Annotated in this window: 46 protein-coding genes and 1 pseudogene (2 of these 47 only partly in view); 34 read left to right on the forward strand and 13 right to left on the reverse strand. The window is 56.4% G+C overall.

Annotated features, from left to right (window positions below; all coding sequences use genetic code 11):
- Together V8J88_RS01785 and V8J88_RS01790 are read left to right on the forward strand one after the other, a co-directional pair.
- Positions 1-672: the 3' end of an ATP-binding protein gene (locus V8J88_RS01785; protein ID WP_338847431.1), read on the forward strand. 2,169 nt of this gene lie to the left of the window's left edge; only the last 672 of its 2,841 coding nucleotides appear in the window; its start codon lies off the left edge, out of view; its stop codon occupies positions 670-672.
- The gene (locus tag V8J88_RS01790; RefSeq protein ID WP_338847432.1) at positions 669-3,563 is read left to right on the forward strand and encodes an ATP-binding protein; all 2,895 of its coding nucleotides are present in this window, start codon (positions 669-671) and stop codon (positions 3,561-3,563) included. Before V8J88_RS01785 ends, V8J88_RS01790 begins: the two co-directional genes overlap by 4 nt.
- Before the next feature lie 253 nt (positions 3,564-3,816).
- On the opposite strand, the gene V8J88_RS01795 is transcribed toward V8J88_RS01790, so the two are convergent.
- From V8J88_RS01795 to V8J88_RS01805, 3 genes are all read right to left on the reverse strand, one after another.
- Entirely contained in the window at positions 3,817-4,632 is an 816-nt protein-coding gene (locus V8J88_RS01795; RefSeq protein WP_338847433.1) for an NYN domain-containing protein, read from the reverse strand.
- A 51-nt stretch (positions 4,633-4,683) separates the two neighbouring features.
- Entirely contained in the window at positions 4,684-7,161 is a 2,478-nt protein-coding gene (locus V8J88_RS01800; RefSeq protein ID WP_338847434.1) for an FtsX-like permease family protein, read from the reverse strand.
- Between the two features lie 66 nt (positions 7,162-7,227).
- Positions 7,228-7,926: an LUD domain-containing protein gene (locus tag V8J88_RS01805; RefSeq protein ID WP_338847435.1), complete on the reverse strand. Its 699-nt coding sequence runs from the start codon at positions 7,924-7,926 to the stop codon at positions 7,228-7,230.
- A 279-nt stretch (positions 7,927-8,205) separates the two neighbouring features.
- On the opposite strand from V8J88_RS01805, the gene fdxA reads away from it, so the two are divergent.
- The 6 genes from fdxA to V8J88_RS01835 all read left to right on the forward strand — a co-directional run bounded on the left by fdxA (position 8,206) and on the right by V8J88_RS01835 (position 14,139).
- Positions 8,206-8,529, forward strand: a complete 324-nt coding sequence (gene fdxA, locus V8J88_RS01810; protein ID WP_338847436.1) for a ferredoxin FdxA — start codon at positions 8,206-8,208, stop codon at positions 8,527-8,529.
- 69 nt (positions 8,530-8,598) lie between these two features.
- Positions 8,599-9,669 (forward strand): NAD(P)/FAD-dependent oxidoreductase, encoded by a 1,071-nt coding sequence (locus V8J88_RS01815; RefSeq protein WP_338847437.1) that lies wholly within the window; start codon positions 8,599-8,601, stop codon positions 9,667-9,669.
- A 75-nt stretch (positions 9,670-9,744) separates the two neighbouring features.
- A complete protein-coding gene (locus V8J88_RS01820; protein ID WP_338847438.1) occupies positions 9,745-10,635 on the forward strand; it encodes an SMP-30/gluconolactonase/LRE family protein in 891 nt (296 codons plus the stop codon).
- Between the two features lie 66 nt (positions 10,636-10,701).
- Positions 10,702-11,484, forward strand: a complete 783-nt coding sequence (locus V8J88_RS01825; RefSeq protein WP_338847439.1) for an alpha/beta fold hydrolase — start codon at positions 10,702-10,704, stop codon at positions 11,482-11,484.
- Positions 11,485-11,584: 100 nt separating this feature from the next.
- On the forward strand, positions 11,585-13,453 hold the full coding sequence (locus V8J88_RS01830; protein ID WP_338847440.1) for a glucokinase: 1,869 nt from the start codon (positions 11,585-11,587) through the stop codon (positions 13,451-13,453).
- A 77-nt stretch (positions 13,454-13,530) separates the two neighbouring features.
- Entirely contained in the window at positions 13,531-14,139 is a 609-nt protein-coding gene (locus V8J88_RS01835) for a hypothetical protein (RefSeq protein WP_338847441.1), read from the forward strand.
- A gap of 63 nt (positions 14,140-14,202) precedes the next feature.
- Here V8J88_RS01835 and ahpC read toward each other — a convergent pair whose 3' ends face one another.
- The 4 genes from ahpC to rpiA form a co-directional block, all read right to left on the reverse strand.
- Entirely contained in the window at positions 14,203-14,766 is a 564-nt protein-coding gene (gene ahpC, locus V8J88_RS01840; protein WP_338847442.1) for an alkyl hydroperoxide reductase subunit C, read from the reverse strand.
- Between the two features lie 261 nt (positions 14,767-15,027).
- A complete protein-coding gene (locus V8J88_RS01845; protein WP_338847443.1) occupies positions 15,028-18,852 on the reverse strand; it encodes a DUF4214 domain-containing protein in 3,825 nt (1,274 codons plus the stop codon).
- Between the two features lie 100 nt (positions 18,853-18,952).
- A complete protein-coding gene (locus tag V8J88_RS01850; protein ID WP_338847444.1) occupies positions 18,953-19,264 on the reverse strand; it encodes a hypothetical protein in 312 nt (103 codons plus the stop codon).
- Between the two features lie 14 nt (positions 19,265-19,278).
- Positions 19,279-19,953 carry a ribose-5-phosphate isomerase RpiA gene (rpiA, locus tag V8J88_RS01855; protein WP_338847445.1) on the reverse strand — a complete coding sequence of 225 codons (675 nt, stop codon included), beginning with the start codon at positions 19,951-19,953 and terminating at the stop codon, positions 19,279-19,281.
- Between the two features lie 262 nt (positions 19,954-20,215).
- On the opposite strand from rpiA, the gene V8J88_RS01860 reads away from it, so the two are divergent.
- The 9 genes from V8J88_RS01860 to V8J88_RS01900 all read left to right on the forward strand — a co-directional run bounded on the left by V8J88_RS01860 (position 20,216) and on the right by V8J88_RS01900 (position 39,362).
- Positions 20,216-20,599 carry a response regulator gene (locus V8J88_RS01860; RefSeq protein ID WP_338847446.1) on the forward strand — a complete coding sequence of 128 codons (384 nt, stop codon included), beginning with the start codon at positions 20,216-20,218 and terminating at the stop codon, positions 20,597-20,599.
- Positions 20,587-21,207 carry a chemotaxis protein CheC gene (locus tag V8J88_RS01865; RefSeq protein ID WP_338847447.1) on the forward strand — a complete coding sequence of 207 codons (621 nt, stop codon included), beginning with the start codon at positions 20,587-20,589 and terminating at the stop codon, positions 21,205-21,207. Before V8J88_RS01860 ends, V8J88_RS01865 begins: the two co-directional genes overlap by 13 nt.
- A complete protein-coding gene (locus V8J88_RS01870) occupies positions 21,204-22,199 on the forward strand; it encodes a diguanylate cyclase (protein WP_338847448.1) in 996 nt (331 codons plus the stop codon). The genes V8J88_RS01865 and V8J88_RS01870 overlap by 4 nt, the downstream gene beginning before the upstream one ends.
- 161 nt (positions 22,200-22,360) lie before the next feature.
- The gene (locus V8J88_RS01875) at positions 22,361-23,377 is read left to right on the forward strand and encodes a Ca2+-dependent phosphoinositide-specific phospholipase C (protein ID WP_338847449.1); all 1,017 of its coding nucleotides are present in this window, start codon (positions 22,361-22,363) and stop codon (positions 23,375-23,377) included.
- 362 nt (positions 23,378-23,739) lie between these two features.
- A complete protein-coding gene (locus V8J88_RS01880; RefSeq protein ID WP_338847450.1) occupies positions 23,740-26,562 on the forward strand; it encodes a hypothetical protein in 2,823 nt (940 codons plus the stop codon).
- Positions 26,563-26,643: 81 nt separating this feature from the next.
- Positions 26,644-28,182, forward strand: coding sequence for a hypothetical protein (locus tag V8J88_RS01885; protein WP_338847451.1), 1,539 nt, complete (start codon positions 26,644-26,646; stop codon positions 28,180-28,182).
- Between the two features lie 44 nt (positions 28,183-28,226).
- The gene (locus V8J88_RS01890; protein WP_338847452.1) at positions 28,227-34,487 is read left to right on the forward strand and encodes an Ig-like domain-containing protein; all 6,261 of its coding nucleotides are present in this window, start codon (positions 28,227-28,229) and stop codon (positions 34,485-34,487) included.
- 4 nt (positions 34,488-34,491) lie between these two features.
- On the forward strand, positions 34,492-38,994 hold the full coding sequence (locus V8J88_RS01895) for an RHS repeat-associated core domain-containing protein (protein WP_338847453.1): 4,503 nt from the start codon (positions 34,492-34,494) through the stop codon (positions 38,992-38,994).
- 155 nt (positions 38,995-39,149) lie between these two features.
- The gene (locus tag V8J88_RS01900; RefSeq protein WP_338847454.1) at positions 39,150-39,362 is read left to right on the forward strand and encodes a hypothetical protein; all 213 of its coding nucleotides are present in this window, start codon (positions 39,150-39,152) and stop codon (positions 39,360-39,362) included.
- 56 nt (positions 39,363-39,418) lie between these two features.
- Here the strand turns inward: V8J88_RS01900 and V8J88_RS01905 are convergent, their stop codons facing one another.
- A complete protein-coding gene (locus V8J88_RS01905) occupies positions 39,419-39,634 on the reverse strand; it encodes a hypothetical protein (RefSeq protein WP_338847455.1) in 216 nt (71 codons plus the stop codon).
- A 274-nt stretch (positions 39,635-39,908) separates the two neighbouring features.
- Here V8J88_RS01905 and V8J88_RS01910 point away from each other — a divergent pair, with 274 nt between their 5' ends.
- Complete coding sequence (locus V8J88_RS01910) at positions 39,909-42,176, forward strand: hypothetical protein (protein WP_338847456.1); 2,268 nt, start codon at positions 39,909-39,911, stop codon at positions 42,174-42,176.
- The gene (locus tag V8J88_RS01915; RefSeq protein WP_338847457.1) at positions 42,173-42,685 is read left to right on the forward strand and encodes a hypothetical protein; all 513 of its coding nucleotides are present in this window, start codon (positions 42,173-42,175) and stop codon (positions 42,683-42,685) included. Before V8J88_RS01910 ends, V8J88_RS01915 begins: the two co-directional genes overlap by 4 nt.
- A gap of 341 nt (positions 42,686-43,026) precedes the next feature.
- On the opposite strand, the gene V8J88_RS01920 is transcribed toward V8J88_RS01915, so the two are convergent.
- A complete protein-coding gene (locus tag V8J88_RS01920) occupies positions 43,027-43,254 on the reverse strand; it encodes a hypothetical protein (RefSeq protein ID WP_338847458.1) in 228 nt (75 codons plus the stop codon).
- Positions 43,255-43,519: 265 nt separating this feature from the next.
- On the opposite strand from V8J88_RS01920, the gene V8J88_RS01925 reads away from it, so the two are divergent.
- Together V8J88_RS01925 and V8J88_RS01930 are read left to right on the forward strand one after the other, a co-directional pair.
- The gene (locus V8J88_RS01925; RefSeq protein ID WP_338847459.1) at positions 43,520-46,198 is read left to right on the forward strand and encodes an RHS repeat-associated core domain-containing protein; all 2,679 of its coding nucleotides are present in this window, start codon (positions 43,520-43,522) and stop codon (positions 46,196-46,198) included.
- Positions 46,199-46,242: 44 nt separating this feature from the next.
- On the forward strand, positions 46,243-46,719 hold the full coding sequence (locus V8J88_RS01930; protein ID WP_338847460.1) for a tetratricopeptide repeat protein: 477 nt from the start codon (positions 46,243-46,245) through the stop codon (positions 46,717-46,719).
- 302 nt (positions 46,720-47,021) lie between these two features.
- Here the strand turns inward: V8J88_RS01930 and V8J88_RS01935 are convergent, their stop codons facing one another.
- Together V8J88_RS01935 and V8J88_RS01940 are read right to left on the reverse strand one after the other, a co-directional pair.
- The gene (locus tag V8J88_RS01935) at positions 47,022-47,375 is read right to left on the reverse strand and encodes a transposase (RefSeq protein ID WP_338847461.1); all 354 of its coding nucleotides are present in this window, start codon (positions 47,373-47,375) and stop codon (positions 47,022-47,024) included.
- Between the two features lie 390 nt (positions 47,376-47,765).
- Positions 47,766-48,131, reverse strand: a complete 366-nt coding sequence (locus tag V8J88_RS01940) for an integrase core domain-containing protein (RefSeq protein WP_338847462.1) — start codon at positions 48,129-48,131, stop codon at positions 47,766-47,768.
- A 119-nt stretch (positions 48,132-48,250) separates the two neighbouring features.
- Here V8J88_RS01940 and V8J88_RS01945 point away from each other — a divergent pair, with 119 nt between their 5' ends.
- The 5 genes and pseudogenes from V8J88_RS01945 (at position 48,251) to V8J88_RS01965 (ending at position 50,584) form a co-directional block, all read left to right on the forward strand.
- Positions 48,251-48,505 (forward strand): hypothetical protein, encoded by a 255-nt coding sequence (locus V8J88_RS01945; RefSeq protein WP_338844869.1) that lies wholly within the window; start codon positions 48,251-48,253, stop codon positions 48,503-48,505.
- Entirely contained in the window at positions 48,502-48,846 is a 345-nt protein-coding gene (tnpB, locus tag V8J88_RS01950) for an IS66 family insertion sequence element accessory protein TnpB (RefSeq protein WP_338844870.1), read from the forward strand. The genes V8J88_RS01945 and tnpB overlap by 4 nt, the downstream gene beginning before the upstream one ends.
- 378 nt (positions 48,847-49,224) lie before the next feature.
- A pseudogene (locus V8J88_RS01955) lies at positions 49,225-49,293 on the forward strand (hypothetical protein); the annotation flags it as partial.
- 83 nt (positions 49,294-49,376) lie between these two features.
- Entirely contained in the window at positions 49,377-50,210 is an 834-nt protein-coding gene (locus V8J88_RS01960) for an IS66 family transposase (protein ID WP_338847463.1), read from the forward strand.
- Positions 50,159-50,584, forward strand: coding sequence for a transposase (locus V8J88_RS01965; RefSeq protein WP_338847464.1), 426 nt, complete (start codon positions 50,159-50,161; stop codon positions 50,582-50,584). Before V8J88_RS01960 ends, V8J88_RS01965 begins: the two co-directional genes overlap by 52 nt.
- A gap of 22 nt (positions 50,585-50,606) precedes the next feature.
- Here the strand turns inward: V8J88_RS01965 and V8J88_RS01970 are convergent, their stop codons facing one another.
- Together V8J88_RS01970 and V8J88_RS01975 are read right to left on the reverse strand one after the other, a co-directional pair.
- Positions 50,607-51,323 carry a DDE-type integrase/transposase/recombinase gene (locus tag V8J88_RS01970; protein WP_338847465.1) on the reverse strand — a complete coding sequence of 239 codons (717 nt, stop codon included), beginning with the start codon at positions 51,321-51,323 and terminating at the stop codon, positions 50,607-50,609.
- Complete coding sequence (locus V8J88_RS01975) at positions 51,320-51,808, reverse strand: transposase (RefSeq protein ID WP_338847466.1); 489 nt, start codon at positions 51,806-51,808, stop codon at positions 51,320-51,322. The genes V8J88_RS01970 and V8J88_RS01975 overlap by 4 nt, the downstream gene beginning before the upstream one ends.
- Between V8J88_RS01975 and V8J88_RS01980 the strand changes: the two genes are divergently transcribed.
- From V8J88_RS01980 to V8J88_RS02015, 8 genes are all read left to right on the forward strand, one after another.
- On the forward strand, positions 51,779-52,372 hold the full coding sequence (locus V8J88_RS01980; RefSeq protein ID WP_338847467.1) for a hypothetical protein: 594 nt from the start codon (positions 51,779-51,781) through the stop codon (positions 52,370-52,372). The genes V8J88_RS01975 and V8J88_RS01980 overlap by 30 nt on opposite strands.
- Positions 52,373-52,521: 149 nt before the next feature.
- Complete coding sequence (locus V8J88_RS01985) at positions 52,522-53,193, forward strand: DUF6444 domain-containing protein (protein ID WP_338847468.1); 672 nt, start codon at positions 52,522-52,524, stop codon at positions 53,191-53,193.
- 10 nt (positions 53,194-53,203) lie between these two features.
- Positions 53,204-53,605: a hypothetical protein gene (locus V8J88_RS01990; protein ID WP_338847469.1), complete on the forward strand. Its 402-nt coding sequence runs from the start codon at positions 53,204-53,206 to the stop codon at positions 53,603-53,605.
- Between the two features lie 166 nt (positions 53,606-53,771).
- Complete coding sequence (locus V8J88_RS01995) at positions 53,772-54,209, forward strand: hypothetical protein (protein WP_338847470.1); 438 nt, start codon at positions 53,772-53,774, stop codon at positions 54,207-54,209.
- Entirely contained in the window at positions 54,206-54,667 is a 462-nt protein-coding gene (locus tag V8J88_RS02000) for a hypothetical protein (protein WP_338847471.1), read from the forward strand. Before V8J88_RS01995 ends, V8J88_RS02000 begins: the two co-directional genes overlap by 4 nt.
- Positions 54,668-55,090: 423 nt before the next feature.
- Positions 55,091-55,450, forward strand: coding sequence for a DUF1493 family protein (locus V8J88_RS02005; RefSeq protein ID WP_338847472.1), 360 nt, complete (start codon positions 55,091-55,093; stop codon positions 55,448-55,450).
- A gap of 88 nt (positions 55,451-55,538) precedes the next feature.
- Positions 55,539-56,513, forward strand: coding sequence for an RHS repeat domain-containing protein (locus V8J88_RS02010; RefSeq protein ID WP_338847473.1), 975 nt, complete (start codon positions 55,539-55,541; stop codon positions 56,511-56,513).
- Positions 56,477-57,671: the 5' portion of an RHS repeat-associated core domain-containing protein gene (locus V8J88_RS02015; RefSeq protein WP_338847474.1), read on the forward strand. 1,175 nt of this gene lie beyond the right edge of the window; 1,195 of the gene's 2,370 nt are visible here — the first part of the coding sequence; it begins with the start codon at positions 56,477-56,479; the stop codon falls past the right edge of the window. Before V8J88_RS02010 ends, V8J88_RS02015 begins: the two co-directional genes overlap by 37 nt.

Raw genomic sequence — 57,671 nt, forward strand, 5'->3', positions numbered from 1 at the left:
ATTGAAGAACGGATGCAGGGACAGGCTATGCGCGCTGCTGAATTGCAACATTACCTGTCAGAAGCGGAAGAAGCGGCCATGCTGATTGTGCGCGGCTTGCGCAATGCCGCCGACCTGGTCAACAGCTTCAAACAGGTGGCGGTGGATCGCACCGCAGCGCGGCGCCGGGTCTTCGATTTGCAGCAAACCTGTAATGAATTGCTGGCCACCCTGAATAATCAAATCCGCCCGAGCGGCCATGAATTGCTGCTGGATGCGCCGCCGTCCTTGAGCATGGACAGCTACCCCGGCCCGCTGGGACAGGTTTTATCCAATCTGATCGCCAACTCGCTGATGCACGCATTTGCTGATGGTGAACGCGGCGTGATGCGGCTCACCGCGCATCAGGAAATTCCGGGCGAAGTGGTGATTGAGTTTTCTGACAATGGTTGCGGCATCCCGGCGCAAAATCTGGGACGGATTTTTGACCCATTCTTCACCACCAGAATGGGGCAGGGCGGCAATGGCCTGGGTTTATTCATCTGCTACAACATCGTCACTTCTCTGTTGCAAGGCAGTATCAGCGTGCGCAGCGCACCGGGACAGGGCACCCGCTTTGTCCTGATTTTGCCGCAAATCGCCCAGGCCCTGACCGACAGCGATGTCGAAGCCCTGCCACCCGGGAGCGCATGATGCAGATCTTCATTCATAACGATGCCTTGCAAGCGTTGCTGGATGATTTGCAAGCGCGCGCGATTTTGCAACAACTGCAAGGCGCCCAAGGTTCGCTCGAATTAAATGAAGAGCAAATCGCCAACGCCTTGCCGGAATTGGTCGAATTGGCCTGGCATTTGCGGCAGCGCAACACCAGCAGCGCATGGGCCTTGGCGCAGCAAGTCAAAGACTGGCTGCCGGCCCTGCCGCATCCGCAGCAAGACAGCCTGCATGCGCGCCTGTTGCTGGTGCGCGGCGAGGCCAAATGGCTGCTGGCCGAATTGGAGCTGGCGCAGCAATTGGCGCAGCGCGCCTTGCTGGAATTCACCCGCTTGCAAGACCATGAAGGCTGCGCCGATGCGCATTGGCTGCTGGCCTGGATCGCCAATGACCGTGGCGATTATTTACAGCACGATGAGGAAATGGTCAAAGTGCAAGCCGCCGCGCAACTGGCGCAAGATCCCTTGCGCGCCAGCCTGGCGCAAGCGGGGCAGGCGATTTCCGAAGCTTTTCGCGATCCGCAGACCGCGATGCGGCGCTGGCAAGCCCATCTGCCGCCGGACGAAGCCAGCGTGGCCCCGGCCTTGATGGCCTGCTGGAATGATTTTCAGGGACGGGTGGCGAGCCAAACCAGTGATTTCGCGCAAGCCATCGCCTGCCGGCTGCGCACGCGCGAGGCGGCCTTGCAAACCGGCCAGATTGGCCGCGCCATCTATGCCATGGTGAATGTGGGCAGCGATTTTTCCTGTCTGAATGAACACACCACCGCGCTGGAGTGGGCGCAAAAAGGCTTGGATCTGGCGCGCGCCACCGGCTGGCCCAGCCGGATTGGCGGCTGCTTGATTCAAAGCGCGGAAACCTTGCGCCTGTTGGGCCGCTTGGATGCGGCGCAGGAATTATTGGATGAGGCGCTCACCACCATGGCCCCGCTGCGCGGCTCGCGCACCTGGGCGCAAGCCCTGCGCAGCCAGGGCGAGCTGGCGCTCGACAAGGGCGATTATGAAGCCGCGCTGGACTGGTTCGGCCAATTGCAGGAGCGCGCCCAGGCGCTGGCGCAAAACGAATTTGAAATCATCGCCTTGCGCGGCCAGGCCAATGCCTGGCTGCGCTTGAATAAAGCGCAACCGGCGATTTCCGCCGCCTTGCTCTCGCTGGCCCAGGCGCGCCAGCATGGCGACGCCTTAAAGCAAATCGAAGCCTTGCAAGTGCTGGCGGAAATTCATGCGCGCCAGCCCGGTTTGCCGAATGAGGCGATCAGCGCCGGCAGCGCCAGCCTGCATTATTTGCGTCAGGCCCTGGAGATCGCCGGCCAGATTGAAGGCTATACCGTGCCTGGCCCCTTGCTGGATGCGGTGGCGCAGGCGCACGCCGCCGCCGGCGATTTTGAAAGCGCCTTTGCAGTGGTGCGTCAAGCCAATGCCGCGCGCGAAAAAATCAACAGCCAGCAAGCCACCAACCGCGCGATTGCGATGCAGGTGCGGTATGAAACCGAACGCGCCCAGGCCGAAGGCGATTATCACCGCCAATTGGCGCAAAGCGAGGCGCGCCGGGCCCAGGTTTTGCAGCAAACCTCAACCACGCTGGCGCATTTATCGGCCATCGGTCAGGAAATCACCGCCCACCTCGACACCGATGCGGTGTACGGCGCCTTGAACCGGCATTTGCACGGTTTGCTGGATGTGAATTATTTCGCCGTGTATCTGGCTGACCCGGATGGACTGGGGCTGACTTCACACGTCAGAATTCAGGATGGACAGACCTTGGGTTCACACCATGTGCTGGCCTCGCATCCGCATTCTTACAGCTTGCGCGCCTTGCGTGAGCAATGTGAATTTGTGGTGAATGTCGCGCCGGAGGATGAGCAAAAGAGTTTGACGCCGGATGCGATTCCCACCCTGTCGATGCTGTTTGGCCCCTTGATCGTGGATGGCCGCGTGCTGGGTGCGATGACGGTGCAATCACGCGCGCGCCATGCGTATGGCGAGCGCGAACAATTGATTTTCCGCACCTTGTGCGCGTATGGCGCGATTGCGCTCGACAATGCGCGCACCTATCAGCAGCTGCAACAGGCGCAACAGCAATTGGTGGCGCAGGAAAAACTGGCTGAATTGGGCGCGCTGGTGGCGGGCGTGGCGCATGAACTCAACAGTCCGATTGGCAACAGTCTGATGATCGCCAGTTCTTTACAAGAACAGACCGGAGAAATGCGCCAGGCGATGCAAAATCAGGCGCTGCATTTCAATCATTTGCAGCAATTTTTACAAGATACGCGCGAAGCTTCACGCCTGATATTGCGCGGACTGGAAAACGCCGCCGATCTGGTCAACAGCTTTAAACAGGTCGCGGTGGACCGCACCAGCGCGCAGCGCCGGGTGTTTGATCTGCAGCAGACCTGTCACGAAATTGTGGCCACGATGATGAGCCAGATCCGTCCCAGCGGCCACAGCATCACGCTGGACATTCCGGAAAAAATCCGCATGCACAGCTACCCCGGCCCGCTCGGCCAGGTCTTGACCAATCTGATCAATAATGCGCTGACGCACGGCTTTGAAAACGGCATGCCGGGACAGATGCGCTTATGCGCCAGCCTGCCCGCCAGCGGACGCGTGCTGCTGCAATTTTCGGATAATGGCAAAGGCATCCCGCAGGAAAATCTGAACCGGATTTTTGATCCGTTTTTCACCACCCGGCTGGGCGCCGGCGGTTCCGGCCTGGGTTTGAATATTTGCGCGAATATCGTCACATCGCTGTTAAAAGGTTCGCTCAAAGTGCGCAGCACCCCCGGCGCCGGCGCCACCTTCACACTCGATTTGCCGCTGGTGGTGGAAGATGAGTTATTGCAAAGCCTGGCGCAAGAGCATGGCTTTTGAGGGCGGCGAAAATTTCGTGATTATTCAGCCGAATTCAGGCAAAAAAGTGCAGGCAGGGTTGCGCCCAGCGATAAGCCTGCGTCTGATAGCAGTGGATCAAAAAAGGTGCTGCAGCGAGTCTGCGCCATAGCGACGCCACTCACCTGATTGAAGCGGGTGTCAGCGTCCTTGACGTGCAAAAATCCCCGGACAGTTTTTTAGCTTGGACTTAAGACAGCAGCGCCCACACCCGAAGGCATGAGCGCGCTTTGTTTTAAAGCCGGTTGCTGCGGATCAGGCGGATATTGGTGGCGTGGTATTTGCCTTCGCCGCTGCTTTCCACCCGGAATTCAAAGATCGAGCCGCGATTGAAATGGGTTTGCGCATCGCAGTTCAGCGGCAAGTCCTTTTCATTGAAATACGCGGTCAGATAAGCCGAATCCGGATCGCGCGAATCGGTCAGCCACAGCTTGCCATTGATATTGTTGATGAAGCGGAAGAAGCCGTAATGCTTGTTCGGGTCGAAAGAAATCATCACCCCGCGCACCCAGCTGCCAACTTCCCAGCGCATTTTCTGCTCATCAATAATGATCGGCAGCAAGCCCGGAATCAGATAGCCGGGGGTGAATAAATCCACTTCTTTGCGCAAATCGTGGGATACGTTATCAAACGCAATGCACTCCACGCGGCAACCCTTGTTTTGCAGGGCGCGCACAACTTGCACAAAATCGCCGTCGCCGGTCACCAGCAAGACGCGGTCGAGGGCGCAGGATTGCAGCAGCACATCCACCGCCAGATCCAGATCCACATTCGATTTGCCGATGCGTGCGCCGGTGTCATCGGTATACCACTTGGTTTCTTTGATGATCACTTTATAGCCGAGGTCACGCAGCACAGCGTGAAAGCGCGCCTGTTTTTCACCATACAAGGGGTCGCTGTTGGCGCGTTCCTGATCAAAGCTGACATAGGTGTTCAGCCGCATCGCGTCTGAACCGTCACGACAGGCGAAAGCTTGCAGAATATCGTAACGCATGCCAAAGCCGCCATTCATCACAATATTTGAGACATCCACATAAATTCCGACTTTCATTGTTTAACTCCGGTGATTTTTCATCAATATAAAAAAGCTTTGCGGCGCTGATTAAATTTCCCGCAAAGTACTTAAAGGCGGACGCTGCAAAATGCCGCGCAAGCCCAAAACCCCGCCGGCAATCGCGCAGATGGCGCCAAGCAGGCTGCCCACCAGCAAAGATTGCGGCCCCCATTCCCAGGGGAATTCAAAAATCAGCAGCGCCAGCACGCCGGCCAGTACGCCAGCGGCGGCGGCCGCCAGCACGCCGGCCACGCTGCCGATCAATAAAAATTCGACTAATTGCGCGCGCCACAACTGACGCGCCGAGGCGCCCAGCGCGCGCAGCAAGGCCGCCTCGCGCATGCGCTCTTCTTGCGAGCCGAGCAGCGCGGCGTACAGCACCAGCACCCCGGCGGCCAGGGTGAACAGGAACAGGAATTCAACCGCGTTGGCGACTTGCTGCAAGATGTCGCGCGCCTGCTTTTGGATCAGGCTGACATCAATCAGGGTCAGATTCGGAAAATCGCGCGTGAGCGCATTTGCTTGCGTGCTCTGATTGGCGCGCAAATGAAAGGCAGTCGCGTAGCTGGGGGTGATCTGTCCCAACATATCGGGCGACATGATGACAAAGAAATTGATGCGCATCGCATTCCAGTCCAATTTGCGCAGGCTGGTGATTTTGACCGGCACGCGCAAGCCGCCGACATCAAATTCCATGGTGTCCCCCAATTTAAGGGTGAGGGTTTTCGCCAAGCCGCTTTCAACCGAGGCTTCGGCTTTCGCTTGCGGGCCAAACCAGGCGCCTGCGCTGATCTGATTGTCCGGCGGCAGCGCGGCAAAAGCGGACAGATTGAATTCGCGCTCCACCAGATTGCGCGCGCGCTCGTTTTCATAATCCTTGCCATTCACGGCTTTGCCATTGAGCGCGGTCAGGCGTCCACGATACATGGGATACAGGGCGGAGCGCTGCGGCGGGGCCAGGGCATCGATGCGGGCATCGACTTCTTTGACTTGATCCGGCTGCACATTAATCAGGAAGCGGTTGGGCGCATCCGCCGGCATGTTTTTGCTCCAGGCTTGCAGCAAATCATTCCGCTCTGTGGTCAAGAGCAAAATCGCAAACAAGCCGAGCGCCAGCGAGGTGACTTGCAAGACGGTGGCGCCGGGGCGGCGCTGCAGAGATGTCAGGGCATAGCGCCAGGATGGCCAGGGCAGGCGGTGACGCAGGCTGCGCAAAACGCGCAACATCAGCCAGGCCACGCCGGCGAAGATGGCGCAGGCGGCGGCGAAACCGCCGGACACCAGCAGCCCTAAGAGCAGATCGCCGGCTTGCCATAACATCAGGCCGAGGAAGGCGGCCACCCCCATGCCATATACCGCCAGCGCGCCGGCTTTGGGGGCGCCGGTATCGCGCCGCAGCACACGGTTATGCGGCACGTCGGCCAATTGCAGCAGCGGCGGCAAGGCAAAGCCGGCGACAAACACCAAGCCCAGCAATAAGGCTTGCGCTGCCGGCAGCAGCGAGAGCGGCGGCAATTCGCTGGTGATCAAACCGGCCAGCCAATGGGTGAGCGCGAAGTGGGCCAGAAAGCCGATCAGCGCGCCCAGCAGGCTGGCGGCCAAGCCCAGCAGCAAGAATTCAATCACATAGATTTGCAAAACCTGGCGCTGCGCCAGGCCGAAAAAGCGCAACATCGCCACGCTGTCGATCTGGCGCAGTGCGAAGCGGCGCGCCGCCAGCGCAATCGCCAGCGCCGCCAGCATTCCGGCCAGCATCCCGACCAGGGACAGGAAGGCGCGTGCGCGGTCGAGCGTGTTGCGGGTTTCGCGCTGGCCGCCGTTCAGGCTTTCAATCCGCACGCCCTTGATTTTTTGCTGCTCGATGCGGGTTTCGATTTGTTTGGCAAAGGCCAGGGCTTGACCTTCCGCGCCGGCTAACAGCATGCGGTAGCCGATGCGCGCGCCGGGTTGCTCCAGGCCGGTGGCGGCCAGGTCGGCCAGATTGATCATGACGCGCGGCGCGAAATTCATAAAGCTGGCGCCGCGATCCGGTTCGGCGCGGATGATGCGGCTGATGGTGAATTCGCTGTCGCCCAGGCGCAGGCGTGCGCCCACTTTGAGTTGCAAGCGCTCCAGCACATCCTGGTCCAGCCAGATTTCACCGCGCCCCGGAATCCCTTGCGCCGGCGCGCCTTCCATGTCTTGCGTTTTTTCAGTCAGCTTCAAGCGGCCCCGCAAGGGGTAACCCTGATCCACTGCTTTGACTGAGGCCAGAATGCTTTGCTCGCCATCCAGGCTTTGCGCCATGCTGGGAAAGATCACGGTGGCGCTGACTTGCAAGCCGGCCTCGCGCGCTTGATTGCGCCATTCCGGCGGCAGCGGGCGCGGCGCGCTGAGCAAGACATCCGCCGCCAGGGTTTGCGCGCCATCGCGCAGCAGGGCGCGTTCAATCCGGTTGGTGAAAAAGCCGACGGCGGACAAGGCCGCCACCGCCAGCGTCAGCGCCGCCAGTAAGAAGCGCAATTGTCCGGCGCGCCAATCGCGCATTGTCATTCGCCAAGCTTGTCGCCACATGCTGTACTCCCTGTCTTCATTGTCTCTTGGCGGGGGATTTTAGGGCAGTTCCGCATCCTCTGCCGGACTGCGTAACAACAGCACATGCACGCGCTGCGGCCCATGTGCGCCCAGCACGATGGTTTGTTCAATATCGCCAGTGCGCGAGGGGCCGGAAATAAACATCGCGCTGCGCGGCAGGCTGCGGCCTTCCGCGCGCAGCAGGGCAAATGCGGCTTCCATATCAGGCACGATGCGGCTTTGCTGCAGCACCGCGATATGGTTTGGCGGCAGAATCGCGTTTTTCAAGGCCTGCTCAGCGCTGCTTAATAAGAGCAGGCTGCCGCATTCAGCCACCGCGCAATAGCTGCCGGTCAAGGCGCAGGCGTCATCCGCCTGCGCGGCGCGCACTTGCGCCTGCACCCCGGCTGCGGCCCAGTCGAGCGCGGCGAATTGCGGCCAGAGCGGCAATGCAGGCGGCAAGCTGTGCCGGCGCAGAAAATCCGCCACGGCGGCAGGGATTTGCTCCGGCGCATCCAGTAAAACCAGGCTGTCTGACATTTTTTGCGCCTGCTGGCAAAAGCGCGGCAGTAAATCATGCGCGGCGATATGCGGCCTGGGGCCGGGCGCAGGCTGCCCGATCCAGGCCTGCGCCGCCGCCCGTTCTTGCGCATGCAGGCTATCGCGCGCCTGGCGCGCGGCGCGGATGCGGGCGAAGATGGCGGCGCGGCTGGCGTCGGAGGCGGGACTGCTGCTCATGGTCATCTGCAGAAATTGGAGGGAAAGCGTTACCTTAACCCAAAGCAGGAAGCACTAGCCAGCATTCTGTGTGCGTCACTGTCCGGCGGTATGTCGTCTTGGCGCATGCGGCGGCTGTATTTGCATATAGGGATTTGATCTAAGGGAAAATTGTGGGGAGCGCGGTTTTGCCTTAAAATGCAGCATTCACAGAGTAGTTGAGCATGCCGCTCAGGAATTTTCCGGCAGATTGCGCATCGCGCGCCTGCCCTGCTCGCCATTTTTTTCGATAGGAAAATCATGACTCATGTAGTGACCGAATCCTGCATCCGCTGCCGTTATACCGATTGCGTGGACGTCTGCCCGGTTGACTGCTTCCGTGTTGGCCCGAACTTTCTGGCAATTGACCCGGACGAATGCATTGACTGCGCAGTGTGCGTGGCGGAATGTCCGGTGGACGCAATTTATGCGGAAGAGGATGTGCCGGGCGCACAAGTCCAATTCATTAAACTCAATGCAGAACTGTCGCGCAAGTGGCCTTCCATTACCAAAACGCAAACTCCGCTGGCTGACGCTGAGGAATGGAAAGACGTGCAGGACAAGCTGCAATATCTCGAACGCTGATTCTCCTTATATAACCCGCATGATGCGGGTTTGTGCAGCATTTTTGTGAATTGATTATCAAGGAACGATATGAATACCAGGTCTGAAGGCACTCAAAACGGCGTGATCGACGCCGATGCCGTGATCGTCGGCGCCGGCCCGGTCGGTTTGTTTCAAGTGTTTGAACTTGGATTGCTGGAAATCAAAGCGCACGTCATCGACTCTTTGCAGCACGTTGGCGGCCAGTGTGTGGAACTGTATCCCGACAAACCGATTTACGATATCCCGGCAGTGCCGGTGTGCACCGGTCAGGAACTGACCGACAATCTGATGAAGCAGATCGAGCCGTTTGGCCCGACTTTCCATCTGGGGCAGGAAGTCACCCTGGTGGAAAAACGTGAAGATGGGCGTTTCAATCTGGAAACCTCGACCGGCACGAAATTCATCACCAAAACCATTTTCATCGCCGCCGGCGTCGGCTCCTTCCAGCCGCGCACCCTGAAAGTGGATGGCATCGAAGCGTTTGAAGAAAAACAGGTGTTTTACCGTGTGCGCAAACCGGAACTGTTCCATGGCAAGAATCTGGTGATTTGCGGCGGCGGCGATTCCGCGCTGGACTGGACGCTGGATCTGGTGGGCAAGGCGGAATCGGTGGTGCTGGTGCACCGGCGCGATGATTTCCGCGCCGCGCCGGCTTCCGTGGCCAAGATGAAAGAGTTGTGCGACAACTATGAAATGCAGCTGATCACCGGTCAAGTCACGGGGCTGGAAGAGCGCGATGGCGTCATGACGGAAGTCAAAGTCACCGGCGCCGATGGCGTGACGCGCCGCGTGCCGATGGATATGCTGCTGGTGTTTTTCGGTCTCTCGCCGAAACTCGGCCCGATCGCCGAATGGGGCCTGGACATTGAGCGCAAGCAGCTCAAAGTGATGAACACCGAAAAATTTGAAACCAATGTGCCGGGCATTTTCGCGGTGGGTGACATCAACACCTATCCGGGCAAGAAGAAATTGATTTTGTCCGGCTTCCACGAAGCGGCATTGGCGGCTTTCGGCGCCGCCCCGTACATCTTCCCGGAAAAGAAGATCCACATGCAGTACACCACCACCTCGCCCAAGTTGCACAAGATTCTGGGCGTCGAAACCCCGGTGTTCGATTGAGTCCCTGCCCCTTGCGGGCAGCTTTTAAAAACGCGGCAGACCCTGCCGCGTTTTTGTCGTTTCAAGGCTGAGAATATGAGCAAGCAAATTACATGTGAAATTGCATTTGATGAAGTCATGCAAGTCGGCGAATCGCCCTTATGGAGCGCGCGTGAACAATCTTTGTACTGGGTGGATATCCCCGCCGCCACGGTGCACCGTCTGCGCTGGCCTTCGCGCCGTCATAGCAGCTGGAAAATGCCGTCGGACGCCGCCAGCATCGCCCTGGCCGCACGCGGCGGTTTGATCGTCGCCACCCGCAACGCCTTCATTCATTTGAATACGGAAAACGGCGAGCAGACGGCAATCTGCGATACGCCATACGACACTGCCACCATGCGCGTGAATGACGGCAAAGTCGATGCGCGTGGCCGCTTCTGGGTCGGCACTATGTATGAGCCGCGCGATAAGCAGGACGCCATGATGCTGTGCCTGGAGCGCGGCCAGTTGCGCACGGTGTGGCAGGGCGGCGCCACGGTCAGCAATGGCTTAGCGTTTGGCCCGGTGGCGATGTATCAGGCCGACACCACCTCACATCAGATCCGCCGCTTTGGTTTTAATGTTGATGCCGGCCAGGTCGGCCCGGGCGAAGTCTGGTTGCAATTCCCACAGGACAAAACGCAAAACTACGGTGGCCGCCCGGATGGCGCGGCGATTGACGCGAACGGCAATTACTGGTGCGCCATGTTTGAAGGCGGGCGCTTGCTGTGCATCGGCGGGAATGCGCAAATTCTGCATGAAATCCAACTGCCAGTGCGCTGCCCGACCATGCTGGCGTTCGGCGGGCCGGATCTGCGCACCCTGTTTGTGACCAGCGCCAGCCGTGGCCGCAGCGCGCAGGAATTGGCCGATTACCCGGCCTCAGGCAAGCTCTTGGCCTTGAATCTGGATGTGGCCGGGATTCCTGAGCCTTTCTACCTTGACTGATTTCTGAAAATCCTTATAATCGCGCAGTTTGTCTTTTATTTCCCCTGCGCAATTATTTGGAACATCATGACCCAGCAACCCAATCCCTGGCTGCTGCGGCACGGTAACGCACCGCGTCGCTTTCGCCTGTTCTGCTTTCACCACGCCGGCGGCAATGCCGGCCATTACCGGGATTGGCAGGCCGGATTGGAGTTGCGTCTGGGCGGCGGCGTTGAAGTCTGCGCCGTGCAATTGCCCGGACGCGCCCAGCGCAGCGCGGAAACGCCTTACGCCTCGCTGCCGGCGCTGGTCAAAGCGCTGGCGCCAGTGATCACCCAGCATAGCCATTTACCTTTTGCCTTCTTCGGCCATGGCATGGGCGGTTTGCTGGCCTATGAACTCACCCGTTATTGCCAATTGCACGCCCTGCCGCTGCCGCAAATCTTGCTGGTTTCCGGTCTGGCCGCGCCGCAATACCGCAGCGCGCCGCGCGCCTGGCACAAACTGGACGACGAAACCCTGCGCCAAACCCTGTTGCAAGCCGACGCCATGCCGCCCGAAGCACTGGCCAGCGAAGCCGCCATGCAGGCGATTTTGCCGGTCTTGCGGGCAGACTTCGCGATGGTCGAAACCTGGCAATTTTTCCCCGCGCCCGCTTTGCACATCCCGGTCACGGTGCTGGCCGGACGGCGCGACCGCCGCACCACCCCCGAGCAAGTCGATGGCTGGTCGCGCGAAACCGCCACTTATTGCCGCATCGAATGGCTGGATGGCGAACATTTCTTCATTCATCAGCAAATTTCCGCCGTGCTGGATTGCATCGCCGCCAGCCTGCGGCACTGCCAGGGCATGCAATTGGCTGTGGCGTGAAGTAATCTCACTACACAAATTATGCAAAAATTTGCGTATTAAAAATACGTAACGCCGCAACTGCCCTACAATAGGCGGGTGATCAAAAGGATTCCCGCTTATGACTACCTCCCGCTTTGCTGTCGATCAACCTTATGCTGACGGGCCGCGCCTGCTGGCCGATATCGGCGGCACCAATGCCCGCTTTGTGCTGGAAACCGCGCCTGGCGTGCAAGCTGCGCTGGCGGTGATGCCCTGCCGCGACTGGCCCACGCTGGAAGCGGCGGTGCGCGCCTATCTTGACAGCGCTGAGGCGCAAGCAGCAGGCAGCGCGAATGTGCGCCATGCTGCGCTGGCCCTGGCCAATCCGGTCGATGGCGATCAGGTGCGCTTGACCAACCATGATTGGGCCTTCTCGATTGAAGCCATGCGTCATGCGCTGGGCTGGTTCACGCTTTTGGTAATCAATGACTTTACCGCGCTGGCGATGGCGCTGCCGCATTTGCCGGCAGGGCAAAAGCGCCAGATCGGCCCCGGTCAGGCGCGCAGCGACAGCGTGATCGGCTTACTCGGCGCCGGCACCGGTCTGGGCGTGTCGGGCATGATTCCGGCGGATGATCGCTGGATTGCGCTGGGCAGCGAAGGCGGCCACGCCAGTTTCGCGCCGCGCGATAAGCGTGAAATGGCGATTTTGGATTACGCCATGCAGCGCTACACCCATGTTTCGACCGAGCGCCTGTTATCCGGCCCCGGCCTGGAACTGATGTATCTGGCCTTGGCGCATATGCAGGGACGGCAGGAAGCGCCCTTGAGCGCAGAACAGGTCAGCGCGCGCGCCTTGCAGGGCGACAGTCTGTGCCAGGACGTGGTGCAAACTTTTTGCGCCATGCTGGGCACAGTGGCCGGCAATGTGGCGCTGACTCTGGGCGCTTTGGGCGGCATCTATATCGGCGGCGGCATTGTGCCGCATTTTGGCCGCCTGTTTGATGATTCGCTGTTCCGCCAGCGTTTTGAAGACAAGGGCCGGTTTACCGATTACATGCGGCAGATTCCCACATTTTTGATCACCGGCGACAATCCCGGCTTCATCGGCGTGTCGGCGGTGCTGGCGGAAAAGCTGGGGGCGAAAGCCGGCAGCACGCCGATTTTAGACGCCATCGCCCAGGCGCGTCAGCGTATGAGTCCGTCCGAATGCAAGGTGGCCGATTGGGTGCTGCAAGATCCGCGCGCGGTGCTGTCTTCACCCATCGGCGAAATTGCGCGCCAGGCCGGCGTCAGCCAGCCAACCGTGATGCGCTTTTGCCGCTCACTGAATTTGCAGGGCTTGGCGGAATTCAAACTCAAACTGGCCGCCGGTTTGACCGGCACGATTGCGATTGCCCATTCGCAGATCCGGTTTGGCGATTCGACTGCAGAAGTCAGCGATAAAGTGCTGGCCAACAGCGCGCACGCCGCCATGTCTTTGCGCGACACCATCAACCCGCGCCAACTCAATGCCGCGCTGGAATTGCTGCAGCACGCCCAGCATATTGAAATTTTATGCGTCGGCTCGGCGCGCCTGGTGGCGGAAGACGCCCTGCAAAAATTTCTGCACCTGGGCTTGCGCACCAGCTATTTCCCCGACTTGCAAAATCAGTTAATGAGCGCACGCCTGCTGCGCGCCGGCGACGTGGCGCTGGCGATTTCGCGCTCGGGTCAGTTGGAAGAATTGCTGCAAGCGGCGCGCGCCGCGCGCGCCCGGGGCGGCCAGTTGATTGCGATTTGCCCGCACGGCTCACCGCTGGCGCGTCTGGCCGATGTCTGCCTGCATCTGGATCATGCGGAAGGCGATTTGCACTATATCCCGATGGTGGTGCGGCTCTTGCAATTGATCATGGTGGATATTCTGGCGATTGGCCTGGCGCGCAATTTGCAGCAGGGCAATGGGGAAGAAGGGGCGGCGGCGAAGCAGGCGCGTCAGGAACGCAAGCTGGGGGCGCATTTGGAATAGGTCTTTGCACAAACATGTTTCGAGGCGGACTGATGTTAGCATCGAATACTTACTATTTTGATGCCCGGAGAGCGCGCATGAAAGCTGGAATATTCTCAATCCTGCTCACCTTTTTGCCTGTGGTCGCTTACAGCCAGACTGCGGCAGAGATGGAAAGCAAAATCCGCAACAAAGAATTATCCGGGCAGGAAATTTTGGCGTATATCAAGCGCTTCATGAATCACTGTCCGGCTTTGGTGATAAAAAGCGGGTTGCAATTGCAGCAGGAAACGGATGAGGCGCTGGCCGCAAAAGTCGGCCACCATAGCGACGTGCTCAAGGTCTTGCAGACCTATTTGCAAAAGAATGCGGATGGCGCATCAGACAGAGGGCAAGTTGATGTCGAATTGCAAGCAGGGCTAAGACATGCGCGCGTCAGTTATGAGGTAATACTGCATGGCGCAACGAGGAGCTTCAGCCAAGATGGCAAGATGCAAAGCGTGTTGCATATCTGGGAATTTGCGCCGCGTGAACAAACTCCACAGCAAGGCTATGTGCTGAATTTACATTTTCAAGAGCGTGGTGTGGATCGGTATGCGCTGGTGCAAGCCGGTTTGGAAGCACGTATGACGCCACCGGCGCGTGGCATTTTCCCGGTGCAGGACTATTTGAAAGAACTCGAAGCGCTCAAAGTGGAAGAGGATTGAGTGGGCAGAAATATAAAAAAACGGCAGGCTGCGCGCCTGCCGTTTTTTTGCCATCTGAAAAAATCAGATCTTGCCAACCAGAGCGGCGGACGGTTGCAGCGTGGCTGCGCCCGGAGTCCAGCGCGCCGGGCAGACGTGGCCAGGATTGGCGGCCACGAATTGTGCGGCTTGCACTTTGCGCAGCAATTCGCCGGCGTCGCGGCCAATGCTGTTGTCGTGCACTTCGGACAGAATGATTTTGCCTTCCGGGTTCACCAGGAAGGTGCCGCGCAGGGCCATGCCTTCGTCTTCGATCATCACGTCAAAATTGCGGCTCAGACGGCCATTGGCGTCGCCCAGCAGCGGGTATTTGACTTTGGCGATGGTCGGGGAAGAGTCCGCCCAGGCTTTGTGGGTGAAATGGTTGTCGGTGGACACGCCATAAATTTCCACGCCCAGTTCCTGGAACTTGGCGTAGCTGTCAGCCAGATCGCCCAATTCGGTCGGGCAGATGAAGGTGAAATCGGCCGGGTAGAAGAAGAACACCGACCATTTGCCTTTCAGATTGGCTTCGGTGATGGTGACAAATTCGCCATTCTGATAAGCAGTGGTGGAGAACGGCTTGACTTCGGTATTGATCAGAGACATTTTGTTTCCTCACGGTGACAGTAAAGCAACATTAGGGGTGCTGCGAGGCGAGCATCATAACACCTTTTCGGCACATGCATGGACTGGCGCCCGGCGCGTCAAAAAAACCTCCGGCAGGGGCGGAAAAACGCACATAGCAGCGCCACAGGCAGCGGCTGTTTGGGGCATTGGCAGGCGCCGATGATGTCTGCGCCGGGGCGTTGCGCAGGGGCGCTTCTCAGATTGAATTTCTGTTTGATAATTACTAATATATTCTGGCTGCTAACCTGTTACCTCCACCGTCAAGGCGGCCCCGACAATCACAATCGCCGCCCCCAGATTGTAGGTGTGGCCGGATTTGCCCACGCCATTATCGTTCCAGGCCCCGCTTAAAAACACGGTATCGCCGGCATTGCCCAGGATGGTCAGGGTATTCCCGAGTTCTGAGATATCCAGCACGGTGCGCGCGGACAGGGTGATGCTGTTATTGCCTGTCCCGGTCAGATCAATCGTTTCGATCGAGCGCAGGCGATGGCCGTTCGGCCCGCTGTCAAAACTCATGTCGGCGCCGTTGAATTTCAAGATATCCGTGCCGCCGCCACCGTTAATCAGGCGGAAATCGGCGCTGTCCACGCTGATCACATCATTCCCGGCCCCGCCGTGAATCACATCCGCGCCGCCGGCGCCGAGAATCGTATCGTTGCCCTGGTCGCCGCTGATCACATCCGCCGCATTCGTGCCGGTAATCGTTTCGGCCTTGGTGGTGCCGGAAAGCGTGACACGCTGATTGAAATTGCCGCCCAGCACGACATACGCCGAACCGATGCCGTTTTGCGCATTTTGCGCGCCAATCACCAGGTCGCCATAGCCGTCGCCATTGATGTCGCCGGCAGCGCTGACGGAGCCGCCCGACCAGTCCCCGGTGACGCCATCGAGGCGCATGCCGTTGACCCCGTTGATGCTGTTGAGATAGATGTCTTTGGCAAACGGATCGCGCGAGCCATACAGCAAATAGGTCGAACCGGCTTTGCTGCGCGCATCGCGTGCGCCGATCAACATATCGTCCAGGCCGTCGCCATTCACATCGCCGGCGCGCGCCACCGCGATTCCGCTCAAATCATTCGCCGCTTCGCCATGGATGATGAAGCCGGTAATGCCATCCAGCTGCGCCACCGAATAGGCCGGATCAAAACTGTTGCTTTTGCCAAACAGCACATACGTCAGGCCGGCGCTTTTATCGCCACGGAATGCGCCCAGCGCAATATCTTCCAAGCCATCGCCATTGATATCGCCGATGCGGCTGACTGAACGCCCCAGACTTTCCCCCTGCGCGCCATTCAGCCGCACGCCGTTGACCCCGTCGATGCTGGTCAGACTCATGCTGGCGGGGAAGGGATCGGACTTGCCGAACACCATCCAGACGCTGCCGTCATCGCCATTTGCGCCCTGGCCGCTCATCAACATATCGTCAAAACCATCGCCATTGAAATCGCCGGCCCCGCTCACCACGCTGCCCACCGCATCGCTGACCGCAACGCCATTGAATTTGGCGCCATTGCTGCCATTTAACTTGCTCAGATTCAGGGACAGCCCCGGCAGCGCGCTCTTGCCATACACCAGATAACTGGCTCCGGCGCGCTGATTGGCGCCGGGGGCGCCGATCAAGAGATCATCGAAACCATCGCCATTCACATCGCCCGCAGAGGCGACGCTGGCGCCCAGATATTCGCCCGCCGCCGCGCCATCGAAGCGCACGCCGGTTTTGCCATCCAAACCGCTCAAAGGCGTGCTGGCGGAAAAGGTTTTTTTCCCCAGCACCAGATACGCACTGCCGGCAAACAGGCTTTTGGCCGGATCCGCGCCGGGCGCGCCGACCAGCATATCGGTAATGCCATCGCCATTGAAATCGGCCGCCATCGCCACCGAGGAACCGGAAAAATCATCCGCCGCCGCGCCATCGAGTTTGAACACGCTGCGCCCATCCACTGTGCCAAAAGTATTGGTCGCCGCCAGCGTGTTGGCGCGTCCCAGAATCACATAACTGGAGCCGGTATTGGTGTCGGCGGAGGAGCCGACAATCACATCGGCAAATCCGTCCCCGTTGACATCGCCCATGCCGCTCACCGAAACAATCGCGGATGGCGCCTTGCCGTCAAAGCGGGCCCCGGTGGCGCCGTTCAAGCTGGCCAGTTTATTGACCGCAGTCGGCACCGTGAAGGTATAGCCGGCTTTATCTGTGATGCCTGCATACGGATTGCCGACCCGGTCGCGCAACACGCCGCCGGGCATAGTCACGGCATATGTGCTGCCGCCGCTGAAATCGAGACTGGGGTTGATGGTCACGGTGTCGCCGGCAATGCTCACCTGGCTGCTGTCAGTAATCGCGATGGTGCGCGTTTCCTTGCCGTTGCTCAGGGTGATATTGCCGCTGCCGGCATACATGGTTTCAGAAAATTTGAGCACGATATTGCTGTCCGGCAGCACCGGCGCGCCCTTGTGCGCCGGAGTGCTGGAGAGCAGGGTGGGGGGCGTGATGTCTTGCCACAACTGGCCCAGCTTGCTTTGCGCCAGCGCCAGCGCATTGCTGAGCGCCTCGCCTTCGCTGTTGGGGCGGGTCTGGTTGATTTCGCCATCCACCGCGTCTTGCAGCAGGCCGAGCGCCAATTCTTCCGCCACCCAGCTGACTTGCGCCTGACGCGCCAGACTGGCGGCGGCGTCCGCGTCATTCACGCCGGCGATGGCGGCATTCATATTGCCGATCACCACGGCCAGATCCGCGCCGAGGCGGTTGATTTTTTCCAGACTTACGCTGTCGGCGCTGGCCAGCAAGGCGGCGGTTTGGGCCGCGTCGGCAAAATGGGTGGCGTCATTGAAATCCAGCGGCCCGCTTTGTCCTTCGCGCAGCAAAATCCGCGTCATGGTGTCAAACGCGGCATCGGAGGCGCGCTGCACATCGCTCGTGACGCCGGTGGCCAGCAGCGTCGAGGCGAGTAAGCGCGCATCCATATTCACGGTTGCCGCAATGCGCTGCGCCTTGAGCGCCGCCGCCACCGCATCGGTGGTGGTGTCGGTGCGCACCGCCTGGGTGATCGGATCGAAGGCGGTGGCGTCAAACTCCGCCGCCAGATCCAGGCGCGAATTCAGCAGGTTTTGCGCCAGATCGATGCTGACTTTTTGCGCGCGCATGGTTTTTTCCAGCAGCGTGCTCAAAGGATTGAGCACGCGCGAGCCGGCCGGCGCGGTGTAAGACATGATGTTGTCGTGATTGGTGGCGATATCGCGCCCGCCTTGCGACACCAGCACGCCATGAAAACTCTCCACCCCTTTGAAGCTGAAATTGCCTTGCAGGTCCACCGTGGCCGCCACTTCCCCGCCGTCTTGCACATGGTTGCCGTTGCGATCCACAAACAGCTTGGCCCCTTGCATATAGCCATCCAGCACCACGCCTTTTTGATTGAACCAGGGCACGGCCACTCCGTTATAAGTGCTGCTGGCGTACAGCTTGGTGAGCAGGGCGAGCGGGTCGGCCTGCGCCAGCGCGCTGGCGACTTCGGTTTTATCCGGCGTTACTCCGGTCAGGGACTGGTATTCGACAATGATGCGGATTTCCGGGTTTTTGGTGCTCGACAGCTCAGCCGAATCGGAAAAAGCGTTCAAGACCTGGGCGCGCGTGATTTTATCCACGCTCAGCTTGCTGACCCAATACGCTTTGCCATCCGCATCGGCAGGCCGTCCCAGCACATTTTTATACAGTTGATCGACGTAGGCGTCGTCGGTCAGATTTTTGCCATACAGCGTCTGGAATTCCGGCGAGCGTAAAAAATCATTCGCGATTTGCAAAATGCTGGCGCCGCGCTTGACCTGGGCCAGCCAGAAATTCAAGCCATCGCCATCCGGCACCCGGCCAAATGCGGCGTAATACAGGCGCGCCACCGGCAACACGGTGTTGGCGAATTCACTGCTGTTGATCAGGGCCAGCGTGGCTTGCGCCGGTGTGACGCTGGCGTTGTCAATCGCTTGCGTCCAATAGCTGCGGCCGGCAGTGTCGGCGCTGCGGCCCAGGAAGCGGGAGTAGATTTGTTCGACAAAGGCGGCAGTATTTATCATGGCGCGGGCGGGAACGGAATGGACAATGCATTCTACTCCCGCCGCTAAGCGTCAATGCGGCGAGCAGGCGCCGCAATTTGCCCCAGTTTGTTTTTTTAACTCAGATTTGCTTGCACTGGCGCAATTCACAGCGCGCCTGGAATACCTGGCCGTTGCTGCATTGCATACGGTAGATTTCCACCGGGCCTTTGTCAGACACGCGCGCGGCGCCGGGGCCGCCGGTGCAACCGACTTTTTTCGCCATGTTTTCCACCGTCACCGACGACACGCCGGCGACAAAATTTTCATCCGGCGCATCGGCCCGTTTCACCGGCGGCTTGACCGGCTCATCCAGCGATACTTTTTTGCCCGGCCACATCGAGCAGGAAGCAAGGGTCAGCACTGCGGCACATAAGAGCAAAGTTTTTTTCATACAGCCTCCGTGATTCATGCGAAACGCAATTCCTGCACATGGTCAGCATGACCAAGCAGGCAGACCGATGCGCCCTGGCGCGCAAACAGACCGACCGTGACCACGCCGGGGATTTGATTGATGCGCGACTCCAGCGCCACCGGATCGGTGATGCTCAGGCCCGACACATCCAGAATATGGCAGCCATTGTCGGTCACCAGCGGGGCGCCGTCGCGCATGCGCAAAAGCGCATGGCCGCCTTCGGCCTGCAGGCTGCGCGCCACCGCTTGCGCCGCCATCGGAATCACTTCCACCGGCAAGGGGAATTTGCCCAGGGTCTGCACCAGTTTTGAGGCGTCGGCGATACAGATGAAACGCTGCGCCACGGACGCCACAATTTTTTCCCGCGTCAGCGCGGCCCCGCCGCCTTTGATCATGGCGCCGCTGGCGTCGATTTCATCGGCCCCGTCGATATACACCGGAATGCTGCTGACCTGATTTAAATCCAGCACCTCGATGCCATGCCCGCGCAGACGGCTGGCGGTGGCTTCAGAGGAAGCGACAGCGCCACGGATGCGGTCACGGATTTTGCCTAATTCGTCAATGAAAAAATTGGCGGTGGAGCCGGTGCCGACCCCGATGATTTCGCCTTCGACCACAAATTGGATGGCGGCGCGCGCCACTGCCTGTTTCATTTCATCTTGCGTCATGCTGGTTCCCGGTAAATATAGGCGCGCCGCGAATTTGCCGCCGGCGCCGCCGGCGTAACAAGCCCCATCAGGCGCATTGCCAAACTGGCGACATTGTACTAAATGCAGCAGCGGCGCCCAACAAAATCGCATCCGGCGCGCCAAACTGTGCTTTGCAAGCTTTGAGCCGGATAAAAATAAGTGTTAGACTGCATTGCAGCCGGCCGCCGGACTTAGCGCCTGCGCCTGATCAGCGTTTAACTTTTACGGGATTTGCTCACCAATGGACGATACCAGAAAAGTGCTTGTGGTCGATGACAGCCGGGTGTCCCGGCTGATGTCCCGCCAATTCATCCTCAGTTTGCGGCCAGGCTGGCAGGTGGAAGAAGCCGCCACCGGCGAAGACGCCTTGCAAAGAGTGAGTGAATATACCCCTGATCTTGTTTTGATGGATGTGAATATGCCAGGCATGGGCGGCCTGGCGGCGGCGGAAAAGCTGCGTCAATTGCATCCCGACTGTCGCATTACGCTATTGACCGCGAACGTGCAGGACGCCACCCGCAACAAAGCTATTGCGCTGGGCGTGGGCTTTGTCGAAAAACCGATCACGGAGGCGCGCATCCGTGAAGTGGTGGACAGTCTGGGAAGCCAGCCATGTTCAACTTAAGCGAAATCGAACACGATGCGCTGGTCGAAATCTTCAATATTGGAGTCGGCCACGCTGCGGCCTCGATGAGCAGCATCGTCAATGAAGAAGTGACGATGTCGGTGCCGTCGATCCGTTTCGTCAACCGGGCCGAAGCCGCGCTGATGCTGGTCAATAATGAACCGCGCAGAATTTGCGGCATCAGTCAGTTTTATTCCGGCGCCTTTTCCACCGAAGCGATTTTGATGTTTCCGGAAGATAAAAGCCTGGAAATCGTGCGTCTGATGGTGGGTGAGCTGGTGCCGCTCAAAGAGCTGACCGAGATGGAACAGGAGGCGATGAGCGAAATCGGCAACATCATCCTGAATTCCTGCGTCGGCACACTGGCCAATATTTTCGGACAAGAGCTGGAAGGCTCATTGCCGGCCTACCATGTCGGCACCAGCGAAGATATTCTCGGCGCCGCCGGTGAGCAGGCCGATGCCGTGGTGTTGATGCTGCACATTGATTTTGTGCTGGAAAAACATCAAATCCACGGCTATGTCGCCTTCATTCTTGATGTTTCGGCTTTGCATGACTTGCAATTCCAGGTGAACCGGTATTTGCAAGGGATCGTGGGAGCAACGTGAGAAAAAAGTATTACAGCCCCAGTACTGTCGCCGGGATGGCCGAATGCGTATTGCAGGCCATCAATATCGGCACGGTTGTGCTCGACCAGGAGCATCTGGTGGTATTGTGGAATCGCTGGATGGAAAAACATTCCGGCGTGCGCGCAGAAGAAATTCTGGGCTTGAATCTGTTTGACTTTTTTCCCGATCTGCGCAACTCACGCGTTGAAAGTGCGGTGGAGCAGGCGCTGCACAATAATTTTCCTTCCTTACTGTCGCAAACTTTGAACAAGGCGCCGTTCGCGCTGTACACCAACGCCAGCGACGCCGCCGCCAGCAATCGCATGCAGCAGGCAGTGGCGGTAATCCCGATTGAAGCGGAAGACCATAACCGGCGCTGTCTGATCCAGATTTCCGACGTCTCGGTGGCGGTGGCGCGCGAGCGCCAATTGCGCGAACAGGCGCTGGTCTTGCGTTCGCAGACTTTTTCAGATGGCCTGACCGGAATCGCCAACCGGCGCCATTTTGATGTCAGTATCGACAAAGAATTCCGCCGCGCCAAGCGCACCGGGATTCCGATTTCGCTGTTGATGATAGACATTGATTATTTCAAAGCCTTCAATGACCATTACGGCCACCAGCGCGGCGATGACTGCTTAATCCAGGTCGCCGGCGCGCTTGGCAGCGTATTGCACCGGCCTGCCGATCTGGTGGCGCGTTATGGCGGTGAAGAATTCGCCGTGATTTTGCCTGACAATCATGCCGAATCGGCCTGCATGATCGCCACTGCGATGCGGCAGAAAGTCGAAGCGCTCGGCCTGGAGCACGCACAAAGCCGCAATCCTTCCAAAGTGGTGACGATTTCCATCGGCGTCGCCGCCAGCGTGCCGCAACACCATCATGAAGCGGCAGGCTTGATTCAAGAAGCCGACCGCGCACTGTACGAAGCCAAACGCCTGGGCCGGAATCAGGTGGTGTTGGCCGGAAGCGATTGCGTCAGCCAATCGGCATAAGCGCGCCGCGCGCAAATTTGAAGCAGTCCTCAACACAGCAGTCACATTCAGCTGTTACACTGCGCCCTGTTTCTGTACGGCAATTCTGCCGGATTTCTCCCTAACCCTTGCCGCCGGTCGCGCCTGCATGCGCCGGCTTGCGTCTGAACGAAAGGTTTTCCATGCGTCAATTCCGTTTGCCTGCTGTCTCTTCCACCCGCCTCATGCAACTTGCCATGCTGGCCGCCATCAGCCTGCCGGCGCAGGCGCAGCAAGCATGCAGCATTGCCGTCGCCAGCGCGCAAGACCGTTACCACGAAATCATGCAGCCGACCTGCCACAACTGCTATGAAAACGCAGTTGCGCGCGCGATGGGCGCGAATACGCTGCTGCAAGTGCTGGATAAAGTCAAAAATATTGAAATCGATTTCTGGGATACGCGCGACGCCTTGTTTGGCGGCAGCGCCGGGCGCTGGTTTGTGCGACACAATCCGGGCACGCTGTTCCAATCCGGCAATGACAATGTGTGCAGCGGCAATGGCCAGGGCACAAATGATCTGGCGGCCTGCTTAACGGATGTCAAAAAATGGAGTGAGGCGCACCCTGCGCACGCGCCGATCACAATTTTCCTGGATAAAAAACAAGCCTGGTCGGGCAGCAATGAAGGCCGGCGCCCGGCTGATCTGGATCGCCTGCTGGCGAATATTTTCGGGGCCAAACTGTATACCCCGAAGCAGATGCAACAGAATTACGCCAGCCTGCGCCAGGCCGCTCAGGCCGGCGCCTGGCCTGCCATGTCCCAATTGCAGGGACGCATCATTGTCGTCCTGAATGGCGGTCAGCTGTTTAATCACAATGACACGCAAAACACCTATTTGAGCGAACGTGGTCAGGACGCGCTGGCCTTTGTCGGCCCGGACGCGGATGAACCGAATGACATCTTCGGCGCACCGAATCAGTTTTCTGACAAAAATGCGCAGCAGGTGGTGTTTTACAACCTGTCCGCCAAGACCAATGATGGCAAATCTTATGAATTGGCCAAACTCATGCGCGCGAACAACTACGTCTCCCGCTTATGGGGCGGCGAAGCGATAGACAAATGCACAATGCGCAGCAATTGCGTGAATGATATTGCGCTCTACAAGTGGAATGAGGGCGCTTGCAATGGGGTGCAGTATGGCAAGTTGAAGCAGCCTTGAGCTGACGTGAGCATGAAAGGAAACGGGCCGCAAGGCCCGTTTTGTTTTGCCGGATCGCCTTGCACGGTAAGGAAAGTTGCTGCATGCAGCGGCGCCTGGCATGCAAATTTTCATAAGCATGTTTTTTTCTGGTAATATTATGCGAGATTAATTACGTTGTGCATTGAAAATAAGTTCACAACACAATTGTTTTTATGCATCTCCAGTGGCTTCGCCATATCCAAGCGACCTCCTTTGAACGCAGTTTTGCCGCACCGATGTTGATATCTGCGGGCGGTATGAATTACCTGACCATACATTGAAATGCTATGTCGCATCGAAGCTTGATCATGATTTCTTGCATAAGGCGCAGTTTGTGCTGCTTGGGCCTGTGGTTGCTGTGTTTGCCGGCGTTTGCCGCCGTGATCAGCGGCACATTGGCGCAAGATACCCAATGGCGTGCTGCGGATGGCCCGTTTCAGTTGCGCGGAGAGGTGCGCATTCCGGCCGGCGTCAAGCTGGAAATTGAGGCCGGCAGCGTGATTTTGATGGAAGCAGGCGCCAGCTTGCTGGTGAATGGCGGCCAAGTCAAAGCATTGGGCAGCGCAGATGCCCTGATTCAGGTTAAGTCTGTGCGTGATGCGGAAGGGCAGGCAGGCGATTGGCGTCATTGGCTGTTCAGCAACGGCGCGCAAGCACAATTACAGCATGTGCAATTCAGACATGGCGAAGGATTGCAATTGCAAGCATCCAGCTTGCAAATCGATTTCATTGAAATTCTTGATATGGCGGGCGCTGCGCTGGAGCAGGATTTAGCCTCCAGTTCGTATGGCGCAGGCAATCGCGCCGAGCGCAATCGCAGTAACGCCATCCTTCTTCCTGCAGGTGAAATCCATACCCAGGCGCGCTGGGGTGTGCAGGGCATTCCTTATCTGCTTGCAAGCGGCGAGATTTCTGTTGGCGCTGCCCCGCTGGCGGGCAGCTTGCATCCCGCCAGCCTGGTGGCTGGTGAAACCATACAAAGCGTATTGCGCGGCAGCCGGCTGCAAGGGCTGGGCGCGCTGCAATTCGGCCCCGGCGTCAGTGCGCGGCTGTTGGAACAGCGCAGTGACACGGAAGCACTGCTGGAAATCACAGCCGACGCCGACAGCAGCGGCGTTTTCACATTGCAAGCGCAAACCGATGCCGGCGCCATCCGGCTGGCCGCAGCCTTGCATGTGGCGCGCATACAGCCATTGCTGACAGGCGTGCAACCGGGCGTGGCTTATCTGGAACAAGGGGTACAAAATCTGCAAATCGAGGGCCGCAATTTCCAGGCTGGCAGTGTGCTGATGTTAGATGGCCAAGCTTTGCTCACCAGCGTGGAATCAGGCGTCTTGGCGCGCGCTGAGTTGCCGACGCCAACCCAGGCCGGCAAGCGCAAATTGTCGCTGCGCACGCCAGACCTGCAAAATCCGGGGCAATTTCTGGATTCAAATCAGCTTGACTTTACGGTTCTGGTTCCACGTATCGCGCCGGAGCTTGAACAAGCCCGCATTCCGGCCGGCATGCCGCAAACATTATTGCTGCGCTTGCCATTTCGCGCGCCTGCGGATGGACTCAGATTTTCTGTGCAATCTTCGGCCCCGCAAGTCTTGCGTGTGGCGGAAAGCGTGACTTTCGCCGCAGGTGAGCAGGAAAAAAGCATCACGCTGGATGGCCTCACGCCAGGCGACGCCATCTTGCGCCTCAGCAGGAATGCCTGGACAGAACTGGCTGTGCCGGTGAAAGTGACATTGCCGCCATACCAGTTGGCCTATGGCCCGGCAATCTCGCCTGTGCTTGGCGTCAAAGTGGGGGATGATACTGCTGTGGTGAGGCAGATTGGGCCGGTGCGCAGCGCATCCGTCGGTGTTTTGATCGGCCCCGCGATTGAGCAGGTCAGCAAGCAGGCGCTCAGCGTTGGCGCTGAAGCTGAGCTGGTTTTGTCTGGCCAAGGTTTGCAGGCTATGCAAACGCTGCAGTTGCAGCCGGCTGAAGGGCTGACGCTGGGTGCGTTGCAAATAAGTCCGGATGGCAAACAAGCGCGACTGCGGGTGCAGGTGGCGGCATCAGCGCAACGTGGTCTGCGCCGTTGGCAAGCCTTGGATGCTGCCGGCCAGCCGGTTTTGTTTGTGCGCGCACAAGATGAAATGCTGTTGATTGCAGACGGTTCTCCCGTGCTTGAATCCGTTGCGCCGCAAGTGCTGGAGCGGGGCAAATCTGCACGTTTGATTTTACGTGGCCGCCATTTCAGCCCCAGTGCGCAAGTCAGCATTCTGCCGGCGCAAGGCGTGCATGTGGCAGGGGGACAAGTCAGTCCCGATGGGCAAGAGATCGTGCTGGATGTGCAAGTCGCACATGACGCAGCAGAAGGCGAGCGGGTTGCTGTGGTGACGTCGGCAGAAGGCGATAGCGGCGCCAGCCCGCAGCCTGGCAACCGCTTCCAAATCACAGCTGGCGCTGTGCGTATATATAGCGGGATCGGATCAAGCGTTCTCGGCGTGCAAGTCGGGGCAGACATCCCGGCGCCGAAAATGTACACCGCACACGCCAACTTAGGCGTGGTGGTGGGCAGTGCTGCGCTCAGCATGGCCCCAGCCGGTATGTTAAAGAGCAGTAGCGGCGAATTACTGCTGCAAGGTGTGGCATTGCAGGCATGGAATGGGCAGGCTGCAAGTTTGTTTCCAGCGGCAGACAGTGGCGTTACATTCGGCCCCGCACAGGTTGATAGCGCAGGCATGCAAGTACGCATTCCTTACCAGATCAGCAATCAAGCCGTCGATGGCAGTTATGCCTTGCGCTTGAACAATAACGCGGGGCAGCCCTTGCTCTTCACTGCGCAAGCCGAGCGTATTTTGCGCGTATATGCCGCTCCCCAAATCGCCTCACTCAATCCGCTCACCTTGCAAAGCGGGCGTATCCAGACATTGGAATTGCGCGGGGCAAACCTGCGCTATGTGCAAAGTCTGCGCTTTGAAGACGCAAACGGTGTGGAAATGCCAGGCATCCGTCTGCTGGACGAGCCGCGCTGGCAAGACGATGCGCAGGGCGGAAAGTTAGTGGTCAGCCTCCAGTTGCAATCGGGCATCAGCGGCAATGGTGTGCGCGTGCGCTTACTGCACCCGGCTGGCGTTGATACTCAGCCTGCGAACAGCGCCAATACGATCACAATTCTCAATCCTTGACGTCAAAAAAACATGAATCACATCAATCATCGCCAATCCCGGCAGAGCGATCAGCCGGCGCGACCAGCCAGGAGCAGCATTATGTCAATTTTTTCCGCCCGTTTATCTGCATTGGCGCTGGCCATGCTGAGCTTCCAGGCTTTTGCCTATCAAAGCGGCAGCACTGGCGTGGATGGCGCTTTTAATCCGACTGTCAGCATGGAGGTGCAATTGCCGCCCAACGGCATTTTCAACTTCACAGATGTGAATATCCCGGCAGGCGTCACTATCCGCTTCAAGAAAAATCAGGCCAATACGCCAGTCTATATTTTGGCCAGCGGGAATGTGAATATTGCCGGCAAAATTGACCTCCGTGGGACAGACTCTCCAGCGGTCGGAATCGCCGGCGATGGCATACAGGCAGACGATGGCATGCCGGGAATTGGCGGCCCCGGCGGTTTTGATGGCGGTCGTGGCGGCCGTTATGACCCGGCGAATCTGGCCGCCAATATGCATGCCGGCGCCGGCATGGGGCCGGGCGGCGGTTTGGGCGGGCTGGCGGGCATTGCCCAGGCACAGGCGTGTGACCTGGGCCGCGCAGCTATGGAAAATGGCATGGGGGGCGCGCATGCCACTGTCGGCTCGAACAGATCTTTTCAAAGTTGCCACAGTAGTAAATGGCCATTGAATGCGGCAGCCAAGGCTTATGGCTCAATTGAGCTGCAACCATTGATCGGCGGCTCTGGCGGCGGCGGCGGGATTGGCTCGAATCGTCATGCAGGCTCTGGCGGCGGCGGCGGCGGCGGCGCTATCTTGATTGCGGCAAGTGGCGCCATCAACATCAGCAGCACTGGCGAGATTGTTGCGAATGGGGGGCATTCCGGCCGCATTCCGGATGGCTCTGTAAGCTTATCTAATTTTGGCGGTGGTGGCGCTGGCGGTGCGATCCGTCTGATCGCCAGCACGGTTTCCGGCAGTGGCAAGCTGCAAGCAAAAGGCGGTTGTGCTTACCATGTTTACAGCACGCCAGTGTTTTGCGGTGTGGAGTGGAGCGGTGGCGCCAATGGCGGGGCGGAAGGGCGCATCCGGATTGAAGCCGATGTGCTGACTTACAACGGCTCCGCAGAACCGGCGCGCACAATGGGTGCGCCAGAGCCGGTTTTCGTATCTGCGATTCCCAGCTTGCGCATTGCAGCGGTTGCAGGGCAGAACGCACCGGCAAATCCGAGCGGCAATGCTGATCTGACCTTCCCTGCCAATTTAAGCAATCCGGTGAATGTGGTGCTGGAGACAAACAACATCCCGCCCGGCAATACCGTGAGCCTGCGCATTATTCCTGCATATGGCAATGCACAAACCGTAGTCAGTCCCGCTTTGAGCGGCAACAACGAACGCGCCAGCGCCACGGTGAGCGTGAATTTGCCGCAAGGCCCGAGCACCCTGCAAGCGGTGGCCAGCTTCACCTTGAGCATTGCGCAAGGCAATAAGCTGGCGCGCTATGCCGGCCATGAACAGGTCGCGCAGGTCGAAATTGCCGGCGCATTGGGACAGAGTGCAACGATGGCCAGCCTGATTACTGTGAGTGGCAAGCGCTACGAAGTGCCGCTCACCGTTTTACAAATGGCCGGCTTTACAGTCTGAAGTCAGGTCACGCTCCATTCAGAAAGAAACAACAGGAATACCACATGCGCACCCCTCGCTTGCAAAAAGCTATCGCCCATCTCCTGCTGGCATGCAGCCTGCTGCATGCCGCTCAGCCTGCGCTCGCCGCCACCCTGACGGTAGGTGAGGGCGTAGTCTTGAAGTTTGGCGAAGATGCGCAACTGGTGGTGCGTGACCGGCTGCAAGCCGGCAAATCGGTGCTCTTGACCAGCCGCTATGACAATAGCGCGGGCGGCGCGCTTGACAGCAATCCGCGTCTTCCGGCGCCTGGCGACTGGGGCGGCATGCGCCTGGAAAAATCCGCCGCCGCCAGCAGCACGCTGGAAGATTGGCAATGGCGTTACGCCGGAGGGGCAGGGCAAGCAGGCTTGCAGGTGCGCGGCTGGAATGCGCTGTTGAATGGGGCCGGTTTTTACGACAATCTGCTCGGTCTGCGTTTGCAGGATGGGGCCAATCTGCAGCTTAGCGGCGCCAGCTGGCTGCGCAATCAAACCGGCTTGCAAGTACAAGCCAGTCAACCGCACATCAGCGCCAGCAGTTTTGCCGGCAACAGCCAATGGGCGTTGCAAAACCTGACCCCGCAAAACAGCATCACTGCACCCGATAATTGGTGGGGACATGCAAGCGGCCCCAGGCAGGAAGGCGGCAATGGCCAGGGCGATGCGCTCAGCAGCGGTGTGCAGGCCGCCACTCCAAGCACCCATGCGCCACTGCTGTATCCGCGCTTGCGCCTGGCGCAAGCGCCGGCCCCGTTTAGCGCCAATCCGCAAGTGCGGCTTTGGATTGCCTGCCAAAACGCGACGGAATACCGGATTGCGGAACAGGGCGCATTCAGCAACCTGCCTTTCAGCGCCTTGCCGCCAACCGGCGAGGCCTATCTCGACTTCACTTTATCGGCGCAGGAAGGTCATAAAGAACTGCAAGTGCAATTCCGCAATCCGCAAGGGCAAGTGGTGAGCGCCAGCCTGGCGGGCGGCATTTGGTATGACCGCGCCGCACCACAATTAAGCTTGCGCAACCCGGCCCCGGGCAGTCTGATCAATCGCGACATTGTGTTGGAAGCCGAGGCCAGTGACAGCAATAGCGTGGCGAGTGTGGAATTTTTCCTCAACCAGACTTCCCTGGCGCGCATCAACCAGGCCCCGTGGCGCTGGAATTGGGCGATTGCCGGCGCGCCGGAGGGCAGTCATCGCTTGCGCGCAGTGGCGCGCGATGCGGCTGGCCGCACAGTCGAGCGCAGCGTGCAGATCAGCATTGCGCATGGCGTACCGCCGGCTGATACGGATGGCCCATCCCTGGAAAATATCAAACTCGATGGACAGACATTGGCTGACGGTATGCGTATCGGCAAGAGCGCAGATCTTACGCTCGACGCCAGCGACCGCAGCGGCGTGGCCCGGATTGCACTGTTATTGGATGGCACAGAACAAAGTGTCGTGAATAGCGGCGGCAGCCAGCGCCTGCGCTTGAATCTGGATGGCGTAGCCGATGGCGCGCATACCTTGAGCCTGCAAGCACGCGACTCGCTTGGCAATCACAGCACGCGCAGTTTTGCGCTGCAAATTGCGCATGCCGCGCCAGACGCGCCGCAATGGCTGGTGAGTGGCGGCGTGACGCGCCATCAGCAACAAGACATCACTGGCCGCGCCGCGCCCGGCAGCAAGGTGACACTGCGCCGCAATCAAGTGGAATTGCCGGGCGATATCTATGCCGGTGGCGATGGCCGCTTCAACGCCACCGTGCAATTGAGCAGCGGCCCGAACCGGATTCAAGCACGCGCCAGCGACCAATATGGAAGCGGCGACTGGTCGGCGGAATTGTTGTACACCTTGGATCAAAGCATGCCAGCGGCGCCGCAAAATCTGACGCTGCAAGCGCAAGCCGCCGGTAAATTGCGTCTCTCCTGGAGCCGCAGTGCAGACGCGAGCGTAGCCGGCTATCTGGTGTATCGCGCCAATCAAGCATTTGAAGAAATCAGCCGCGCCCAATTGCTGACTCCGCAAGCGATCAGCGGCGCCAGCTTTGACGATTTGCCGCCACAAGAGGGGCTGTGGCATTACCGGATAGTGGCGCAAAACGCCGCTGGAACCCAATCCGCACTCTCCAATGCGGCGCAAGGCATAGCGGACGCCAGCTTGCCGCGCGTACCCGATCTGGTCTCAACTTCCTTGGGACGGGTGGAGCAGGGACGCATAGGCCAAGGGCGCGTGAATGTGGAATTGCGCGTCAGCGAAAGCTTGGGCGCGGCCCCTTATCTGGCCCTGGTTCCGCAAGGCGGCCATCCGATCAGCATTGACTTGCAAGCAGGCAGCCAGCCCGACACATGGCAAGGCAGCTTTGCGATTGACGCCAATACGCCGGCTGGCTTGGCGCATTACATATTTTCAGCGCGTGACGCCGCCGGCAATCGCGGCAGCCAGATTGAGCGCGGCGGCAGTTTGCAAATTGACACGCGCGGCCCGGAACTGCGCGCAATCAGCATCCAACCCGGCGCGCCAGTCAATAATCAGGGCAACCCGGAATTGCGCGTCACACTCGAATTTGACAAAGCATTGCAAAGCGCGCCGGAAGTCAAATACCGCCTGGGCAGTCGCGACTTGCAAGCCATTAGCGGCTGGACTCAGGGCAGCGGCAATCAATGGCAAAACAGCTTCCGCTTGCCAGCGGATGCAGGGCAGTCCGGCCCGGAAAACCTTTCATTCAGCTTCACCGCGCGTGACAGCCTGGATAATCTGTCGAGCCGGATTGCGGCGGCCAACAGCTTCCAGGTCTATCAGGGCGCTTTGCCGCCGCTGGCCAATCCGCTCGGCTTCACTGCCAAGGCGCAAGCGGGCGGCAAGGTGAAACTCAGCTGGCAGGCAGTCGATAGCGTGTTCGCCTATCAGCTGTACCGCCAGGCGCCGGGCGAAAGTGAGCTGCAGCCACTGGGACGCGCTTCCGGCCTGGAGTTAATCGACGCCACCCCGCGTGACGGTTTGTACCGCTACGCCATCGCCAGCGTACGCCGTGCCGGCGATACCGAAGCCGTATCAGACCGCAGCGAAAGCGTGAGCGTGCAAGCGCGCGCCACAGCACCAGGCGCACCAGGCGGCTTGCTCTTGCTCTTAAGCGGGCAAGGGATTTACGCCAATTGGCAAGCGCCAGCTTCCGGCAATGTCGATTACTACAATTTGTACCGCGCTGGCGGCACAAAAATCACCAGCATCGAAGGCATGACCCCATATAAAACCCGGATCAAGGGACAGGTGACATTTGACACCAACCCATCGCCCGAGCAAGGCGCATACGTGGTGACAGCGGTGGATGCAGCCGGCAATGAATCGGCGATCTCGAATTCCTTCTATTTAAACGTCAGCCTGTTGCCGGTGCGCCAGCTGCTGTTGGAGCAAATCGGCAATCAATTGCCGCAACTCAGTTGGCAAGCGCCGAATCAGGCGCAAAACGGCAACTTGGCCGGCTATCACGTTTATCTGGATAAACCGGAAGGCGGGCAATTGCGCCTCACGCCACAAGCGCAAAGCGCAAACAGCTTCAGTGACGCGGCATACAGCGGCGGCGAACGGCGCTACAGCATCGCCACCGTCGATGCCACAGGGGTGGAAGTGCAGCGCAGCATTCAACTGCCAGCCTTGGATGTGCAAATCGTTGCCGGACTGCCATTGAAGCGTGGCTTGATGAATCAATTGCAAGTGCAAATCAGCAACCGTTCGCAAAGCGCATTGAATGGCGTGCGCGCCATGTTCCGTCTGCCTGGCGCTGATGGCCGTCCAGCGCGCGACCATTATTCCGCGCCATTGGGTTTGGCGCCGGGACAAAGCAGCGTCATGATGGTGACTGTTGGCGGTTATGCTGAGCTTGATCCCAGCCAAAGCGCACAGCTCGGGGTTGAAATCGCTTCCGGCGAGGGCGAATTGGTGCGCCTGTTGCAAAGCCGCACACTGGAGGTGGTGGAGGGCGCATTGGTGGTGAATCTGGCCGCCAGCGAAGTCACACGCGGCGGCGTCGCCAAGCTGCGACTGACCGTCGAAAATAACAGCGATGTCGAACTTGAATGGCTGACCGCGCGCCAACACGGGACCAAGCCATCGGATGAATTGCGCTTCAAGATTCTGGACGGCGATGGCAATCTGCTGGCCAGCCAGCCATATCAACAAGTGTTTGGCAGCAGTGTGGTCACCCTCGGCAATGGCGACACGGTGGCGCGGATCGCGGCCGGCAGCCGCTATGAATCGGAAGAATTCAACCTGAATATTCCCAGCGCCAGCCCGAATGAAGTGCGCTTGCGCTTAGAGGTGGACAGCTTGCGCTATCACAGCGGACGCGAAGATGAAATCAAAATTGCCGGGCGTGTCAGTGAGCGGCTGCTGTCCTTGAAAGACACCGCTTATTATGCCGAAGTGAGCAGCGTCAGTCCGGCGCAGTCGTTTGGCGACAGCGATATTTTGATCCGGGGCCGCGCACTGGAACGTCACAGCCGCGCACCATTGCCGAATGCGCGCGTGAAACTGGTCATCAATCAAGAGGGCTTTGAGCGGCAGTTTTACGCAGTCAGCGATGAAAGCGGCAATTTCCAATACAGCTACAAACCTGCGCCGCAAGATGGCGGCGAATTCCGCATCAGCGCCTTGCATCCAGTGATGACAGAACGGAATGAACAACAGCGTTTCGTGATCAGCCGCATCAGTTTGAACCCGGCGCGCGCGCAATTGGATATCCCGAAAAACGCCCGCTACCGGATTCCCCTCAAAATCAGCGCAGGCCCGGCCAGCGCAGCAAATAATCTGCGCCTGGCGCTGAACCCGGCCAGCCAGCCGACCGGGCAAATTCCGCAAGGCGTGAATCTGGAACTGCCTGCGCCGCTCAGTCTGCAGGCGCGTCAAAACGTGGAAGTGGCGCTCAACTTCCAAGCCGATGACAGCGCCATCAGCAGCGGCGCGCTGATTCTGGATCTGCACAGCGATGAACGTCCGGACAGCCCGATTGCACAATGGCGCTTGGACTATAAGTTGTCAGACGCGCGGCCTTATCTGATGGCGCAACCAGCGATAGTGGAAGCCGGCATGGCGCGCAATGCCAGCCAGATCGAAGGCTTGCAGATTAAAAACAATGGCTTGCAAGCCGCAGCCAATTTGCGCTTCGCCCTCTTGCACAGCAATGGCGCGCCGGCCCCGGCCTGGGCCAGACTGCTCAACCAGGCAGATGGCGATTTAGCGATCGGCGCCAGCCGCCAGCTGGATTTGCATTTCAGCCCGGATGCCCAAGTGGATGAAGGCGTGTACCAACTCAAACTGGAAGTGACAGGCGACAACCTGCCACCCTTCAGTGTGCCGGTATATGTGAGTGTGACCCAAAGCGGGCAAGGCAGCGTACTGTTCAAAGCCGCCAATCTGTACACCGCCACGCCGGATCGCAATGGCCGCTTGATCCCGGGCTTGGTGAATGCGACGGTGAGTTTGCAAAACGAGGAAGTGGCGACTCAGACCTGGCTCTTGCAAACCGATGCGCAAGGCGAAGCCTTATTCGAGAATATTCCAGCCGGGCGCTACAAATACCGCGTCAAAGCCGATAGGCATCAGGAAGCGGCCGGGCGCTTGACGGTGCGTCCCGGCGTGAATTTGAAGCAGCCCGTGTTTTTAGAATACAAGCTGGTGACAGTGGAATGGAGTGTGCGCGAAGTGACGCTGCAAGACCGCTATGAAATCACCTTGAACGCGACCTATGAAACCGATGTGCCGGCAGCCGTGCTGATGATGCACCCTGTCAGCGTGAATCTGCCCAAAATGCGGGTGGGCGATGTGTATTACGGCGAATTAGTGTTGACCAATTTCGGCCTGGTGCGCGCAGAAAATGTGCGGCAGAAATTGCCCAAGAGCGATGCATATTTCCGCTTTGAATTCTTAACTGAGGTTCCTGCCGTGATGGAAGCAAAACAGCGCGTGAATATTCCTTACCGCGTAATCGCCCTGCAAAGCCGGGAGCAGGCCAACAGCAATGGCTTGGCCTCAGGCGGTGGATGCGACCACTATTCCAATAACTTTGAGGTCAGCGGTAACTACACCTGTGGCAATGGCAATGTCTCATCATCAAGCGCTAGCGCCAGCTGGTTTTCAGCAGATCCCTCATGTCGCGGCGAACAAGGCTATTCTGGCAGCTTGATTGATTACGGTTCCAGCAGTCGGGGCACAAGCAATGTGGATGTGACGCCGGCATCACAAAGGCTGAAAGGCACGAAATGTGTCTTCATTCCAAATAACGCCCAAGACGCGCAACAATGTAAGCAGTGAGTAGATGATGCAAACAGAACATTCCAATATCGCACAATTGAATTGGCGCAGCCTGCTGCTGCAGTGGCTCATGCTTGGCGTCTTGCTCTTGTGCCTGAGCAGCGCAGCCCAAGCCGGGATCAGCATCCGTCCCCCGAATGGCTATTTGACCATCGTTGAAGATGATCTGAGCGTCAGCACACGGCACGGCCCCTTGCGCTGGAAGCGCTATTGGGATGGCACGCATTGGCGTTTCAATTCTCATTGGGAAAGTCTGTCCCAAAGCTGGTCGAATTTGACCTGTAATAAAAGCGATGAAGCCAGTCCAAATTCGCCCGGCGGGTATTGGGCGGTAGTGGATATTTCCTGGCAACCCGGGGAAGGCGGCGGCCAACCTGCCCCCCTGTTCACGCCATTTAACAGCCGCTTGAGCGACAACCCGCATGACTATGTGCAAGCGCGCACCATGAATTTGAACTGGCAGCAATTATGCAGCGCGCCAACAGAGGGACAAAGCTATGAGGCCGATGTGGTGCGGCGCATTAATCAGCTGTTTACCGGAAAAAATGGCGAATACGCCTTTGACAACCGCACCATTTTACGGCACAGAACGGTGCAAGCATATCGTCCCGTCGCTAAGCAGCCGGATGTGCCACAGAGCGAGGCGCAGAATGCAGTAAAACCTGCGGCACCCGCTATGCGCAGCTTCAATTCGCCAATTGAAACGGTAAAGGGCTACCGCTTAAGCGACCGCAACGGCGGCTGGGTGGATTACAACGCGCGCGGCGAAATGCTGTCCTGGGGTGATCAGAATGGCAATGCGAGTTGGTTGCTGCGCGATGTGGATGGGCGCTTGATTGCGGTGTTAGGGCACGATGGGCGCACCCTGATGACGCTGCACTACTACCCCAGTACCTTGCTGGCCGAAGTGCGCGATTATCCGGCCCCGGACATCGCGCAAGACCTGCCGCCACGCGTGGTGCGCTACTTCTACGATGGCTTAAACCGCCTGACCGGGGTGGAAGATGTGCTCGGCCATCGCACGCAATACAAATATGATCAATACAGCCGCATTATTAAAATCATTGATCCCGAATTGCACGAGCAGCAATACAGCTACTACCCGTTCGGTTCAGTCAAACAATACATCGCAGCAGATGGTGGGGTGACGGACTACGAATGGGACTACGATACCGACAAAAAACAGTTTGAGAGCAAAATCATCTGGCCACGTGGATTGACGATGCGGCGCACAGAAAGCTATCTGCACGACCGCAGCGGCAGATTGTTAGAGCGTTTTGTGAATGGGCGGCGGGAAGAGAGCATCACACGCGACAGCGCCAACAACAGCACCATCAGCACCGATGCGCGCGGCTTCAAGACGGAAGTGCGGCGAAATGAATTTGAACAAGTGGTGGAAATCCGCTACGGCGATAACAGCACAGTCCGGCGCAAATACTCAGCCTCGCATATGCAGTTGCTGGAAGAAGAAGACGAAGCCGGCATCAAAACCCGCTACGAATATGACGCCAAGGGCAATTTACTGAGCAAAACCGAAGCGCTGGACTTACCGGAACAACGTATCACCGAATATGCGCGCAACCCGCAGGGACAGCTCATCAAACTCACACGCAAAGGGCGTACCGAAAGCAATGGGACAGTCACACCGGATGCCGTGCTGCAGATGGAGTATGACGCAGTGGGCCAATTGGCCTTATTGATCGACGCAGAAAACGGCCATTGGCGCTTTAATTACGACCGCGCCGGCAATTTGCGCAGTGTGAGCAACCCGCTGCGCGAGCGCACCAGCTTCACCTACAATAGCGCCGGACTTTTGTTGGAAGTGACGAATGCCCTGAATCATAAAACCAGCTTTGTGTATGACAAAGTGGGCAATCTGATCAAGCAAACCGATGCGCGCAGCAAAGACTGGCACAGCAAATATGATGGCATGCGACGCCTGGTGCAGCGCATCAACGCAGTCAACGGGGTCAGCAGCCGTCGCTACTGGCACACCGGGCTGGCGCAGGAAGAAGAGGATGAAGACGGGCGCAAACAGCACTATCTGTATGACAATTATCTGCGCCTGATACAGGAAACGGATGATCTCAAGCATCAGACAGAGTACAGCTATTATCTGAACAGCGATCCGGGCCAGGGGCCAGTGTACACGCCGCTGGAAATTAAATATCCGGGCTACAGCAAAAGCCAGCGCTTTGACGCACGCGAGCGGCTGACCAGCGAAACCATCAAGCAGGGTGACAATCTGCAAAGCAGCAGCCACACCAGCAGCCGCAGCTACGACAAGCGCGGCCTGCTGCTGACAGAAACCGACCCCTATCAAAAAACCAGCCAACGCAGTTATGACGGACTGGGACAGATGACCGTGTATGAAGACAGGCTCAAAGGCAAAACCATGCTGAGCTACGATGCGCGCGGCAATCTGCTGCAAGTGGAAGACGCCCGTGGCAAACAATACCGCTATGAATACGACCGCAACGATAAAGTGGTGAAAGAAATCCGTCCCCTGGGCCAGGAAATCGCCTACGTCTGGGACGCCGCAGGACGCTTGCAAAGCCGCACAGATCCCTTGCGCAATAAAGTTCAATACAGCTGGGATGCGGTGGGGCGCTTGCGTCAAGTCGAGCATATCAGCGCCGCCGGCGAGCTGCGCCGCAGCATCACCTTCAGCTACGACGAAGTAGGCAATCTCTTGCAATGGCAAGAGCAGGATCATGCGCGCCAGCAGAGCAGCCAGGCGCAGATGACTTATGACGACGCCAACCGCAAGCTGTCAGAAACCATCACCTGGCCGAATCAAGTCAGCCAAAGCTATCGCTATGAATACAGCAAAGGCGGCAAAAAGACGGCGCTGGTATGGCCGGACGGCAGCCGCATCGCCTATGAATACAGCGCGCATGGGCAATTGCAAAGCGTGCAGATTCCCGGCGAAGGCAGTCTGAGCGTGAACGCCTGGAACTGGCTGCTTCCCGCGAAAAAGACTCTGCCAGGCGGCAGCGTGCAGGAAGCGCGCTATGACGGCATATTGAATTTGCGCGGCCTGCAACTGAAAAATCCAGCGCAACAAAACGTGCTGAGTTTGGAAAACCGCTATGGCAAAGCGTTTGAATTAACACAGCGCAGCCGCAGCCAGGCCGAAGGCAGTTGGCAGGAAAGCTTCCAATACGACCATGAACAGCGCCTGACACAAGCTGCGCGCAGCGGCAGCCTGGGCGAAGAAACGCAAAGCTTCACGCTGGATGGCGTAGCCAACCGGACGCAACATTCACGCACCGAAGGCGCCTGGGAATACGACGCCAACAACCGCTTGCTGCGACGCGGCAGCGGGGCCAACGCCACGCGTTACGACTGGGACGACAATGGCGCGCTGCAACGCCGCAGCGAAGGCGGCAATCAGGTGCAGCAATACATCCATGATGAAGAAAACCGTTTAAGCGAAGTACGCGACGGCGCCGGCAAGCTGATCGCACGTTACGGCTACGACCCGATGCACCGGCGCATCTGGAAAGAACAATTCCGTGACAGACAAGGCAATGCGTTGGGACAGGCGCTGCGCACGCTGTATCTGTACAACGACGAAGGCCTGCTGGCCGAAAGCACGCAGCCTATCAGCCTGCAAGCCGATGGCAGCGCAGTCAGCACAGGCGAAGTCCAGATTCAAGCGCAATACGGCGCCGAGCCGGGTACAATGTTCGGCACGGCGTATCAGTTCGCCAAGCTGAAAGCCGGCAACGGCGAAAGCAAATTCGTCTACCTGCAAAACGACCACCTGGGCGCGCCGATACTGGCGACGGACAAAGAAGGGACGGTGCAGTGGAGCATGCGGGCGGATGTGTTCGGCATGGAAAACCAGGTGTGGACGGATGCAGGCCAGGGCGTCAAGCTGAATTTCCGCTTTCCGGGGCAGTATGCGGATGAAGAGACCGGGTTCTTTTATAATTGGCACAGGTATTATGATCCGGGGGTGGGGAGGTATATTCAGTCTGATCCGATTGGGCTAAAAGGGGGGATGAATACGTATGCTTATGTGGGGGGGAATCCAACCGCATACACTGATACGTTCGGGTTGTCATTGGATGGGGTTAAGTACGTAATGGGGCAGGTTCGAGGTAGTTTTCCAGAAATCAAACCAAATGGGCCTATTGTTTTGGGGCCAGTGCCAGAGGGGGCCGCAGGTCAGACAAGTAATTGGAATGGGACGATTACAATGCCCCCAAACTTTTCCCCGAAGAAATGTTTGTCTCGAAACGAATGGGAAAACCTGTTTTATACGTTATTCCACGAAGGTATGCACAGTACAGATGACTTCATTACTAGAGTAACTACAACAAATAGCGAGAATGATGAGCATCACCAGAAAATTCATCGTCGAGAAGCATTTGAGAAAATGCGGCCAAAAGGACAGCAAAAGCCAATGTGGGGAAAACCGCGCGCGACACCTGTAAATGAAAATCAACTCTACGAAGAATATGTGAAAAATTCGCCTGATTGCAAATGCCAAAAATAAACTTCCACAAGCGATTTTTTTATTGGTTCGTTGTCGCTTCGATTACGCTACCTTTGACATGGCTCGTTTGGTTATATTTCCATCCGTTGGATTCTGACGTAGAGTCAACAAAGCGCTCGCAAACGCGCGTGGTCTTAGATATCACTGGAGTCTCTTTGAATGCCTGGATTAAAGAAAATGGCAGAGCTCCTAATATCTCTGAAGGGCTTAGCGTACTGCAATTCAAGACTTATCCTGTTAGAGATGGATGGGGGAGACCATTAATTTACAAACCGGATTTTTTGCTAAAAAAGCAGCAATTCTATTTGTATTCGACTGGCCCCAATGGGATAGATGATGGTGGAGAAGACGACGACATACGGTTTTGAATAAGAGCAGCCCCGCTCTCGGCTACGCCGGTCGCGGGGCTTTCTTCATGTGAGGCTCAGCGTTTCTTGCGCTGCTTGGCCGTGGTCTGATGCGCTTGCCGGCTCTTGGCCAGAATGTCATCAATCAGCGCCACCATTTGCGTGCGCTCGGTCGGCGTGAGTTCGGCAATCAATTGCGTGAGTCTGCTTGCAAAATCGTTGTGCGCGCTGTGGTGGCGGTGCGGGCATTGGGCGCAGGGTTGCGCGGGCGCTGCTGGCGTGGCGTGTGTCATGATGGTTTCCTTTCGCGTAGATTGTCTTTCTCTATTTCTTTAAAAAAGCATCCCCATCCCCCGGCTGGCGCCGGGGGGGGGAATCTGCTTCTTTCTTCGCCGCTTGGTTTGCAGCTAAAAGAAAAAGCGTTACGAGGCGCCAGCGCGCTGAGCTGGCAGCGCAGGGGTAATCACCAGCTCGGAGCTTGCGCTCGCCCACTTTCACCAGTACGCGCACGCCCTGCGCAAAACCTGCATCTTCCAACCCCAGCCGGCCAAGCGCAGCATGGTGTGAATGCCGCTGATGGAGCGCGGCACCGTCAATTGGTTTTCCGGCTTGGGTTGGATGCGGTTGCGGGTGTTGTGTGGCCGGCTTAGCCATAAAACCAGCTTTGCGTATGACAAAGTGGGCAATCTGATCAAGCAAACCGATGCGCGCAGCAAAGACTGGCACAGCAAATATGATGGCATGCGACGCCTGGTGCAGCGCATCAACGCAGTCAACGGGGTCAGCAGCCGTCGCTACTGGCACACCGGGCTGGCGCAGGAAGAAGAGGATGAAGACGGGCGCAAACAGCACTATCTGTATGACAATTATCTGCGCCTGATACAGGAAACGGATGATCTCAAGCATCAGACAGAGTACAGCTATTATCTGAACAGCGATCCGGGCCAGGGGCCAGTGTACACGCCGCTGGAAATTAAATATCCGGGCTACAGCAAAAGCCAGCGCTTTGACGCACGCGAGCGGCTGACCAGCGAAACCATCAAGCAGGGTGACAATCTGCAAAGCAGCAGCCACACCAGCAGCCACACCAGCAGCCGCAGCTACGACAAGCGCGGCCTGCTGCTGACAGAAACCGACCCCTATCAAAAAACCAGCCAACGCAGTTATGACGGACTGGGACAGATGACCGTGTATGAAGACAGGCTCAAAGGCAAAACCATCCTGAGCTACGATGCGCGCGGCAATCTGCTGCAAGTGGAAGACGCCCGTGGCAAACAATACCGCTATGAATACGACCGCAACGATAAAGTGGTGAAAGAAATCCGTCCCCTGGGCCAGGAAATCGCCTACGTCTGGGACGCCGCAGGACGCTTGCAAAGCCGGACAGATCCCTTGCGCAATAAAGTTCAATACAGCTGGGATGCGGTGGGGCGCTTGCGTCAAGTCGAGCATATCAGCGCCGCCGGCGAGCTGCGCCGCAGCATCACCTTCAGCTACGACGAAGTAGGCAATCTCTTGCAATGGCAAGAGCAGGATCATGCGCGCCAGCAGAGCAGCCAGGCGCAGATGACTTATGACGACGCCAACCGCAAGCTGTCAGAAACCATCACCTGGCCGAATCAAGTCAGCCAAAGCTATCGCTACGAATACAGCAAAGGCGGCAAAAAGACGGCGCTGGTATGGCCGGACGGCAGCCGCATCGCCTATGAATACAGCGCGCATGGGCAATTGCAAAGCGTACAGATTCCCGGCGAAGGCAGTCTGAGCGTGAACGCCTGGAACTGGCTGCTTCCCGCGAAAAAAACCTTGCCCGGCGGCAGCGTGCAAGAAGCGCGCTATGACGGCATCTTGAATTTGCGCGGACTGCAGCTGAAAAATCCGTCCCAACAAAGCGTGCTGAGTTTGGAAAACAGCTATGGCAAAGCGTTTGAATTAAAGCAGCGCAGCCGCAGCCAGGCCGAAGGCAGTTGGCAGGAAAGCTTCCAATACGACGCTGAAAACCGCCTGACGCAAGCTGCGCGCAGCGGCAGCCTGGGCGAAGAAACGCAAACTTTTACGCTGGACGCCGTCGCCAACCGCATCCAGCATTCCCGCACAGCCGGCGAGTGGGAATACGACGCCAACAACCGCCTGCTGCGCCGCGGCAATGGCGCCAACGCCACGCACTACGACTGGGACGACAACGGGGCCCTGCAACGTCGCAGCGAAGCCGGCAATCAAGTGCAGCAATTCATCTACGACGCCGAAAACCGCTTGAGCGAAGTACGCGACGACGCCGGCAATCTGATCGCCCGCTATGGCTACGACCCGATGCACCGGCGCATCTGGAAAGAACAATTCCGTGACAGACAAGGCAATGCGTTGGGACAGGCGCTGCGCACGCTGTATCTGTACAACGATGAAGGCCTGCTGGCCGAAAGCACGCAGCCTATCAGCCTGCAAGCCGATGGCAGCGCAGTCAGCACAGGCGAAGTCCAGATTCAAGCGCAATACGGCGCCGAGCCGGGTACAATGTTCGGCACGTCATATCAGTTCGCCAAGCTGAACAAGGGCAACGGCGAAAGCAAATTCGTCTACCTGCAAAACGACCACCTGGGCGCGCCGATACTGGCGACGGACAAAGAAGGGACGGTGCAGTGGAGCATGCGGGCGGATGTGTTCGGCATGGAAAACCAGGTGTGGACGGGTGCAAGCCAGGGGGGCAAGCTGAACTTGCGGTTTCCGGGGCAGTATGCGGATGAGGAGACCGGGTTCTTTTATAATTGGCACAGGTATTATGATCCGGGGGGGGGAGGTATATCCAGTCCGATCCGATTGGGCTCAAAGGGGGGATGAATACGTATGCGTATGTGCATGGGAATCCGGTTTCGTTTACCGACCCAAAAGGCTTATGGGTTAACATCGCAGCAGGTGCGGTGATCGGTGGAGTAGGTAATTTCGGATATCAGGTTTGGAAAAACAGTGGAAATTTGAAATGTGTTGACTGGGGAGATGTTGCCGAATGGGCCGCTATTGGCGGCTTGGCGGGTGCGCTTGTACCTGAAGGCCTTATTGCCCGTGGCGGGATGCAAACAGTTACACGATGGGGGCCGCCAGGTAAATGGGTTATGACTGGTGGAAGCTCTTGGCGCAACTGGTTATTTGCAGGAGGTCCAGAGTTGGGCTATCCAATGTCAACAGCTGTAACCACACAAATTCCTGCAAGCTCCTTGGCATGGCCTGCCGGTTGGGAAGTCATAAAGGGGATAGTTGGGCAGCGTGTTATTGTCGGAGGAGCTGCAATTGGTGGAGCTGGTACTGCTAATGCAGCAACTGGAAATGCGGAATCATGTGGGTGTAAATGATTTTTAAGATATTATTAATTTTGGTTGCGGTAGGTATTTTTCTTGATGTGGTTACCTGCTTTTTGTTTATGCGCCGTAACCGAACTGGGAAAGGGCCGTCAGGGTTACCTTTCTTAACATTAATCGCCTTCTACCTGCTTCCATTGCTCATCACCAAGCAATCAGTTTTTACATCGATTGTTTGGTTTGATTGCTTTATTCTCACATGCGTACATGTTTTTTTGGTATTACTTGTGCCGATATTGCATAAAAAAATATACGCTGGCAATTGGTATTGAAGGCGGGATGAAGAAAGCCCCTCACCCGGCGTAGCCGGATGAGGGGCTTTCTTCATGCATGGCTCAGCGTTTCTTGCGGCGCTGGTCTTTCTGCTTGGCCGTGGCGCTGTTTGCCTGCCGGCTCTTGGCCAAAATGTCATCAATCAACGCCACCATTTGCGTGCGCTCAGTCGGCGTGAGTTCGGCAATCAATTGCGTGAGCTGGCTTGCAAAATCGTTGTGCGTGCTGTGGTGGCGGTGCGGGCATTGGGCGCAGGGTTGCGCGGGCGCTGCTGGCGTGGCGTGTGTCATGATGGTTTCCTTTCGCGTAGATTGTCTTTCTCTATTTCTTTAAAAAAGCATCCCCATCCCCCGGCTGGCGCCGGGGGGGAATCTGCTTCTTTCTTCGCCGCTTGGTTTGCAGCTAAAAGAAAAAGCGTTACGAGGCGCCAGCGCGCTGAGCTGGCAGCGCAGGGGTAATCACCAGCTTGCGCTCGCCCACTTTCACCAGTACGCGCACGCCCTGCGCAAAACCTGCATCTTCCAGCCCCAGCCGGCCAAGCGCAGCATGGTGTGAATGCCGCTGATGGAGCGCGGCACCGTCAATTGGTTTTCCGGCTTGGGTTGGATGCGGTTGCGGGTGTTGTGTGGCCGGCTTAGCCATAAAACCAGCTTTGCGTATGACAAAGTGGGCAATCTGATCAAGCAAACCGATGCGCGCAGCAAAGACTGGCACAGCAAATATGATGGCATGCGACGCCTGGTGCAGCGCATCAACGCAGTCAACGGAGTCAGCAGCAGCCGTTATTGGCACACCGGACTGGGGCAGGAAGAAGAAGATGAAGACGGGCGCAAACAGCACTATCTGTATGACAATTATCTGCGCCTGATACAGGAAACGGATGATCTCAAGCATCAGACAGAGTACAGCTATTATCTGAACAGCGATCCGGGCCAGGGGCCAGTGTACACGCCGCTGGAAATTAAATATCCGGGCTACAGCAAAAGCCAGCGCTTTGACGCACGCGAGCGGCTGACCAGCGAAACCATCAAGCAGGGTGACAATCTGCAAAGCAGCAGCCACACCAGCAGCCGCAGCTACGACAAGCGCGGCCTGCTGCTGACAGAAACCGACCCCTATCAAAAAACCAGCCAACGCAGTTATGACGGACTGGGACAGATGACCGTGTATGAAGACAGGCTCAAAGGCAAAACCATGCTGAGCTACGATGCGCGCGGCAATCTGCTGCAAGTGGAAGACGCCCGTGGCAAACAATACCGCTATGAATACGACCGCAACGATAAAGTGGTGAAAGAAATCCGTCCCCTGGGCCAGGAAATCGCCTACGTCTGGGACGCCGCAGGACGCTTGCAAAGCCGGACAGATCCCTTGCGCAATAAAGTTCAATACAGCTGGGATGCGGTGGGGCGCTTGCGTCAAGTCGAGCATATCAGCGCCGCCGGCGAGCTGCGCCGCAGCATCACCTTCAGCTACGACGAAGTAGGCAATCTCTTGCAATGGCAAGAGCAGGATCATGCGCGCCAGCAGAGCAGCCAGGCGCAGATGACTTATGACGACGCCAACCGCAAGCTGACAGAAACCCTGCGCTGGCCGAATCAAGTCAGCCAAGGCTATGAATATGCATACAGCAAAGGCGGCAAAAAAACCGCGCTGATCTGGCCGGACGGCACGCGGATTGCATATGACTACAGCAAACATGGGCGCCTGCAAAGCGTGCAGATTCCGGGCGAAGGCAGTTTGAGCGTCAACGCCTGGAACTGGCTGATGCCGGCCAAAACCACCCTGCCGGGCGGCAGCGTACAAGAAGCGCAGTATGACGGCGTATTGAATTTACGCGGCCTGCAACTGAAAAATCCAGCGCAACAAAACGTGCTGAGTTTGGAAAACCGCTATGGCAAAGCGTTTGAATTAACACAGCGCAGCCGCAGCCAGGCCGAAGGCAGTTGGCAGGAAAGCTTCCAATACGACCATGAACAGCGCCTGACGCAAGCTGCGCGCAGCGGCAGCCTGGGCGAAGAAACGCAAAGCTTCACGCTGGACGGCGTAGCCAACCGGACGCAACATTCACGCACCGACGGCGCCTGGGAATACGACGCCAACAACCGCTTGCTGCGACGCGGCAGCGGGGCCAACGCCACGCGTTACGACTGGGACGACAATGGCGCGCTGCAACGCCGCAGCGAAGGCGGCAATCAGGTGCAGCAATACATCCATGATGAAGAAAACCGTTTAAGCGAAGTACGCGACGGCGCCGGCAAGCTGATCGCACGTTACGGCTACGACCCGATGCACCGGCGCATCTGGAAAGAACAATTCCGTGACAGACAAGGCGCAGCACTGACACAAGCGCTGCGCACGCTGTATCTGTACAACGACGAAGGCCTGCTGGCCGAAAGCACGCAGCCTATCAACCTCCAAGCCGATGGCAGCGCAGTCAGCACAGGCGAAGTCCAGATTCAAGCGCAATACGGCGCCGAGCCGGGTACAATGTTCGGCACGTCGTATCAATTCGCCAAGCTGAAAGCCGGCAACGGCGAAAGCAAATTCGTCTATCTGCAAAACGACCACCTGGGCGCGCCGATACTGGCGACGGACAAAGAAGGGACGGTGCAGTGGAGCATGCGGGCGGATGTGTTCGGCATGGAAAACCAGGTGTGGACGGATGCGGGCCAGGGCGTCAAGCTGAATTTGCGGTTTCCGGGGCAGTATGCGGATGAGGAGACCGGGTTCTTTTATAATTGGCACAGGTATTATGATCCGGGGGTGGGGAGGTATATCCAATCCGATCCGATTGGGGTTTATAAGAGCATTTATAATTCAATAATTGATGATGTTTTTTTTCTACTAGATCCATTTGGAAAAATAGATGAGGAGCATTATCTGAATCATCTATACGTATACGCAAGTGGAAATTCTCTGGGTATGATAGATGTGTTTGGCTTATACGGGGAACATACTAAAAATGCTAGGAAAAGTACGCTGCAAAAGCACCAACAAGGACAAACAAGAAAACAAAAAGATGCCGGTGGGGAAAAGGGAGATAAAAGCCGAAGTAATCCACGAAAGCCTCCAAGTAATCATAAAGGGCCATGGCCACCGAAGAATCAAGGTTTTATTGAAGAAGGGGTTTGCATGAGGCTTGGTTTATTTTTATCATTGATTGTAATTCCATTAAATGCAGGGCAGTGTGAAGATCGATGTAAGTGTGGAGAAATGTGCTTAGAGGAAAAATAGTGATTTTTTTGTCAATTTTTTGTTTGATATAGGTGGAGCTACAAATGAAAAAGAAACGTAAAGCGATGATGAGCCAGGAATATGAAAAAGCATTAAAGATTATGCAGATGCCGAATCCAAACATCGAGGAAGCAAAAAATTTCCTATTCCGTGCATTGGAGAAGTGTGATCCTTATGCAGCCTATGCCTTAGGTACATGGTATTTTCATGGATCTTATGGAATTCAACAAAATAAGGAAAAGGGAGTTGAGCTTTGGCTTATCGCTAGCGAAAAGAAAGTCACAGATGCTCTTTTTGATCTTGCCGTCAGCTATGAGACGGGAAATGGTGTTAAAAAAAATCTGTCACGAGCGGCTATGTTTTATATAGATGCTGCAATTAGGGGGGATAGAAAAGCGATTTTTGAAGTAGGAAGGTGTTACTTCTTTGGGATTGGGTTGGCTAAAAATAAAAAAATTGCTGATATTTGGTTTGAGAGGGCTGAAGAATTTGGTATGTATGAAAATAACCGATATGAATAAGGCTGGCATAAATATTAACAGGGTGTTCAAATTCTGTAACCGCCCAACGCGCCCACTCCTTCCTTCAAACTTGAGGCAGTGGCGCGAGCGGCAATAACTCATCCAGCCTGCTGGTAGGCCAAGTGGGTAATTTATTGAGGGTATCCATTAGCCAAGCATAAGGCTCCAGGCCATTGAGTTTGGCAGTTGTCAGTAAAGACATAATGCTTGATGCGCGGTGGCCGGCGCGCTCCGTGCCGTAAAACAGCCAATTCTTACGTCCGATAGCGACCGGGCGCAAGGCGTTTTCTGCCGGATTATTGTCAATCGGCAAATCGCCACTGTGCGCATAAACGCACCCGCGAAGCCCAACGGCTGATGGTGTACTTGACCGCTTTTTGCAAGCCGGAGGACGGTGACGCCCTGGCCCCGATTTCTGTTAGCCACGCCTCGAAATCCGTCAGCAATGGTATGCTCTTTCGTCGTCGCAAGGCTGCGCGCTCTTCGATACTCATCTCCTTGGCTTCGCGCTCAATTTCGTAGAGCTGGCCAAAGCGGAATAAGGCTTCGGTCGTGATCGGCGTTGGCTGCGTCGCATTCAAATCAAAGAATTTTCGTCGCGCATGCGCCATGCAGCCCAGCTCCACCACGCCGCCATCAAAGCTGGACCAGCGCATGATTGCTTAATCGATTTTTTGCGACAACTACCTTGACACGCTCCGAATATAGATCAGGACCGAACAAAATGGACAGTATCGGATTATGCGGTCACAAAAGGAAATGTAACTGTATTTGGCTACAATTTTTTTCATGTTGACAAATCAATAGGCTCTAAAGAACCTAGCCAGAGTGAGATTTTTGCCCATGAATTTAGGTACATTTCCCCCAAGAATCAATCTTACAACTCATCTTCTGACCTGGGAAATGCAATAATTGGCAAAGAGTCAGTGTCAAGGTACGAAAAGGATGCTAATGAATGGGCAACATCAATAATGTATGGGGCAAAGAATGCATGCACTTGTGACTAATGCTCGGAGCGTGTCAAGGTAGTTGTCGCAAAAAATCGATTAAGCAACCATGCGCTGGTCCAGCTTTGATGGCGGATTAAGCCAGACCTCATTGGGCGCCAGCCAGGGCCGTGTATGACGCTTCCAGCGCAGCGGATGGCGTTGCCGGGCTTCGGCATAAACGTCGCGTCGGCGCTCCAGGATCGCATTGGCGGCGCCCGTATGGCGCTGCTCCGGCGTCACATAGGCCAAGGCGCTGTGCAAATGGGTGCAGTTGTACCAAGTCACAAATTGCAGTGTCCAATCCCGAGCCTGCGCGATGCTCTCAAAGCCTTTGGCTGGATAGCTGGGCGCATATTTACAGGTGCGGAACCACGCTTCGATATGGGCATTGTCATCGGAGACGTAAGCGCCCAACCGCCCCATCTCCCCAAGCCCACAAAACCCGCGCATGCTGTGCCCATCAAACAGGAGGGGCAAGTATGCAAAGCAAATCACCGAAGAAAAGCAGAGAAGAATGGCTCGCGCACGTGCGGGCGTGGCGCATGAGTGGGCAAACGCAAAGCGCGTATTGCCGGCAGCACGAAATCAATCTGCCGGTCCTGCAATACTGGATCAAGCGCAGCCGCAGCGGATCTGAAAGCGCGCCGCTGACCTTGGTTGCCGCACAAGCGCCAACTGGCGCCATTTCTGCCCCCATCAGCGGCAATCTGACGCTGGAATGCGGCGCGCAGCGGCTGCATATTCCGCTGCATGTTCCGGCGCAATGGCTGGCTGCTTTATTGCGAGAACTGGCGTGAGCTGGCCGCAGCCTAAGCAAATCTGGCTGGTGCAAGAAGCGATGGATATGCGCGCCGGCATCGATAGCCTGGCCGCGCGCATTCAGCACAGCTTGGGACGCACGCCGTCGGATGGCGCTGCATACGTGTTTCGCAACCGGCGCAACAATCGCCTCAAGGCGCTGGTGTTTGACGCCAGCGGCATTTGGCTGTGCCAGCGCCGTCTGCATCAAGGCGGCTTCACCTGGCCGGAACCGGGCGCGCAAGTGTTTCTGCTCAACACAGAACAATGGGAATGGCTGTGTAAAGGCGTGGATTGGCGCCGTCTGAGCGCTGCCCACATCCCCGCCTGGCTGTATTGAAATGCGCTTTGGCAACGATCCGACTGGTTCTTGATCAGGTAAAAAATCCCATGAAAGAAACCGCAAAAAGATGGTGTTTACGCAGGAAAAAGCGCTTGAAAGCGTTACACTTCAGGCATGGATTTCATTGCGCAAAAACACCGCTTGCAACACACCGAAGGCATCCCGTCCCCGCTACGGGAAGAGCTGTTGGCGCTCATTGAGCAAGCCACGCAGGCAGAGCAAAAAGCTGCTGCATTCGCACAACGCGCCACACATGCAGAGCAGCAAGCCGCACAAGTGCAAAGCTATGCGGATCAACTGCGCCAGCAAAACGAAAAACTCCATCAAGAAGTCACGTACTTGCGCCGCATGCGTTACGGCATCAAGAGTGAGCGCATGGCTGACAGCACGCAGCGCGATTTGTTTGAGCAAGATTTGGATGCCGATATTGAGGCGCTGCAAGCCGAGTTGGATAAGCTCGCAGCAGCGTCCCCAAAAAAGAAGCGGTCAAACAAAAGCGCCCTGGTCGCCTGCCGCTGGCGGCGCACTTGCCGCGCGAAGACGTGTTGCACGAGCCGGCCAGTTGCGACTGCCCGGAATGCGGCAAAGCGATGCGCAAAGTTGGCGAAGATGTCACAGAAAAATTATCGGTGCAGCCGGCAGTGTTCAGCGTCAAGCGTCACCGCTATCCGAAATATGCCTGTCAGGCTTGCCAATCCATTCATCAGGCGCCCAGCGCACCGTCGATTATTGACGGCGGCGGCGTTGAGCACGATGTGCTGGCTTGGTTGCTGGTGTCGAAATATCTCGATCATCTGCCGCTGTATCGCCTGGAGCAGATCGGTGAGCGCCATAATGTGCCCCTGTCCCGCACCAAGCTGGCGCAGTGGGTAGGACGTACAGGCGTGGCGCTGGCGCCGTTGGCGGATCGCTTGGCGCAATTGTTGCGACAGCGGCGCTGCTTGCATGCCGATGAAACGCCGGTGGCGCAATTAGCGCCGAAAACCGGCAAAACCGAGCGCGGCTATCAATGGGTGTACCGCAGCAACGATATGGAGCCTGGGCCACGGATTGTGGTGTATGACTATCAGCCATCACGCCAGGGACAGCACGCGCGCAACATGCTGGCGGGCTGGAGCGGCTATTTGATGGCGGATGCGTATTCCGGCTATCAGGCATTATTTGCTGGCGGCGTGGTGGAGCTGGGCTGTATGGCGCATGCGCGGCGCAAATTCTTCGATTTGCACGCAGCACGTCCAACGCCCATCACCACCGAAGCCTTGCATCGCTTTGCTCAGTTATATGAAATTGAGCGCGAAGCAAAAGACATGTGCGTAGAACAACGCGCGGATTTGCGACGGGAAAAAGTCTGCCTCTGTTAGCGGAATTCGAGACCTGGCTGAATGAAACCAGCGCCCGCGCCAGTCCGTCCTCCGGCTTGCAAAAAGCGATCGTGTACACCCTCAGCCGATGGCCTGCGCGGGTGCGCTATGCACACAGCGGGGATTTGCCGATAGATAATAATGCGGCGGAAAATGCCTTGCGCCCGGTGGCCATCGGGCGCAAGAACTGGCTGTTTTACGGCACAGAACGCGCCGGCCATCGCGCCTCTTGCATCATGTCTTTGCTGGCCACGGCAAAGCTTAATGGCCTTGATCCATACGAATGGCTGCTTGATACGCTCAACAAATTGCCCACTTGGCCAGCCAATCGCTTGGATGAGCTATTGCCGCTTGGGTCTGTGATTCAGGTCTGATCGAGATGGGGGCGTTGGGCGCTTACTCGGAGACGCCAGGCCGGCTATGCGAGGAGCCGATGCCCAGCATTTCCAACTTGCTCTTGAGCGTGTGCGAAGTTTGCGCAGCACCGTTATCGGCATGCAGCACCAATGGCGTGCAGCGGCGCTGTTCACGCCAGCAGGCGCGCTCAATCAGTAAAGCAGCTTCCTCACCATTTTCCCGCTCGTGGACTTCCCATGCGACCAGTTTGCGGCTGTAAATATCGAGCACGGCATACAGATAAAAATACTGGCCGCGCACCCGGCTGGGCAGGTACGTCACGTCCCAGCTCCAGACCTGGTTGGGGCCATGGGCGACATGGCGCACCGGCTCGCTGGCCACAGGAGCCTTGCTGCGACCCCGGTGATGCTGCTGGTCGGCGCTTCTCAGCACACGATAGAACGACGATTCCGATGCCACATACGCTCCCTCGTCGGCCAGCCGCGGCACGATCTGCGCTGGCGGCAAATCGGCAAAGCGCGGTTCATGACACAGTTGCAGGATGCGCTGACGTTCTTCATCAGACAGTTTGTGCGCAGGCGCTGGCCGCTCTGCCTCCGGTCGGCCGTCAGGACGAATTTCACCGTCACAACGCCAACGTTCCAAGGTGCGCACGCTTAGACCGAGTTCGGCGCATGCCAATGCTAAACGCGCACCAGCCTTCCGGGCCTGCAGAATATCGGCGATCATTTCAAGGCGCTGGGGCAACGCAGTCATGCGTCCTCGCCGTCGATCCCCAGCGCCTCGTACTTTCGGGACAGAACCAGCAAGGCCGCTGTTTCCGCCAGCGCTTTTTCTTTACGCCGCAAATCCTTTTCCAGCTCCTTGATGCGCTTTTTGTCTTTGGCCCGGGCTGCAGCATCGGCTTGACTGCTCTGGCTGCTAAGCGCAGCGTGCATTTCTGTGCGCCAGCGCTCCAGTTGCGCTACCAGCAAGCCTTTACGGCGGCAATACTCAGCCAGCTCTGCTTCGTTCAGCGGCGCCGCTTCCAGTACTGCAGCAAATTTGTCCGCAGCACGCCATTGCTCGGGGTTTTGTCCGTCGCCAGGCACAACACGACCGGCTTCACGGGCCTGCTTCCGCCACAGGTAAAGCGTAGCCTCTGGCACGCCGCTTATCTCAGCGACCTCGGCCACAGACTTGTTTTGTGGTGCGCTCATCAGCTTGAGCACATGTTCTTTCTTCTCTTGTGTGTATTTCATTATCGTCTGTTCCATCGCCCCCGGGATGGATTAGAACTCCAAATCACTGGAGGCGACAACTATTTTGACACGGGGGGTGCTATTATTTTTGTATTTTCTTTTCTCATTTGCTCTTTATCTGGCGCAGCCAGCTTTCCCTATGGAAATTTGCTTCATGATCGATCTTCATCGTTTGAAATAAGCCAGGAGGGAGTGCGCACTTTTGATGTTATTTCTGAAGCTAAATTTTGCAAAGCTAGCGATGATTTTTGGTGCGTTAACTCTGTGAATTTTAGATTTTCAGTGCCTAAGAAAATACAGAAATTTAATTCTTGGAGCAAAGATAATGCGCTCTATAAGGTGAAATCCATCAATGAGCGAGTATTTAATAATGCAGTGGTTAAATACTATGTAATTGAACAGGATTTTGATGGTCAAAAAATCACATATGCATATTCACAAGACTTTGGCGTTTTATTGATAAAACACGAAAATGGAGGTGAATTATCAATAATCAAGAAATGTGGATTTGCAGCAACTAATAACCGTCATGGTTGCAAAGCTCCTTCAATATCTAGCCCATAGGGAGACTTATGCAAATAAATGAAGATGTTTTTATCGGCAAATCTCGTGAATTTAAGCTAATTTTTTTATTAATTTTGGGTGGCTATTCAGCCCCCAAAACTCTCAACAAGTGCTTGTAAACAAAGTCAAACTCGTGCATCCTGTCAGGCATGAAGAAAAAAGCCAATCCGCCAGAATTGAACAAGATGAGTCACGCAGAAAAAGATGCGTTGATACTGACATTGTTTGCGAGGTTGGAAGCCCTGGAAAACAGGGTACCGAAGACGAGTCAAAATTCAAGCAAACCGCCATCGTCAGATGGATTGCAAAAGAAAACGCGCTCGTTGCGGGAAGCCTCAGGAAAGGCGGCAGGAGGTCAAGCAGGGCATATTGGCAGCAAATTGGAACGGATGGCGCAGATCACTGAAACTGTGCGTAGCCCGCTGCCGCAATATTGCACACGTTGCCAGCAGAGCTTGGCGCATGAGCAGGCGCAACTGCTTGATAGCCGGCAAGTAATCGATATTCCACTGCTGCCGCTGCAAGTGACGGAATACCAAAAAATGGCGGTGCGCTGCCAATGTGGGCAGGTGCATACAGGTGAATATCCAAGCGGGGTAACGGAAAATGTTCAGTACGGCCCCAACTGTGTATTTCATCATCGTCAGTTCCATCGCCCCCGGCATGGATTAGAACTCCAAATCACTGGAGGCGATAACTATTTTTGCATATGGGTACAATCTCAGATTAACCGTGTTCCATATCCAATTGCGGCGGTAGCTTATGTTGCAGGGGCAGCTGCTGTAAATGCGAGCGATGAGTGTGAGTGTAAAAATGACTAACGGGGGGGGTATGATTTTTGATATGTTGCGGGGTTTTTTTTTTGGTGTTTTCAATAAATTAGAAAAAAATATTTTGAATGCAGTTTCTAATGCGCTGGATGAGGAAAGACGGAATATTTTCCGCGATCAAATAGAACGGATTAACTTGCTCCGACGAGATCCTAACGGGAATGAAACTATCTTTTATTGGATGAAGAGAGGCAAGCCATGCCGAGATTTTCCTTTGATGTTTTCAACTGGGAAAAAGGAAGTTTGCCTGGCAAAAGTTCACATTCGTTACTACGGGAGAACCCTTCCTGCATTAGTAATGTTGCTCGATGGTGCAATTTTCAGAATTAAATACAGTCAGTCAGTTGTGAAATTTGATGTTATGGATAATTTTTCGATTGAAGATGTGAAAATTTTCAACTGAAATGGTGTTTTTGGCTCAGTTCGTAATGTGCAATAGCCGCAGGCGTATTGCACTATCAGCAGACAGTTTAGCTGTTACAGGGTGTTGAAAAACCCTCAGCCATGTCAACCAAAGCTTGAGCGTAAACATTAAGCAAAAACTATTATCAAGCCAGGTGTCAACAGCGATGCAATTTGTTGATCCATATGATTTAGTTGATTTAAATCTATTCCATCCAATTGTCGATAAAGAAAATCACTCACGTGCGGAAGCGTGGAATCCGACGTGGGCTTATGTTGTTGCTGGGCATGGCAATCCTGTTAATATGACGGATGAAAATCAAAGAATTATTTACCCATGGGATCTTGCTAAAAGAATACGAAGCGATCCAAAATGGAAAGGTCGTCCAGTAATTGTTGCATCCTGTAATACAGGAAGAGAGCCATCAACCTATCCGGGGCGACCATCCTTTCAGCAATATTTGGCAGATGAATTGGGGGTAGATGTGACATCTGCAACTGATTTTGTCTTTTTTCAAAAAAATGGAAAACCGCCATTGGTAGGCCCCATAGATGGCCCTCCAACAAATAGCTGGAAATCGGTTTCCCCAAGGAGAACGAAATGAATAAGAATAAATTATCCATATTTTCATTTTTAATAATTGGAGCTCTTTTGGGCGGATATGTGTTCACTCTTTTTTTACAATTTGAATCAAAACGGAAATCAAGTGTTAGTGCAGCAGCAAGATTCGAGGTATCTGCGTATGAAATGCAAAGTTTAATAAAGAAAGCAAATAATGGCGACTGTAATGCAGCATATCGTATTGGCCGTCACTATAGTTTTTTTACTGTGCAATTTGATGATGCAATTAAATGGTTTCGTTTGGCAGCTCAGTGTCCGCTTGTTGCTCCTAAAGAAGAGCTAATTTCATTGCTTCTTTACATGGAGAATCAGCCAGGGGTTAGTGATGAAATTGATAAATTGCTAGAAGAAATTAGAGAAATAGATCCAAATGCTGCACTAAAAAGTGAAGCGGCGGTTATATTCACGCGAAAAGAGTATCAGCAAAAAAATAAAAAATGATGTTACTAACCTTGTACTTTGCAAAGCCATTTCCCAGATTTTTATTTATCAATAAAATCAATAGCTTAGCTTGCATGCAAAATGGCTTTACTTTGAATAAAGTTAGTATCTACCGCTTCAGCTGCAATCGTGACTATTCAGCCCCCAAAACTCTCAACAAGTGCTTGTAAACAAAGTCAAACTCGTGCATCCTGTCAGGCATGAAGAAAAAAGCCAATCCGCCAGAATTGAACAAGATGAGTCACGCAGAAAAAGATTCGTTGACAAAAGGTTGTGATGTTTTTAATCCGGATAATTAGTCTCTCTTGAACAATTCCCAACCTCCTGATTTTATTGAAAAAATTGAAGAATGGATACCGCAGAATTGCAAGAAATGATTAAAATAGAATTTATTTCCGGCAAAAAGCGGAGTGATTGATACATATGGAAAACCACAAACTTACAGAAGGAATGCGGCAATTTCTGACGCATTGCGGCCTGAGGGAATGCAAAATTGCGAGTTGTCAAATGCATACCCGGCCGTATCATGATCTCGGCATTTATGGTGATGAAGCGCTGGATCTTCTAGATGTGTTGTCCAAGCAATATCAAGTTGATTTATCTGACTTTGAATTTGCCAAATATTTCCCAGAGGAATTCCCCGGTGGGGCATTTGCCAAGCGGATTTTTTTGTATTATTTGCCGTTTGGAAGATGGTTTGTTTATCGCAAAGTGACATGGCAGCCCATAATATTGGCTCAAATTGATGCCGCAATCAGCGCCAAAAAATGGCGAGGTACTTGATCTGATTTTAGCGAAAAGCCCCGCTTCCGGCTGCGCCGGTCGCGGGGCTTTGTTCATACTGGGTTCAGCGTTTCTTGCGGCGCTTGCCTTGCTGCTTGGCCGTGGCTGGGTGGATTACAACGCGCGCGGCGAAATGCTGTCCTGGGGTGATCAGAATGGCAATGCGAGTTGGTTGCTGCGCGATGTGGATGGGCGCTTGATTGCGGTGTTAGGGCACGATGGGCGCACCCTGATGACGCTGCACTACTACCCCAGTACCTTGCTGGCCGAAGTGCGCGATTATCCGGCCCCGGACATCGCGCAAGACCTGCCGCCACGCGTGGTGCGCTACTTCTACGATAGCTTAAACCGCCTGACCGGGGTGGAAGATGTGCTCGGCCATCGCACGCAATACAAATATGATCAATACAGCCGCATTATTAAAATCATTGATCCCGAATTGCACGAGCAGCAATACAGCTACTACCCGTTCGGTTCAGTCAAACAACACATCGCAGCAGATGGTGGGGTGACGGACTACGAATGGGACTACGATACCGACAAAAAACAGTTTGAGAGCAAAATCATCTGGCCACGCGGATTGACGATGCGGCGCACAGAAAGCTATCTGCACGACCGCAGCGGCAGATTGTTAGAGCGTTTTGTGAATGGGCGGCGGGAAGAGAACATCACACGCGACAGCGCCAACAACAGCACCATCAGCACCGATGCGCGCGGCTTCAAGACGGAAGTGCGGCGAAATGAATTTGAACAAGTGGTGGAAATCCGCTACGGCGATAACAGCACAGTCCGGCGCAAATACTCAGCCTCGCATATGCAGTTGCTGGAAGAAGAAGACGAAGCCGGCATCAAAACCCGCTACGAATATGACGCCAAGGGCAATTTACTGAGCAAAACCGAAGCGCTGGACTTACCGGAACAACGTATCACCGAATATGCGCGCAACCCGCAGGGACAGCTCATCAAACTCACACGCAAAGGCGTACCGAAAGCAATGGGACAGTCACACCGGATGCCGTGCTGCAGATGGAGTATGACGCAGTGGGCCAATTGGCCTTATTGATCGACGCAGAAAACGGCCATTGGCGCTTTAATTACGACCGCGCCGGCAATTTGCGCAGTGTGAGCAACCCGCTGCGCGAGCGCACCAGCTTCACCTACAATAGCGCCGGACTTTTGTTGGAAGTGACGAATGCCCTGAATCATAAAACCAGCTTTGTGTATGACAAAGTGGGCAATCTGATCAAGCAAACCGATGCGCGCAGCAAAGACTGGCACAGCAAATATGATGGCATGCGACGCCTGGTGCAGCGCATCAACGCAGTCAACGGGGTCAGCAGCCGTCGCTACTGGCACACCGGGCTGGCGCAGGAAGAAGAGGATGAAGACGGGCGCAAACAGCACTATCTGTATGACAGTTATCTGCGCCTGATACAGGAAACGGATGATCTCAAGCATCAGACAGAGTACAGCTATTATCTGAACAGCGATCCGGGCCAGGGGCCAGTGTACACGCCGCTGGAAATTAAATATCCGGGCTACAGTAAAAGCCAGCGCTTTGACGCACGCGAGCGGCTGACCAGCGAAACCATCAAGCAGGGTGACAATCTGCAAAGCAGCAGCCACACCAGCAGCCGCAGCTACGACAAGCGCGGCCTGCTGCTGACAGAAACCGACCCCTATCAAAAAACCAGCCAACGCAGTTATGACGGACTGGGACAGATGACCGTGTATGAAGACAGGCTCAAAGGCAAAACCATGCTGAGCTACGATGCGCGCGGCAATCTGCTGCAAGTGGAAGACGCCCGTGGCAAACAATACCGCTATGAATACGACCGCAACGATAAAATGGTGAAAGAAATCCGTCCCCTGGGCCAGGAAATCGCCTACGTCTGGGACGCCGCAGGACGCTTGCAAAGCCGGACAGATCCCTTGCGCAATAAAGTTCAATACAGCTGGGATGCGGTGGGGCGCTTGCGTCAAGTCGAGCATATCAGCGCCGCCGGCGAGCTGCGCCGCAGCATCACCTTCAGCTACGACGAAGTAGGCAATCTCTTGCAATGGCAAGAGCAGGATCATGCGCGCCAGCAGAGCAGCCAGGCGCAGATGACTTATGACGACGCCAACCGCAAGCTGACAGAAACCCTGCGCTGGCCGAATCAAGTCAGCCAAGGCTATGAATATGCATACAGCAAAGGCGGCAAAAAAACCGCGCTGATCT

Source organism: Massilia sp. W12 (assembly GCF_037300705.1).
Classification (GTDB): Bacteria; Pseudomonadota; Gammaproteobacteria; order Burkholderiales; family Burkholderiaceae_D; genus JACPVY01.

Bases quoted from the DNA above. Each gene is read 5' to 3' on its own strand.
- V8J88_RS01920 (WP_338847458.1), bottom strand. From the start codon at position 43,254: ATGACACACGCCACGCCAGCAGCGCCCGCGCAACCCTGCGCCCAATGC.
- V8J88_RS01905 (WP_338847455.1), bottom strand. From the start codon at position 39,634: ATGACACACGCCACGCCAGCAGCGCCCGCGCAACCCTGCGCCCAATGC.
- V8J88_RS02005 (WP_338847472.1), top strand. From the start codon at position 55,091: ATGGAAAACCACAAACTTACAGAAGGAATGCGGCAATTTCTGACGCAT.
- V8J88_RS01825 (WP_338847439.1), top strand. From the start codon at position 10,702: ATGACCCAGCAACCCAATCCCTGGCTGCTGCGGCACGGTAACGCACCG.
- V8J88_RS01830 (WP_338847440.1), top strand. From the start codon at position 11,585: ATGACTACCTCCCGCTTTGCTGTCGATCAACCTTATGCTGACGGGCCG.
- V8J88_RS01795 (WP_338847433.1), bottom strand. From the start codon at position 4,632: ATGAAAGTCGGAATTTATGTGGATGTCTCAAATATTGTGATGAATGGC.
- V8J88_RS01820 (WP_338847438.1), top strand. From the start codon at position 9,745: ATGAGCAAGCAAATTACATGTGAAATTGCATTTGATGAAGTCATGCAA.
- V8J88_RS01995 (WP_338847470.1), top strand. From the start codon at position 53,772: ATGCAATTTGTTGATCCATATGATTTAGTTGATTTAAATCTATTCCAT.
- V8J88_RS01805 (WP_338847435.1), bottom strand. From the start codon at position 7,926: ATGAGCAGCAGTCCCGCCTCCGACGCCAGCCGCGCCGCCATCTTCGCC.
- V8J88_RS02000 (WP_338847471.1), top strand. From the start codon at position 54,206: ATGAATAAGAATAAATTATCCATATTTTCATTTTTAATAATTGGAGCT.
- V8J88_RS01845 (WP_338847443.1), bottom strand. From the start codon at position 18,852: ATGATAAATACTGCCGCCTTTGTCGAACAAATCTACTCCCGCTTCCTG.
- ahpC (WP_338847442.1), bottom strand. From the start codon at position 14,766: ATGTCTCTGATCAATACCGAAGTCAAGCCGTTCTCCACCACTGCTTAT.
- V8J88_RS01935 (WP_338847461.1), bottom strand. From the start codon at position 47,375: ATGCGCTGGTCCAGCTTTGATGGCGGCGTGGTGGAGCTGGGCTGCATG.
- V8J88_RS01975 (WP_338847466.1), bottom strand. From the start codon at position 51,808: ATGAAATACACACAAGAGAAGAAAGAACATGTGCTCAAGCTGATGAGC.
- rpiA (WP_338847445.1), bottom strand. From the start codon at position 19,953: ATGACGCAAGATGAAATGAAACAGGCAGTGGCGCGCGCCGCCATCCAA.
- V8J88_RS01800 (WP_338847434.1), bottom strand. From the start codon at position 7,161: ATGCGCGATTGGCGCGCCGGACAATTGCGCTTCTTACTGGCGGCGCTG.
- V8J88_RS01885 (WP_338847451.1), top strand. From the start codon at position 26,644: ATGTCAATTTTTTCCGCCCGTTTATCTGCATTGGCGCTGGCCATGCTG.
- V8J88_RS01940 (WP_338847462.1), bottom strand. From the start codon at position 48,131: ATGGGGCGGTTGGGCGCTTACGTCTCCGATGACAATGCCCATATCGAA.
- V8J88_RS01875 (WP_338847449.1), top strand. From the start codon at position 22,361: ATGCGTCAATTCCGTTTGCCTGCTGTCTCTTCCACCCGCCTCATGCAA.
- V8J88_RS01790 (WP_338847432.1), top strand. From the start codon at position 669: ATGATGCAGATCTTCATTCATAACGATGCCTTGCAAGCGTTGCTGGAT.
- V8J88_RS01945 (WP_338844869.1), top strand. From the start codon at position 48,251: ATGAGTGGGCAAACGCAAAGCGCGTATTGCCGGCAGCACGAAATCAAT.
- V8J88_RS01835 (WP_338847441.1), top strand. From the start codon at position 13,531: ATGAAAGCTGGAATATTCTCAATCCTGCTCACCTTTTTGCCTGTGGTC.
- V8J88_RS01980 (WP_338847467.1), top strand. From the start codon at position 51,779: ATGTTCTTTCTTCTCTTGTGTGTATTTCATTATCGTCTGTTCCATCGC.
- V8J88_RS01860 (WP_338847446.1), top strand. From the start codon at position 20,216: ATGGACGATACCAGAAAAGTGCTTGTGGTCGATGACAGCCGGGTGTCC.
- V8J88_RS01815 (WP_338847437.1), top strand. From the start codon at position 8,599: ATGAATACCAGGTCTGAAGGCACTCAAAACGGCGTGATCGACGCCGAT.
- V8J88_RS01930 (WP_338847460.1), top strand. From the start codon at position 46,243: ATGAAAAAGAAACGTAAAGCGATGATGAGCCAGGAATATGAAAAAGCA.
- V8J88_RS01915 (WP_338847457.1), top strand. From the start codon at position 42,173: ATGAATACGTATGCGTATGTGCATGGGAATCCGGTTTCGTTTACCGAC.
- V8J88_RS01850 (WP_338847444.1), bottom strand. From the start codon at position 19,264: ATGAAAAAAACTTTGCTCTTATGTGCCGCAGTGCTGACCCTTGCTTCC.
- V8J88_RS01970 (WP_338847465.1), bottom strand. From the start codon at position 51,323: ATGACTGCGTTGCCCCAGCGCCTTGAAATGATCGCCGATATTCTGCAG.
- fdxA (WP_338847436.1), top strand. From the start codon at position 8,206: ATGACTCATGTAGTGACCGAATCCTGCATCCGCTGCCGTTATACCGAT.
- V8J88_RS01890 (WP_338847452.1), top strand. From the start codon at position 28,227: ATGCGCACCCCTCGCTTGCAAAAAGCTATCGCCCATCTCCTGCTGGCA.
- V8J88_RS01990 (WP_338847469.1), top strand. From the start codon at position 53,204: ATGATTTTTGATATGTTGCGGGGTTTTTTTTTTGGTGTTTTCAATAAA.
- V8J88_RS01895 (WP_338847453.1), top strand. From the start codon at position 34,492: ATGATGCAAACAGAACATTCCAATATCGCACAATTGAATTGGCGCAGC.
- V8J88_RS01910 (WP_338847456.1), top strand. From the start codon at position 39,909: ATGCCGCTGATGGAGCGCGGCACCGTCAATTGGTTTTCCGGCTTGGGT.
- V8J88_RS01925 (WP_338847459.1), top strand. From the start codon at position 43,520: ATGCCGCTGATGGAGCGCGGCACCGTCAATTGGTTTTCCGGCTTGGGT.
- V8J88_RS01985 (WP_338847468.1), top strand. From the start codon at position 52,522: ATGAAGAAAAAAGCCAATCCGCCAGAATTGAACAAGATGAGTCACGCA.
- V8J88_RS01865 (WP_338847447.1), top strand. From the start codon at position 20,587: ATGTTCAACTTAAGCGAAATCGAACACGATGCGCTGGTCGAAATCTTC.